This is a genomic window from Stenotrophomonas sp. GD03777, from assembly GCF_029842485.1.
GTDB classification, from domain to species: domain Bacteria; phylum Pseudomonadota; class Gammaproteobacteria; order Xanthomonadales; family Xanthomonadaceae; genus Stenotrophomonas; species Stenotrophomonas sepilia.
In genome coordinates this window covers 1-40,503 of sequence record NZ_JAOCGL010000027.1, presented here as the reverse complement: position 1 = coordinate 40,503, position 40,503 = coordinate 1, and the positions used below count along the sequence as shown (strand labels likewise).

Below are 40,503 nucleotides of genomic sequence, written 5' to 3'. Positions count from 1 at the left end.
TGGCCATTCATCCACGCATGGCGTGGATCTACTGATCGCCGCGCCAGGCATGGATTGTGGTGGGTGCCGACCGTTGGTCGGCACGGCGACGCCACCCCGGTCATGACCCCAATCCACCGGCACGGTATCCTGCACGACGGAATCGAGTTCAGAGGTAGTCCATGGCGGGAGCCAAGCGCGGGTGTCTGTTCGTGGTAACGCTGGTGGTGGTGCTGGCCGCTGTCGTGGCCGGCGCGGGCGCGTGGTTCTTCTACCAGCAGACCCGCTTCGCCGATGCCCCGATCACCCCCACCGCCGAAAGCGTGGTCATCGCCAGCGGCGATGGCATGAACAGCGTGCTGCGCAAGCTACGCGATGCCGGCGTGGACGAGGGCCAGGACACCCAGTGGCAACTGCTGGCGCGCCAGCTCGATGCCGCCGGCAAGCTGAAGGTGGGCGAGTACGCGCTCAGCGGCGAGCTGACCCCGCGCGAGCTGCTGTTGCGCATGCGTGCCGGCAAGGTGCTGCAGCACCGCGTCACGATTGTCGAGGGCTGGAACATCCGCCAGCTGCGTGCCGCGCTCAAGCGCGCCGAGCCGCTGCTGCACACCACCGACAATCTTGATGACGCCGCGCTGATGCAGCGCCTCGGCTTCGGTGGCCAGCATCCGGAAGGCCGCTTCCTGCCGGAGACCTACGTCTACCAGCGCGGCGACAGCGATCTGGACGTGCTCAAGCGCGCGCACGCCGCGATGGAAAAGGCGCTGGATGAAGCCTGGGAAAGCCGCGCGCCGGACCTGCCGATCAACACGCCCTACGAACTGCTGACGATGGCCTCGATCATCGAGAAGGAAACCGCATTGGCCAGCGAGCGCCCGCAGATTGCCGGCGTGTTCATGCGTCGCCTGAAGATCGGCATGCGCCTGCAGACCGACCCGACCGTGATCTACGGCCTCGGTGCCGCGTATGACGGCAACATCCGCCGCCGCGACCTGACCACCGATACGCCCTACAACACCTATACCCGTGCCGGCCTGACCCCGACCCCGATCGCCATGCCCAGCCGCGATGCACTGATGGCCGCCGCGCAACCCGCAGCGGGCGACGCGCTGTATTTCGTCGCCGTGGGCGATGGCAGTGGCGCGCACGTGTTCTCGCCCAGCCTGGACCAGCACAACGCGGCCGTAGCCCGCTACCTGCAGCAGCTGCGCCAGCAACGTACCCAGGAGACCCCGGCGCAATGAGTCCCGCGCTGCTTCGCCACCCGCGTTTCGTCAGCCTGGAAGGCGGCGAAGGCGCGGGCAAGACCACCGCCATCAATGCCATCCGTGACTGCCTGCGCAGCCACGGCCACGAGGTGGTGCTGACCCGCGAGCCGGGCGGCACGCCCCTGGCCGAGCGCATCCGCGGCCTGGTGCTGAAGCCCGATGCCGAGATCGCTGCCGAGCCACTCAGCGCCGAAGCCGAGTTGCTGCTGGTGTTCGCCGCACGCGCGCAGCATGTGCGCCAGGTGATCCGGCCGGCGCTGCAGCGCGGCGCCTATGTGCTGAGCGATCGCTTCACCGATTCCAGCTACGCCTATCAGGGCGGTGGCCGTGGCCTCGACCCGCAGTGGATTGCCGACCTGGAGCGCCGCGCGGTCGGCCTGCTGCCGGGCCTGACCCTGCTGCTGGATGTGGACGTGGCCGTCGGCCGCGCGCGCGCCAACGGCCGCGACCTGTGGCCGGACCGCATCGAGAGCGAGCAGGACGATTTCTTCCAGCGCGTGCGCGAAGTGTTCCGCAGCCGCGCACAGCAGGATCCGCAGCGCTTCGCATTGATTGATGCGGGCCAGGAGCAGGCGCGCGTGGCCGCCGATGTGGTCGCGCGTGTCGAGCGCTGGCTGCGGGACGGGGAGGGCGCATGAGCACGTTTTCGCCCTGGCAGCAGCGCGCGTTCGAACAGACGGTGGCCGCGCTCGACGCCGGTCGCCTCGGTCATGGCCTGCTGATCTGCGGTCCGGCCGGGCTGGGCAAGCATGAGGTGGCGCTGGCGCTGGCCGACCACGTGCTGGCGCAGGGCGATGCAGCCCACGCCACGCGCACGCGCCAGCTGATCGCGGCGGGCACCCACCCGGACCTGCAGCTGGTCAGCTTCATTCCGAACAAGAGCGGCGACAAGCTGCGTACCGAGATCGTCATCGAGCAGATGCGCGAGATCACCGACAAGCTGGCGCTGACCCCGCAGTACGGCGTGGCGCAGGTGGTGATCGTCGACCCGGCCGATGCGATCAACCGCTCGGCGGCCAACGCGCTGCTGAAAACCCTGGAAGAGCCGCAGCCCGGCCGCTACCTGTGGTTGATCAGCAGCGACCCGGCACGCTTGCCGCAGACCATCCGCAGCCGCTGCCAGCGACTGGAATTCAAGTTGCCGCCGCAGCACGAAGCACTGGCCTGGCTGCAGCAGCGGGGCCATAGCGAGGCATCGGCGCGCGAAGCGCTGGAGGCCGCGCGCGGCCATCCCGGCCAGGCCGACAACTGGCTGCGCGAAGACGGCCTGAGCCTGCGCCGCGAAGTCGGTCGAGATCTGGAACAGCTGGTCACCGGCAAGACCGGCGCGGTGGAGCTGGCGCAGAAGTGGTGCGGTGACGACAACGCGGCGCTGCGCCTGCGCTTTGCCGCCGACCTGGCGCTGGCCCAGGCCAGCACCGATGCCTTGACCACGCCGGAGCGATTGCACAAGCTTGCAGCCTGGTTCGATGCGGCCAACCGCACCCGCGACCTGCTGCGCACCACGGTGCGTGCAGACCTTGCGGTGGTCGAGTTGCTGCTGGCCTGGAACAAGGTGAACGAGCGGCCTGCCGCAAGGGGAAATCGATGAGTGCCAGCAACGCCCGCCAGGGCATCCTGTCCCTGGCCGTGAAGGACAAAGCCGCGCTGTACAGCGCGTACATGCCGTTTGTGAAGAATGGCGGCATCTTCGTGCCCACGCCCAAGCGCTACTTCCTGGGCGACGAGGTGTTCCTGCTGTTGACCCTGCCCGATTCCAGCGAGCGCCTGCCGGTGGCGGGCAAGGTGATCTGGGTGACCCCGGCCGGCGCGCAGGGCAACCGCACCGCCGGCATCGGCGTGCAGCTGGCCGACGGCGCCGAAGGCGAGGGCGTGCGCCACAAGATCGAGACCCTGCTGGCCGGGCTTACCAGCTCGGACAAGCCGACCCATACGATGTGATTCCGGTAGCGCCGGGCTGGGCTCGGCTGCATGCCCCGAAACGCCTGTGAACCCGCTGTTCTGTAGAGCCGAGCCATGCTCGGCTGCGCACCCCGAAAACACCCGTGAACACGAATGTGAAAAAGTGTTGACGGCCTCAGAAAAGCCCCTATAATGAGCGGCTCAGCAACACACCGGGCGGTTAGCTCAGCGGTAGAGCATTGCCTTCACACGGCAAGGGTCACAGGTTCGATCCCTGTACCGCCCACCATGTTGCAGAACGAAAAAAGCCTCCAGCAATGGGGGCTTTTTTGTTACCTGCGATCCAGCAGGATCGGCCGAATGCGCGCTCCGTCTCAGCCGTGTTCTTCCAGCGGCGCGCTTGATCTTCGCCGTGCGTCAATCAGGCCGTGCCCGCATCAACGTGCCTTCAGTCACCCGACGCATCGGGCCGATCAACGACGGGGCCGACGAAGTCAATGATTTCTTCGATCTCAATGCCTCGTTGATTAGGTTCATCATCAGGCCCCAAGCCGCTCTCTGACAGTTCTTCCAGCAACGCATCAATCAGCGACTCGCGATCACGCTCAACGAGGTATCTGACGCCATTCTCGGGTAGGAGCAAATTGTGCTTCGCTGCGATTTCAACCAACAGCGAGCGCAGGCTGGGTGAGATATCCTTCTTCATCTTTACTTTACCTTCGGGTCTCTCAGTCCTTCGCTATTCTTCGGGAAGGCCGTTATGACCTTCCCTTCGCCGTTCAAAACTACTTTCGCATCCTTCCCTGTGTACGCCGTCTTGCCGCCGGCCTGCTCGGCAACCTTCGCGGGTTCTTTCACTGCCGATAGTATGGCCTTTGCAGAGACCCCCCTGCCTCCATCGCGGGAGATTGCCTGATTCAAGCCGTGCTTAGTGTAGCCGGTGATCTTTCCCGCTACTGCGCCAGAAGTGCCCGTGACACCGGCGGCTCCTGCGCCAATCTCTGCCGCAGTGGCTACCGCTCCTGGATTTGCCATTGCGGCCAGACCACCCTCTGCGAGTACTGGAGCCGCCAGAATTGCGGTTAACGCGACACCAATTGCCGGTCCGAGGCTATCGCTTGGATTTCTCGGCGGAGGAGTAATCGGTTGCCCATTCGTGGCGTCGTTGACTACCTTGAAGGCTGCACCACTCTCCCGCCCATCAGGATCCGTGAACTTGTAAGGGTTTCCGTTGGCATATCGATACCGGTTGAACTGTTCAACTGGCTTCTGATAGGCCGTTACCGGGTCCACCGATAGGAAAATCCCCAACTGTGGATCCATGTACCGCTGCTGCATGTAGCTCAGTCCGGTGACCGAGTCGCTCACATGTCCCGTGTATCCCGGTCCGTCTGTGGCCTGGCCACCTACCAAGGCCCCATAGGGCTCATAGTCGTAGCGCTTGATCACTTTCCCATTGGCATCTGTTTCGGCGACGACGGAGCCAAGGGCGTCAGTGTGGATGTAAGTGACTGTTTCCTGGCCTGCGGCGATGGCAGATGGTAATAGGCCAAGGCCGAATGGCAGCGCAAAGCACAACCAGGTGCCTATGGCAGCCAACTGGCGGAATTGAGATTCAAATCTCCTGAAGCGCGAAATTGCACCACCTGCAGCATCCCTGCACCTACGCATTCTTCGCATCCCCGGAAACGCCTTCGAGTAAGGCTTGACCGGATATTACGATCATGAAGCTTGTTGGTCGATGCGGGCCACGCAGGGGAGGGGGCGGAAAGTCCTGCTCTACAGCGGTCCCAGCCATTCTCTGAGCTCACTGCTGGCCTTCATTTACTCAGGGGTTTTCTTCTGTGAATGGGAACAGGCCTTGTCTCAGGCGTGTTCGTCCAATAGCTCGCGCGCGATCATCGCCGTGGCATCCAGCAGGTCATGGCCGCTACCCGCCTGCACCACCACTGCAAGCAGACCACGGCCCACCTCGGCATTGCCGCTGGTCAGCTCCATCTCGCCTTCAAAGCACAGATCGGCCAACCATTCATGAGCCTGCTGCAGCCCGCGCTTGCGGACGCGGCGGAACTCCGCGAGCAGCTTCGCCTGGCCGGCCTCCTGCTCACCGTCGGCCAGCAGGCCGATGGCACCGCCGTGCGCCGCGCGCCAGAGGGCCGGTAGCGGGCGACCGTTCGCGTCCACCACGTCCGGCGAGAACTGCGCGCAGTACATTTCGTAGCGCTTGCCCGCTGTGCTGCGGGGCACGATGCCGGCTTCGGCCAGCAGGCGTTCGGCTTCATCCAGTGTGCTGAACTTCAAGCGCAGCAGTGCAGGGCGGCTCAGCTGTTGTGCCAGCGCGTGCTGGTTGGCGGCGAACCAGACGTTCCAGCCTACGCTTGCGCGGCCTTCCAGTGCGGCCTTGAAGTACTCCAGGTGTTCGGCGTCCATTGCGGTCTCCTGCGCTCCCTGCGCGATTGTAGCGGGAGCACATCCGGGCCGATCAGGCATCGCCGCTGGAGAGGCAATGATGTGCCTCGCGCACCAGCTGGCGTGCGGCCACGATCAGTCCGTCGATATGGAAGGCGCCCAACTGCTCGTTAGGACCGCCTTCGTTGCGCGCATGGTCGGCGGCCTGCAGCAGATCGAGCAACGCGCCGAGCCCAGATAGCGAGCGGCGCAACGAAGCGTGATTGCTGGCGCCGAGGGTGAGGCTGATGCACGGCTGTCCGTCATCACCGTCGGCCTGGTTGATCGCATTGAGACGGGCGAAGAACGTGGCCGACTGCGCCGGAAGGTTCTGTTCGTTCAGGGCGCACTCGATCTCGCGTGCGACGTCCCCGGGCACGTCGGCTGCGACGTCGCCAATAAGCGCGTGCAGGCGGGGATGGATGGCGATGCGGTTGGTCATGGCGAAACCCTCACTGGCGTAGGGCCACCTTCCGGAGTGAAGGTGGCGGACGGTGCGGGTTGGCGTACCGGGGCAAACACAACGGAGTGAGAAATCACCCGGCGGATCGAGTGATCCCCACACACCGCCCGCCATTGAGGGCAGTTGGTGCATTCTTGCGGCTACGCACTGCTGCGCAACCTATCCGTTCGGTTTGCTTTTTCGAGACGCCAATCCCGGCCAAGGCGTCTTGCCTCGGCATGGCGATCTTCAAGCCGGGCAATCACATCGGTCTGTAAGGGAAATTCTCAACTGTCCCTAGGCAGGCCAGACGTTTCCCGTTGTGTGTCGTCCGACACCTGCAAGTAGTGCGGCCCATCACTGATGGCGCGCATCGCCGCCCCTGCCGACCGTGCACGAGACGACTCCAGAGCGGCGCCGCCACGGCAATCGCGTCACCCCGCGCGGCGGACGCGGGACCATGCCACGCGTGGAGCCAGAGGGTTCCATCCCTGTGCTGTCCCACCGCCCCGGGCAGGCGTAGTCTCAGCCTGTCGTCGTACCCATCCACTCTGGAGTGCCACCATGCCGCTCGCCCGCATCGATCTTCGCAAAGGCAAATCCGCCGACTACCTGCAACGCGTCGGCGAAACCATCTACCAGGCCATGCGCGCGGTGGGGGTGCCGGAAAACGATCGCTTCCAGATCTTCCAGGAACACGCGCCCGGCACGCTGATCTACGATCCCGGCTACCTGGGCGTGGATCGCACCGACGACGTCATCTGCATCCAGATCACCTGGAACGAAGGGCGCACGCTGGAGCAGAAAAAGGCGCTGTACGCCGGCATCGCCGATGGACTGCATGTGGCGGTGGGCATCCGCCGCGAGGATGTGTTCATCAATCTGGTGGAAGTGAAGAAGGAGAACTGGTCGTTCGGGAACGGTCAGGCGCAGTACGTGAGTTGATGCGGGAACGGTGTCAGCGCCTGATGCGGCTGGGTCAGGCCATGGGCGGCGACGCCTGCTGTTGTGCCTGTTGCTCGTCCTGCGCCAGTCGGCTTGCGTCGCGGGATTGCTGCTGCACGTTGGCCTTCTGATACAGCATATCCACATCGCCCTGCTGCGTATCGAGCAGGGACAGGCGCTGGCGATTGGCGGCAGGGTCCGGCGAGGCGGTGTCGCCGCTGCGATGCAGGAATACGTAGCCGGGTGCCTCGGCGGTGCTGTTTGAACTGAATGCCACCTGCAGCGTGTCCTTTTCGCTGAAGCCGGCCTGCACCGCCGCGTGGGTCAGATGGCCTGCCAGTCGTTCGTGCTCCTGGCCGGGGGGCAGTCCCTGCTGTTCGCTGGCCTGGGCGAGTGCGGTACGCACTTTCTGGTCCAAGGCATGAAGGCTGTGCCCCGGTGCGCGCGCGTCCGCAGCCAGACGCTCGCCCAAGGGGCCATCAATGCCATCGGTTTCGCTGAGCAGACGCTGCTTCAAGCTGCGCTCGGGCAGGGGATGAGTGGTGGTGCGGTTGAGTTCGCTGTTGGGGAAAGGGGGCTCAATGCTGTCCACGCCACGGATGTTGCGCAGCGGACGATAGCCGTCCTTGCCCTGTGACTGGACGCCCAGCGGAATGCGGACATCGGGCAGCAACTGGCCAACGGGGCCGCCGATGCTGTTCACGTCCAGGCTGTGCTTGCGCTGGATGCCGGCGTGATTCAATGCGCCCCAGGTGAAGTCCACGCAGTTGTGGCGCACGTCGGCATAGTGCTTGCTGAAGCCGTACTTCACTGGATCGTCGCCGAACGCCTTGAGCTTGTTGTACTGGGCTTCGGTGATTTCGATGGTGCGGACATGGGCGGGGTCCTTATAGACTTTCACGTCGTCTCTGACGATGCGCCCGGGACCATTCATGCTGCCATGCTCGACGGGTGCGAAGCCGAAACTCTGCGCCGCTTTACCTGTAGCATGCAGAACATAGAACATGTGGCCAGGCCCGGAAGTATCAGGAGTGCCATCGGGCGTCAGCTGCTGCTTTCCCGAATCGGGATCGAGCAGTGGGGTGCCGGGTGCGGCAATGACAATGTCCAGGCTGTAGCGGGGCTTGTTCATGGAAACTCCTTCGTTCCTTCGAATGAATGGTGTCACTTCCCTGCAGGACGCGAGGCGTGCACGACTAGCCTTGCCGAATAGTCTTGCAGTCCTGATATGGCATGGACCGTTTGAATCTGCAGCCGGTATCTGCTGTCGAGCTCCAGCGGCAGCGCTGTCACGTTCAGGAGGTAGTTGCCGTCGCTGCCTGATGCGAGCGAGGCATAGCGCCAGCTCTCAGAGTGGTGCCACGAGGGGAGCGGCTCAACACCGTTGCGCGCGCGTGCCTGATAGCTGTCCTGTGTTGCAATCTCCTGCCAGGTAGTGCCTTCCCGACGCTGCAGGGATACTTCGAATGGGATGTTGATACTTGCTATATCGGGCGTGCCCGTTGTGGCTGGACTTCGCCGCTGCAGTTCCAGTTCCACCGCATAAGTGCGGTAGCTGGCAAAATTGCGCGCCGTGGTTTCGAACTCGAACTGCACCTGCTGGCCGGGCGCGTCCACGGCGATGGGCTGTGAGAGTTCCAGAGGCTCTGGCGGTGGGGGCGGCCCCTTGTCGACGCAGGCGGCAAGCAGCGCGGTCAGGCCGAGCAGGCTGATGCGCTGCCGGTGTGTGATGCGGGTGGTCATGCAGATTCCTCTGGCTCCTTGCCGTGGCCAATTGAACCCTAACGTTGGCGAGGCAGAGCCCGCAAGCGAAGGGACCGCGGTGTGGTGCATTCACATGTCGCCGCGCGAGGCGAGCTCCTGCGTCACCGTGTCGCAGGGGGCAAACCCTGAACGGGGTCCAAGGTTGGCTGCGGGCCCGTAGAATGACCGGGTGCGTCATTCTGTCCTCCACCGCCGGTTCCAGGCCCTGGCTTGGCTTGCCATGCTGCTGGTGCTGCTCGCCCCGCTGGTGAGCCGCTGGCTTGCGCATGGTCACGTGGCTGCCGCTGCGCCGGTGGCAGCCATGGACCACGCAATGCACGCAGAGCACGCGCTGCACGCGATGGAAGGGCACCACGACCATCACGCAATGGCCATGCCGCACGGCGAGACCGCAAGGAAGCCGCCCGCCGATCCACATGCCAATCATGAGATGGGTGTGGACTGCGATTACTGCCTGATCGCTGCGCGGCTGATCACCCTGCTGGTGGCGGCCGTGCTGCTGTTGGCGCCGATGGCACCGGTGTGCCGCGCGTTGCGCGATGCGGTGCAGGCGTTGCCGCAACGGATCAGCGGCACATTGGGCGCGCGTGGGCCGCCGGCACTGATGGCTGCCTGAGCCGCACGCGCGCTGCATTGAACGTTCTTCCATGAGGTTGCCGGCCACGGCCGGTGCCCGCACGCGCGTGTCTGTCCCTTTTTGATTGCTGCCCTGCCATTGCGGGGTGGCCTTGCATGCCGTGAAAAAATGAAAACGAACCCCAACTCCGCGCGCCTGCGCCGGGCGACGCTGCCTGTCCTGTGCGCGTTGCTCCTGCATGCTGCGCCCCTGCTTGCCGCCGACACGGCACCCCCGACCACGCTGGAGACCGTGCGCGTGGTCGATGCCCGCAGCGGCGAGCTGTCGTCCACCGCCAGCGCCGGCTCTGCGTTGGGCCCGAGCGTGCTGCAGACGCCGGCCAGCCTGACGGTGATTTCGCGCGAACAACTGGAGCAGCGCGGCGACAGCAACCTCAACGATGCGATCAGCCGGGCGGGTGCGATCAGTGCGATGCCGCATCCGGGCAATGGCCTGAGTGCGCTGTCCAGCCGCGGCTTCACCGATGGCGCCTCGGTGATGCGCCTGTACGACGGGCTGCGCCAGTACGGCGGCGTGGGCATCACCTTCCCGTTCGATACCTGGTCGATCGAGCGCATCGAAGTACTGCGCGGGCCGGCCTCGGTCATCCACGGCGACGGTGCGATCGGCGGGGTGATCAACATCGTGCCGAAGAAGCCCTCGCGCGGTGCCATCGAAAACGAGATCAGTGTGACAGCGGGCAGCGAGGACACCGCGCGGCTGGGCTTCGGCAGTGGTGGCGCGCTGACGCCCGAGCTGGCCTACCGGCTGGATGTGAGCGGCAACTACAGCGGTGGCTGGGTCGATCGGGGACGCAACGGCGGTGCCACCTTCTCCGGCGCGCTGCTGTGGCAGCCGCGCACCGACCTGCAGCTGACCTTGACCCACGCGCAGGGCCATCAGAAGCCGATGCGCTACTTCGGCACGCCGCTGGTGGAGGGACGCCAGTTGGACGCGCTGCGCCATCGCAACTACAACGTGGACGACAGCGAGATCCGCTATCGCGACCGCTGGACCCAGCTTGATGCGCTGTGGACACCGAACGCGAACGTGGAATGGCGCACGCGCCTCTACCAGATCGACAGCCAGCGCGATTGGCGCAACGCCGAGACCTATGTCTACAACCCGCGCACCGGCCTGATCGATCGCTCGGGCAACACCCAGATCACCCACAACCAGGACCAGACCGGGCTGACCTCGACGCTGCGCGTGCAGGGTGAAGTGGGCGGTCTGTCCAACAGTGTCGCGGTGGGGATGGATGTCAACCGCGCGCACTTCAAGCACACCAACAACACCTATGCCGGCAGCTCGGGCCCGGTCGATCCGTTCCATCCGGTGCCGGGCCAGTTTGCCAGCGACGCGCCGAACCTGCCGCGCTATCGCAACGCCGCCGAGCAGTACGCGCTGTTCGTGGAAGACCGGTTGGCGCTGAGCGAGCGCTGGTCGGTGCTGGGTGGGCTGCGCCACGACCGCGCGCGCATTGATCGCACCGATCTGATCAGCGGCCAGAATGCGTTCTCGAAAACCTACAGCAGCACCGGCTGGCGCGCCGGCACGGTATTTGCGCTGCAGCCGACGCTGAGCCTGTATGCGCAGTACTCGCAGGCGGCAGATCCGGTCAGTGGACTGCTGATGATCAGCCCCGCCAATGGAGCGTTCGATCTGGCCAATGGGCGGCAGATCGAGGTGGGCCTGAAGCAGGCGTTCGACGGTGGCGAGTGGACGCTGGCGGCGTACCGGATCCGCAAGACCGGCCTGCTCAGCCGCGATCCGCTGTTGCCGGATCGCCGCGTGCAGGTGGGCGCGCAGACCTCGCGCGGTATTGAAGCGTCGTTGACCTGGAATGTCGCGCCGCACTGGTCGCTCGATGCCAACGCGACGGTGCTGAAGGCCGAGTTCGAGGACTTCCTGGAAACCACGGGTTCGCCGGCGGTGCTGGTGTCGCGTGATGGCAACGTACCGCCGAACGTGGCCGAGCGCTTGGCCAACGCATGGTTGAGCTGGCAGTTCCTGCCGGACTGGAGCGCAGCGGCGGGTGTTCGCTATGTCGGCAAGCGCTACGCCGACAATGCCAACGCGTTGGAACTTCCCGGCTACAGCACCACCGACCTGGCGCTGACCTGGCAGGCGGCACCGCGCACGCGGCTGTCCGCGCGGTTGTTCAACGTGTTCGACAAGGCGTACTACGCCACCGCGTACTACACCAGCACGCAATGGCTGCTGGGTGCGGACCGGCGCGTCGAATTCACCGTCGACCATCGCTTCTGAGGAGGCCGGCCATGACGCTGCGATCCACCGCCAGGCGCTGGACCTACCTGGTGCATCGCTGGCTGGGCATTGGTGGGTGCCTGTTGATGCTGCTGTGGTTCGTGAGTGGCATGGTGATGCTGTTCATCGGCTACCCGAAGCTGACGCCGGGTGAGCGGCTGGCGGCGTTGCCGGTGCTGGGGGATGCCCGCGGCTGGCAGGGGCTGTCGGCATTGCCGGCCGCCGTGCAGGCCGAGCCGGAGGCCGTGGCACTGACGACGCTGCGCGGCGAGCCAGCGTACGTGGTGCGAAGCGGCGGCAACGTGGGCGCCTGGTCTGCGCGCACCGGCCAGGTTCTGCTGCCGGTGTCGGCACAGCATGCCGAAGCATCCGCTGCGCAGTTTGCTGGCGGCCAGGCGTTCGTCGGCGCGATGCGCGTGGATGAGGATCGCTGGACGCACTCGCACGCGCTGGACGCGCACCGGCCGCTGTACCGGGTGGAGGTAGGGGGTGCGCAGCCGGGTGACCTGTATGTGTCCTCGCACACCGGCGAAGTGGTGCTGGACGCACCGCATGTGCAGCAGCGTTGGAACTATGTGGGTGCCTGGCTGCACTGGCTGTACTTCCTGCGCATGCAGTCGGTGGACCCGGTGTGGACGTGGGTGGTGATCGTGTTGTCCGCGCTGTGCACGGTGGCGGCGGTCAGCGGCGTCGTGGTGGGTGTGTGGCGCTGGCGTTTCCGTGGCCACTATCGTTCCGGTGCGAAGACACCGTACGTCGAGCCGTGGATGCGCTGGCACCATCTGATCGGTCTGGTGGCAGCGGCCTTCGTGTTCACCTGGATCTTCAGTGGCCTGATGTCGATGAATCCATTGGGTGTCTTCAGCAGCACGCATGCTGCGATCGACGGTGGGCGCTATCGTGGCGGCGCTGTGGCGGTGGATGGCGCGTTGGGCGATCCGGCGAAGCTTCTGGCGGTGGCCGATGCTGAGTGCTTCCGCCCAGTTGAGATCCAGTGGCGGCGCATCGGTGGTGAGCTGTTCGCGGTGCTGCTGGACGGGCAGGGCGAGACCCGCATCGTGTCCGGCAGCGACGAGCATCTGCAGGTTGCGCACTTGCTGCCGGCCGCGTGGCTGCAGCAGAAGGCGCGTGCGCTGTCCGCTGCGCCGATGCAGGGCTTCGTGGTGCAGCAGACAGCGGATGCCTACTTCTATCCGCGTGCACCGGAAGCCATGAACGGCGCAGCAGTGCGCCGCTTCCCGGTGGCCGTGGTGGACTTCGGTGATGCCGAGGCGACGCGCGTCTATCTCGATCTGGCGACCGGCGATCCGTTGCTGACGATGGGGCATCGCGAGCGGGTGGGGCGCTGGTTGTTCTACTTCCTGCACAGCTGGGACCTGCCGGCGATGCTGCGCCAGGAAGGTACCCGGCTGGCGGTGCTGCTGCTGCTGAGCGCTGCTGGCACCGCACTGTGTGCCACGGCGACGGTGATCGGCTATCGGCGATTGCGGATGAAGCTGCGGCGCAGGCGGCGCTGATGCCCTGGGCTACACCCGCAGCCAGCGCGTGGACACCGCCACCAGCAACAAGGCCGTGGCCACGCCGACGAACGCGGCGATCAGGCCGAAATGGTCTGCGGCGAAGCCGATCAGTGCCGGTCCGGCAAGGATGCCGGCAAAGCCGAGCGTGGACACGGCAGTGATCGCCAGCGCGCCGGGCATGCGGGTCTGGTGACCGGCCAGCGAGAACAGCGCGGGCGCGATGTTGGCGCAACCGAGGCCGACCAACACGTAGCCGACCAGCGACGCCTGCCACGGCGTGACCAGGGTCAGCACCAGCACGCCCGCAGTGGCAAGCAGAGCACCGAAGACGATCGCGCGCTGGCGGCCGACGCGCGCCACCAGTGCGTCGCCGAACAGGCGCGCCACGGTCATGGTCAGGGTGAAGGTCACGTAGCCGACGCCGGCCAGGCTGGCATCGACGCGCCGCACATCGCTGAGGAACACCGCGCTCCAGTCGAGCATCGCGCCTTCACCGAGGAAGGCGACGAACGCCAGCACGCCGATGAACAACACGATGCCGTGCGGCAGGGCCAGCATCGGTGTGTCGTGCGGCATGCGTTCGCTGTGCCAGTGCGCTGCCGACAACAGCATCACCAGCAGCATGGCGCCAACGCCGATCAGCACCGATGCCAAGGGCGGCAGCTGTGCGGACAGCAGCACGGTCATGGTGGCCGCGCCGAGGAAACCACCGATGCTGAAGAAGGCATGGAAGCCGGACATCATTACGCGCCGTGCTTCGCGCTCGACGATGACGGCCTGTACGTTCATCGTGCAGTCCATCGCGCCCACGGCGGCGCCGAACACGAACAGCACCAGCCCCAGTTTCCAGGCCGAGCCGGCCAGGGCCAGGCCGGGCACGGTCAGGCAGATCAGCAGGCTGCTGGCCACCATCACCCGCCGGCAACCGAGGCGCGCGGCCAGCACGCCGGACAACGGCATTGCCAGCAGCGAACCGGCACCGAGGCAGAGCAGTACCAGCCCCAGCGTGGCGTCGTTGATCCCGGTGCGTGCCTTGGCGAACGGCACCAGGGTGGCCCACAGCGCGGTGGCGAAGCCGGGAATGAAGAACGCAGCGCGGGTCGCGTGCTGTTCGGCACGCGCGCGGTTGGCAAGGGACATGAGCGATACGGTCAGGGGGGAGTGGGGTGTACCGCGATGCCGGCGGCGCGGAAGCGCGCCGCCAATGCGGGCGGCGCGGTGGTGGTCAGCACCAGGTCGTCGATCTCGTCGAGGCTGGCGATCTGCCAGTGGCCGCGGGCACCGAGCTTTTCAGTAGTGGCGGCGACGATGACGCGGCTGCTGCACGCGACCATCGCGCGCTTCAGCGTGGCCTCTTCTGCATCCATTGCCCATACACCAGTATCGCCGTCCACCGCGCAGGGGCCGGGCAGGTACACGTCGGCGCGCAGGCGCTGCACCTGGGCCAGTGCTTCTGCGCCGACCGCACCGCCACCGCTGGCCAGGCGGCCGCCGATCAGCTGCACCGAGGTGCCATCAAGCATGCTGGCGGCCGTGGCGATCTGTGGCGCATTGGTGATCACCGTCAAGCCGAGGGCGGGCGGCAACTGCTGGGCGATCGCCAGGTTGGTTGAACCGGCATCGAGCAGTACAACCTGATTGGGTTGCAGCAACGCGCAGACGCGGGCGGCCAGCTCGGCCTTGTCGCCGCGGTCGCGGGTCAGGCGCTCGCGCAGCGGGCGTTCCTTGGGCGGTGGCAGCACGGCGCCGCCGTAGACACGCTGGCACAGGCCCTGTGCGGCCAGCTCGCGCAGGTCGCGGCGGATCGAATCTTCGGAGACGGCATAGCGGCGCGCCAGTTCGGCAGCGACCACGCGGCCCTGCTGGCGCAGTTCTTCGAGGATCTGCCGAGTGCGTTGGGCGGGGAGGGGGCTGGGGTCTGAGCTCATGCCATAAGTCTGCACATTCGTGCATAAATGTGCAACAACGTGCAATTGGCATCGGGGACACAGCGCGGCTGGACTGCCGGTGAATCCTCCCGCGCCCACGTCTATGGATCGCCCTCGCGGCCCGGCATGATGGCGGGACTCCTGGCATGGAATCCCTGATGTCCCACACCGTTCACCGCAAGCTGCGCATCGGCGCGGACCAGTACACCGGCCAGAAAGTGGTCGATCAGCAGTTCCACGAGTGCGATTTTTCCGGCGTGGACCTGACCGGCACCGAGTTCATCAACTGCAGCTTCTATGACGCCGAAAGCCGCAGTGGCTGCCGCTTCAACGGCGCCACGCTGAAGGAAGCCAGCTTCCGCAGCTGCGACATCAGCATGTGCCACTTCAATTTCGTCAAGGCATTGGGCCTGGAAATCAGCGAGTGCCGCGCGCAGGGCGCGGATTTCAGCAACGCCAGCTTCATGAACCAGATCACCCCGCGCAGCGGGTTCTGCAGTGCCTTCATCAAGAAGTCGAACCTGCGCTATGCCAATTTCTCGCGGGTGACGCTGGAGAAGTGCGAGCTGTGGGAAAACCGCTGGGACGGTGCAAACGTCAGCGGCGCCAGCTTCGCCGGCTCGGACCTGTCCGGTGGCCAGTTCGAGGGCATCGACTGGAGCAGCGCCAACTTCACCGGCTGTGACCTGACCCACTCGGAGCTGGGTGAGCTGGACCTGCGCAGCACCAACCTGCGCGGCGCCACGCTGGATGTGCAGCAGGTGGCGCTGTTGATGCAGCGCATCGGCATCACCGTGGTGCCGTAGGCATCACCCGGCGTACGCCACCCAGCCCCTGAAGCTGAAGCCTGCATAGAACAGCTCCACGCCGTCGAAGCCGGCGTCCTGCAGCAGGGCGACCTCCTGTTCGGGCGCCAGCAGCGGCAGCCGCTCGGCAATGGCCTCGATCGCGCGCTGCGCATCGGCGTGGGCAACACCCGAGGCTTCGGCGAACGCGGCGTAGCGCTGCAACCAGCGGAGCTTGCCGGCCGGATCCTGCGGCACGCTGTGGTGCGCCACCACCAGCGGCGCGCCGGGCTGCAGGCGCCTGTGCAGCTCGCGCAGCGTGTGCAGGCGCTGCGCGGCATCGAGGAAGTGCAGGGTGAGCAGGCAGCTGGCACCATCGAAGCGCGCGTCCGGGGCATCGTCGATGTAGCCTTCCAGCAGTTCGACGCGTGCGTTCAACGGGCCCAGTGTCTGCTCGGCCAGCGCGAGCATCGGCGCGGCCGGATCCACACCCAGCAGCTGCCAGCCCGGCTGCGCCTCGGCAAAGGCTTTCAGCTCCAGCCCGCCACCGGCACCGAGTACCAGTACGAGGCCCTGCGCAGGAACACGTTCGGCCAGCAGCAGGCGGCTCATCTGCTGCAACGCGAGGAAACCAGGCACCTGGCGCAGTGGCGCTTCGGCATAGCGGGCCACCGCCTGTGGGTCGGAGAACGTGGACATGCGCGGATTCCTGCAGCAGGGGACATACCACTGTACCGTGGCATGCAAGTGCCTTTGCCGCGGGACACTCCTAGCTGCGTTGACCGGCTTGCATCCAGCTCAGCGCAATGCCCGCGCCAGCACTTGCCAGATCCGTGCGTCCTGGCATTGCGATACGTTGAAGCGCAGATAGTCGGCCGCGCGCTGCGACTGGCTGAACGCGTTGCCCGGTGCCAGCACGATGCCCTCGCGCAGGCACTGCCGGGCCAGCGCGGCGGAATCGCGGCAATCGGGCAGCTGGCACCACAGGAACAGGCCCGCTTCCGGTTGCAGCCACGGCGTGATTCCCAGCGTGTGCAGCTTGCGCAGCGTGTGCCGGCGGGCATCGGCCAATCGCGAACGCACCGATTGCATGTGGCGTCGGTAGCCACTGTCGGTCAGCGCGATGTGCATCAGCTGCGCGGCCAGATGGCCACCGCCGAAGCTGGTCGCCAGCTTCAGGTCGGTCAACGCTTCGATCCAGTCATGGCGTGCAGCGATGTAGCCGCAGCGCGAGGCTGCCGACAGCGTCTTGGAGAAACTGCCGACGTGGATCACCCGTGACAGCCCGTCGAGCGCAGCCAGCCGCGGCGCCGGCTGCAGTTCGAAGTCGGCGAAGATGTCGTCCTCGACGATGATCAACTCGCTGCGTTCGGCCAGGCCCAGCAGGCGGTGCGCGGTGCTGGCCGAAAGCACCGCACCGGTCGGGTTGTGCAATCCGGAATTGGTGATGTACAGCCGCGGCGAATGGTCCTGCAATGCACGATCGAACGCTTCAAGGTCCGGGCCGGTGGGCGTGTACGGCACACCCACTGCCTGTACCTGGTGCGCCTTCAGCAGCGCGTGGTAGTTGAAGTAGCTCGGGTCATCGACCAGCACGCAGTCGCCGGGCTTGAGCAGGAAACGGCAGATCAGGTCGACCGCGTGCGTCCCGGATTCGGTCAGCAGGATCTGCTCCATCGGTGCATCGATGCCGAGCGTGGCGCTGCGCCTCTGCAGCAGCTGGCGCAACGCGGGCAGCCCGAGTGGGCCGGCGTAGTCGACCAGATGCACTGCATCGGCACGCGCCAGCCGACGCAGGCCGCGGCGCATGCCATCGTGATACAGCCAGTTACTGGGCATCCAGCCGCACCCTGGCTTGAGATCGCCCGCGGGCGTTTCCAGCGATTGCCGTGACACCCACAGCGGATCCACCGCGCGGTCCAGCCGTGGCTCCATTTCGGCCAGCGCCAGCGGTGCGGCCGGGCCACTGACGTAGAAGCCCGAGCCTGCGCGTGCACTGATCAGGCCTTCGGCCGCCAGGCGCTCGTAGGCCTCGACCACGGTGGAGACCGACACCCCCATCGCTGCCGCCTGCGCGCGCACCGAAGGCAGGCGGGAGCCGGGGCCATCGACCCGCGCGGTGATGCGGTTGCGGACCGCCTGGATGACCGATTCGATGCGGGTAAGCGGACGTGGCATGTCAGCACTGTAGTGGAAGTGTGGGCAATACAGTTCTTTGCGACTGTACTGGATTGTAGCTGGGGCGGTTCCGCCATGGATGCTTCCATACAGGCTCCGCCAGGCGTCGCCTGGCACTTCAGGATCACAGGCGTGGAACGGTCGGCGAGCGGTTGGATCAATGGCTTCATCGGGGTGGTGATTTTCGCGGGCTCGTTGCCGGCCACCCGCCTGGCGGTGCTGCAGCTGGATGCCGGGTTCGTCACCGCCGCACGCGCCACCATCGCCGCCGTGCTTGGCCTGGCGCTGCTGCTTATGCTGCGCCAGCCGTGGCCGCGGCGCGGTGACCTGCCTGGGCTGGTGGTGGTCAGCCTCGGCGTTGTGGTCGGTTTTCCACTGCTGACCGCGCTTGCGCTGCGCCACGCGTCATCGGCACATACCATCGTGTTCCTCGGCCTGTTGCCGCTGAGCACTGCGCTGTTCGGCGTGCTGCGCGGTGGCGAACGGCCGCGCCCGGCGTTCTGGTTGTTCTCGTTGTTGGGCAGCGCCTGCGTGGTGGGCTATGCGGTGCGCAACGGCATCGAGGCGTCCTTGCAGGCTGACCTGCTGATGCTGGCGGCCATCGTGGTGTGCGGGCTGGGCTATGCCGAAGGCGGCCGGCTGGCCCGTCATCTGGGCGGCTGGCAGGTGATCAGCTGGGCACTGCTGCTGGCGTTGCCGGTGATGCTGCCGTTGACGGTGCTGATGCGCCCGGCCTCGTTCACTGCGGTCGGTGCCTCGGCGTGGTGGGCGCTGGGCTACGTGGCGGTGTTCAGCATGCTGATCGGCTTCCTGTTCTGGTACCGCGGGCTGGCGCAGGGCGGCATCGCGGCTGTCGGCCAGTTGCAGCTGCTGCAACCGTTCTTCGGCCTCGCCCTGGCTGCGCTGCTGCTGCACGAATCGGTCAGCCTCAGCATGGTGCTGGTGACCGCGGTCGCGGTGATCTGCGTGGCAGGCGCCCGCCGCTTCAGTCGCTAGGAAAAAAGGGGACGGAGGGGATTAAGTCGTAACTGGCCCTGCTGTGCCTGAAACGACTTAATCCCCTCCGTCCCCTTTTTCGGTGATAGCGCGGGCGTATCGTGCGGCGTGGTCAATGGTATTGGCCGCAACCTGGGTGCATGGCCGAAGCTGTGCCGATGCAGCCGATTTCCCGAATTTCCTTTGAAGGTCAGGTTGGCCTGGTGACGGGTGCCGCCGGTGGACTCGGCCTGGCCTACAGCCGCCTGCTGGCCGAGCGCGGTGCGCAGGTACTGATGCATGACGTCGGTGCCGGTACCGATGGCCGAGGCGCAGATCCGCAGCGCATCCTGCGCAGCGTCGAAGTGCTGCAGGCGCAGGGTCTGCAGGTGCAGGCCGCAAGCGGTCCCATCGGCCATCGCGACGGTTGCCATGCGCTGGTGCAGGAGCTGCTGCAGGCGCACGGCCGCATCGACTTCCTGATCCACAACGCGGGCTGGGTCGAGTACCAGCCGCTGGAAGCGGTCGAGGACGATGCGCTGGAGCAGATGCTGTGCCTGGCGGCGAAGACGCCGTTGTGGCTGGCGCAGGCGGCATGGCCGGCGATGCGCGAGGCCGGTGGTGGACGCATCGTCATCACTACGTCGGATCGCGCGTTGTATCCGCAGTACGCACAGCGTGGACTGTCCGCCTATGCAATGGGCAAGCTGGCTGCGCTTGGCCTGGTCAATGTTCTGGCGCTGGAAGGCTCCGAGCATGGCATCGTGGTCAACGCTGTTTCGCCGGTGGCGAAGACACGCATGTGGGGCATCGAAGGCGAGCCCGACGAACTGCATCCGGAAGCTGTTGCGCAAGGGGTGGCCTATCTGGCATCCACGCGCTGCCAGGAAGGTGGGTGGACACTGCGTGCCAGCAACGGGCAGTTCCATGCACTGCGCCTGCAGGAAGCCGAGCATGTGGCGTACCCGCGCGATCTGCGTGCGGTGACTGCTGACAGCATCGAATCGGTCGCACTGCAGTGGCCGGCCATCGCCCGCGCCAGTGTGGACGCGCGCAGCTGACGGCGTACCCTAGGCAGGTTTCCACTGCCGGCACCGAGATGATCGACCTGCGCCTGCTTCGCCAGTTCGTGGCCGTGGCCGAAGAGCTGCATTTCCACCGCGCTGCAGCGCGCCTGCACATGTCGCAGCCCCCGCTGACGGCGGCGATACGACGCCTGGAAGACGAACTGGGCAGCGAACTGATCGTGCGCGGCAATCGCACCCTGGGCCTGACCGTGGCCGGGCAGACGTTGCTGGTGGAGGCGCGGGCAACGTTGCAGCAGGCCGAGCAGGCGCTGCAGCGCACCCGCGCCGCCGCCGCCGGGCAGTCCGGCAGCCTGCGCGTGGGCTATGTGGGCAGTGCGCTGTATGGGCGCCTGCCTGGCCTGATCCGCCGCTTCCGCCAGCAGTACCCGCAGGTACAGCTGCACCTGCAGGAAGCCACATCGCGTCAGCAGCAGTTGTGGCTGCGTGAGCAGCGCATCGACGTCGGCGTGCTGATTCCACCGATTCCCGCCGCCGAGCTGGTGCTGCACGACTTCGACCACGATTGCCTGGCAATTGCGCTGCCACGTGCCCATGCGCTCGCCGATGCGCCGGAGCTCAACATCGCGATGCTGGCCGACGAGCCGTTCGTTTCATGGCCAGCGGGCGAGGGCATCGGCTTCCACGCGCAGGTGCTGGGCCTGTGCACCGTTGCGGGCTTCACCCCGCGCGTGGTGCAGGAAGCGCAGGGCATGCATGCGGTGTTGTCGTTGGTGGCGGTGGACGCTGGCGTGGCAATCGTTCCAGCCAGCATGGCCTGCTTCCGCCCGCAGGAGATCGTCTATCGCGCGCTGGAAAGCGATGCCGCGCGCTTCGATCTGCCGTTCTGCACGCGGCCAGAGCAACCGTCGCCGCTGCTGCGCAATTTCCTGGAGGCGGCGGCCGGGGCCTGACGCCGCCTGTGCGTTCGCCCGCGGCAATGCACGACCATGGAACTAGGCTCCGGTGATTCCCGTCGTGCACCGTCGAGCAAGGAAGCCCCACTCCGGGCCCTACCGTCATCCCGTTGTCGTCTTCCGCTCACGCCGCCCATGCCCACCCAGGTCTAATGTTGATCGTCCCCGTCCCCCACGGAGACCCGCCATGCGGCTGCTCGACCATCTCTGGCCCGGCCGTAGACCGCTTCCTCCCCCGGTCGCAGACGCGCCGCAGGTGCCGCCACGCCGGCCCTGGCTGAAACGCCCTGTGCGGGCCGGGCGCAGCGGCATGGCTCCCTGGCAGAAGGTCGCCACGCCGCTGCGGCGCGCGCGCCACTAGGCGCCGCGGTCGGCCGGGTGGTTGACCCCGTCGTTGACCGGGATCACCCCCAGCGCGAACGGGTCGATGCCCTCCAGACACGCCACGTTGTAACCGTACTGGTCCGGGTTGGAGCGGCGCCGGTGATGGGTGTAGATGCCGCACACGTCGCAGAAGTAGTGCTCGGCCACATGGGTGTTGAACTGGTACAGCTGCAGGTGGTTCTGCCCGCGCACGACCTGCAGGCCCGCGCGGGCAACGCTGGCTGCAATGGCACCCCGGCGCCGGCACATCGAGCAGTCGCAACGGCGCGGGTCGACGATGCCGTCCGGCAGGTCCAGCAGCAGCTCGACCGTGCCGCAGTGGCAGGTTGCGCGGTGCTGGGGTTGGACCGGAACGCCGGCCACGGAAGTGATGCCCATCGTTGCTCCTGTGAAGTGAACCTGGCCGCATGGACCGCCGCAGACGGTGCGCCGGCGTGCCTGAACAGGCCGTAGATGCCACGGTGAACCCGCTTGTGGCTAACTATGCGGCTTCGGGACCGCGACAGGATGCCAGTGAAAGCCGCAGGACGTAGGATGACAGGAAGTGCCATGGCGCTGGCAGCGCTGTGGGTGGCCGGGCTGCTGGCCTATCAGATGCCGGGGCCGGGCTGGCTGGCGAAGGGCATTGCGGTGCTGTGGCTGCTGTTTGCGCTGTGGGCGTCGTGGCGGGTCGCGCGTGGTCGCAGCAACCGCCGCCTCGGCATGGCGTATGGCGCTGCGCTGGTGCTGGCCGGCCTGTGGTGGCTGCTGCTGACCCCACGCCAGGACCGCGTGTGGGCCGATGACGTGGCCCAGCGCCTGCATGTGGTGTCCTTCGACGGGCGCCACGTGGTGTTCGACAACGTGCGCGATTTCACCTGGCGCAGCGAAACCGACTACGACGCGCGCTGGGTGCGCCGCGAATACGACCTGGACCAGTTGCGCTCGGCCGATCTGGTGCTGTCGTACTGGATGGGCCCGGCGATCGCCCACACCCTCATCTCGTTCGGTTTCGAGGACGGTCGCCACGTGGTGTTCTCGCTGGAGATCCGCAAGGAGCGCGGCGAATCGTTTTCGGCACTGGGCGGGTTCTTCCGCAAGTTCGAGATGACCCTGGTGGCCTCGGAAGAGACCGACATCATCCGCACCCGCACCAACGCGCGTGGCGAGGATGTCTATCTGTACCGCCTGCACGGCATGGACCACGCGCAGCTGAAGGAACTGTTTGCCGCGTACATCGCGCAGGCGCGCGAACTGGATGCGAGGCCGGGCTTCTACAACACGCTCACCAGCAACTGCACCACCATCGTCTTCGACCTGGCCCGCCACATCGCGCCGCGCCTGCCGCTGGACTACCGCCTGCTGCTGTCCGGGTATCTGGCCGAGTATGCGCAGGAGGTCGGCGCACTCACCCCAGGCGTGCCTTATGCCGAGCTGCATGACAAGGGCCGCATCACCCAGCGTGCATTGGACCTGGGCAGCGGCGACCACTTCTCCACCGTGATCCGCCAGGGCGTACCTGGCACCGAGCAGGACCCGCAGTAATGACTCGACTCCTCCTGATCCGCTGGCAGCGTGCGCTGCCGGTGTTGTTCGCCGCCTTCCTGCTGCTGGGCAGCAGTGGTTGCGCGATGGTCACCGTCAAGCAGGTCAAATCCAGCGATTCGCTGGTCAACAAGCGTGCCGACGTGCTCAGTACCGGCAAGCTCAGCCCCGCTGCGCGCGAGACGCTAAGCGCGGCAGGCCTGGACGAATCGCAGTGCGAGAAGGACTTCCTGGTCTGCCGCAGCACGCTGCTGATGACCGACGATCTCAATGTCGAGCAGCGGCTGTCTGCGCTGTCCGAACTGTGGGTGAAGGCCGCGCTGGCGCTGACGCCGAAGAAGACCGCAGCCGGCGATCCGCCGATGAGCGACGCAGCGCTGGACGCTTGGCTGGAAGCCGCGCGCTACGCCTATGCCTACCTGTTCTACAGTGGCCGCTCACCATCGGATCGCGCCTTCGAAGACCGGCAGACGCAGGTGCGTGACTACTACAACTACGCGGCCGAGAAGGCGGCGGTGGTGCTGTTCGTCCGCGCGCGCGCCGCTGCGTTGGCTGGCGAGGACTACACGAAGCCGATCTCGGTTGGCAGCTGGTCGCTGGCTTCCAACTACCAGCAGCTGAACCTGAAGAGCATTCCCGCGCAGCTGGTGCCGGCCGGCACGGTCAGCTTCGTCGGGCTGCGCAGTACTTATCGCCGTGATGGCTTCGGTGCCGAGCTGGTGATGGTGATGGACCCGCCGAAGCTGGTCGCACCGGTGATCGCGCCTGAGGGCCCGAAGGCGGAGACACCGCAGGATGACGAAGAGGGCGCACGCCGTGGCCGCCGTCATCGGCATGACGATTCGGTGCCCGAGTTCAGCGAGATGTCCTCGATCAACGTCACCGCGTTGCTGCGCTTCGAAGGCAGCAGCCTGGACGATGTGATGCGGACGCGCCGGGTTGAACTGGATGCCTATTCGCCGGAAGCTACCGAGCGCATCACCCTGCACGGCGAACAGGTGCCGCTGGCCGGCAATTTCACCGCGGCCTACGGCCTGTGGCTTGCCCAGAGCGGTTTCGCCCGGCAGTCACTGCGCACCCTGTTCGGCATGAGCGAGGGCATCGGCGAGCCACACATCTACCTGATGCAGCCGTGGGACCCGAACCGCCGCATCATCTTCATGCTGCACGGCCTGGCCAGCAGCCCGGAAGCCTGGGTGAACCTGGCCAACGAGATCATGGGCGACCCCGAGCTGCGCCAGCAGTTCCAGGTGTGGCAGGTCTATTACCCGACCAACGCACCGATCGCGCTGAACCGCTACGAGATCGCCAATGCGTTCAACGACACGCTGAAGCACTTCGATCCCAATGGCAGCACGCGTGCATCGAAGGACATGGTCTACATCGGCCACAGCATGGGCGGCGTGCTCGCGCGGCTGCTGGTGAGCGATTCCGGTGACGTGCTGTGGAACGACCTGCTGGCCAACTATGACCTGAAGGGCGAGCGTCTGAAGCGCGTGCAGAACAAGCTGGGGCCGTTGCTGCATTTCAAGGCACAGCCGAACGTGGAGCGTGCGATCTTCATCGCTGCGCCGCACCAGGGCACCGATATTGCCGGCAACAAGGTCGGGCGCCTGCTGGGCCGGCTGGTGCGCCTGCCACTGACCATCCTCGGCAAGTTCGAGGACGTGTTCATGGCGCTGGCGCAGGCCGAGCAGCAGGTCGATGGCACGGCCAAGCCGAAGATTCCCAACAGCATCGACAACCTCAAGGCCAGCGACCCGTTCGTCAAGGCCGCAGCGCAGCTGCCGATCGAAGCGGGACTGAAGTACCACTCGATCATCGCCCAGCGCAAGCCGGAGCTGCCGGTGGACAAGTCCGATGACGGACTGGTGCCGTACTGGAGTGCGCACCTGCCGGGTGCACAGTCGGAGAAGGTCATCATTTCCGGCCACAGTGTGCAGGAGACCCCGCAAGCGGTGCTGGAAGTGCGGCGCATCCTGCACCGGGATATCGATGACGTGGGGACGGGGACCCGGTAGTGCCAGCCGCTGGCCGGCACTCTCCGCGCACGCGGGAATCCCGTGATGGTGCCGGCCAGCGACCGGCACTGCCGAAACCCGACGGCGCTACACCCGCCGCGCGATCACCGCAGCCAGCACCGCCAGGCCGAAGGTGATCGCCAGGCACAGCAGGTAGCCGGTGTGCGGCGCGCTTTCCACGAACAGCGCGAACAACGCACCGGAGACCGCCAGCGCGGTGGTCACCGACAGGGCCTCGCTCAGCTGCAGGGCCGACGTGTTGGCACCCTGCTCATGCGCTGCTGACAGCGAAAGCGTGAGTACCGAGAGGCTGGCGTAGATCATGCCCATGCCGAAACCGGTGACCGTCCAGCCCACCAGTGCCACCGGCAATGGCACTGCATTGAACAACACCGCAAGCGTTGCGGCGATGCCGACCGTCATCATCGCCGTGCCGACGCGCAGCAGCTGCTGGCGTGACCAGCCGCGCTGCTGGTGACCCTGCAGCCAGGAGCCGGCGAACCAACCGAGTGCGCCGAGGCTGAGCACCGCGCCGGCCCAGCTGGGCGGGAGCCCGCGTTCGCGCTGCAGCAGCAGCGGCAGGTAGGCTTCGCAGGCGAAGAATGCGGCAGCGGCGACGCCGCGCAGTGCGATCACGCTGGGCAGGCCCCTGCGCAGGGTCAGCGTTCCGGCCGGCAGCAGGCGATGCACGCATAGCAGCAGCGCCAGCATCGCCACGCCGATGCAGAGCAGGGCGGTCGGACCGTGCTGCTGGCCGCCGAAGTACAGCAGCAGCGCCGCCAGCGATGCACCACTTGCCCAGCGCACGATGTTGCCGCGGCCCTCGTCGTCGTTGCTGTCGGCGGAGGGCTGCATGCGCGCCAGCGCAGGCCGCAGCAACAGGGCAGCAGGGACTGCCAGCAGCGGCACCGCCAGGAACACCCAGCGCCAGCCGAGATGCTGGACGATCAGGCCGCTCAGCGCCGGGCCGACCATCGAGGGCACCACCCAGCCCGCCGAGAATGCCGCGAACACCTTCGGCCGCAGGTGCTCGGGGTAGCTGCGGCCGACCATCACGTACAGCGAGACCGAAATCGCGCCCGCACCCAGGCCCTGCAGCAGGCGCCCGGCCACCAGCATGCCCATGCGCACGGCGAAGCCGGCCAGCAGCAGGCCCAGCACGAAGCAGGCCAGGCCGTACCACAGCGGCCGTGCCGGGCCCTGGCGGTCGGCCCAGCGTCCGGCCAGGGTCATGCCCATCACGCTGGTGGCCAGTGTGCCGCCGAAGGCCAGCGCGTACAGGCGCAGGCCGCTGAGTGCTTCGGCCACCGTGGGCATCGCGGCAGCGACGGCCAATGCTTCGAAGGCGTGCAGCGCGACCAGCGCGACCATGCCGAGGGTGGTGGCGCGGTAGCGCGCGGACAGGATCGATGTGTCAGCCGGCAGGCGGGTGTCGGCGGGAGAGAGGGTCGGGGTCATACCGGTCAGGGGCGGGCCGCGCTTGTCAACGGGCGGCGAAGATAGCAGCATGCCACCTCAACTATAGTTGAGGTCAAGCAATGGCATCCCAGGAACTCAGCGTTGGCGAGGTCTCGCAGCGCAGTGGCGTGGCCGTTTCCGCACTGCATTTCTACGAGCGCAAGGGGCTGATCAGCAGCCTGCGCACCTCGGGCAACCAACGCCGTTACAGCCGCGACGTGCTGCGCCGGCTGGCGGTGATCCGCGTTGCGCAGCGGGTGGGCATGCCACTGGAAGCGGTCGGCCGCGCCTTCGAGAGCCTGCCTGAAGGCCGTGCACCGACCAAGGCTGACTGGGCCAAGCTGTCCGCGCGCTGGCGCACCGAGCTGGAAGAGCGCATCCACATGTTGCAGCTGCTGCGCGATGAACTGACCGGCTGCATCGGCTGTGGCTGCCTGTCACTGCAGCATTGCCGCCTGGCCAATCCTGGCGACGTTCTCGGCGAACGCGGCGACGGCCCGATGCGCTGGGAATGAAAAAGGGGACGCGCTCCCGGTAGCGCCGGGCCATGCCCGGCGGACGAAAACGACTTGATCCCCTCCGTCCCCTTTTTCTTACCAGACCGTGATCGTCTCGCCGCTCTGGATGCCTTCCACCGCGCGCTGGAAGGCCAGCGCCGCGCGTTGCGCGCTTACCGCTTCGAAGCCCGGGAAGTAGGGGCCGTAGGCCGCCATCGATTCGATCAGTACGTTCGGGCTGACCACGTTGATGCGCAGGCCGCGCGGCAGCAGCTCCAGTGCGGCAGCGCGCACGAAGCCTTCCAGTGCGGCATTCACTGCGGTGGCGTTGACGCCGTCGCGGATCGGCTGCGCGCTGATGATGCCGCTGGTCAGGGTGATCGAGCCACCGGCATTGAGGTGGTGCTGGGCGGCCAGTGCCAGCCGCACCTGGCCCAGCAGCTTGTCCTGCAGGCCCAGGTTGAACTGCTCGGGCGTCATGTCCTGCAGCGGACCGAAGTGCAACTTGCCGGCGGTGGAGATCACCGCATCGACTGCACCGGTACGCGCGAACAGTTCGGCGACGCTGGCGTCGTCAGTCTGGTCGACGCGCAGCTCACCGCTGTGGCGGCCGGCGGCGAGGATCTGGTGCTGCTGGCCCAGCTGGCGGGCGACTGCCTGGCCGAGGGTGCCGCTGGCACCGACGAGGAGGATCTTCATGGCCGTTCCTTGCGTGTGGGAGTGAGCGCAGTCTGCACCGTCACAGTGGGGTTAGGTAAGCGGCGTATGATTCGCAGATTCCTAACTCTGGATTAGCAATGGATACCCTTCGCTGCATGCAGGCCTTCGTCGCCGTGGCCGAACGCGGCAGCTTTGCAGGGGCCGCCGAAGAGCTGCAGGTGTCGGCGGTGATGGTGGGCAAGTACATCCAGCAGTTGGAAGCACATCTGGGCACCGCGTTGCTGCAACGGAACACCCGCCGCCAGCGCTTGACCGAAGCCGGCAGCGCCTACCTGGCCGGGTGCCGGCAGGTGCTGGAGCAGGTGCAGCAGGCCGAGGCCGATGTGGCCGGCCTGCAGGTACAGCCGCGTGGCCTGTTGCGGGTCAGCGCGCCCACCGCCTGGGGCAGCTGCGTGCTGGCGCCGCAGCTGGCTGGCCTGCTGCGTGCGCAGCCGCAGTTGAACATCGAGCTGGACCTGAGCAACCGCCGCGTGGATCTGATCGAAGATGGCTTCGACGCGGCGATCCGGGTCGGGCCGTTGCCATCGCAGGAGGTGGTGGCGCGGCCGCTGCCGCCGTATGCGATGAGCCTGTGCGCGGCGCCGTCTTACCTGCGCAGGCGCGGCACGCCGCGAACACCGGATGACCTGCAAGGGCACGACTGCCTGAGCCATCTGGCCTGGCGCGGCGGGCATGGCTGGCAGTTGGCCAACGGCGAACAGGTCGACTGGGAGGCACGGCTGAGCAGCAACGATGGCTTCGCGTTGCGCGAAGCCGCCGTGGCCGGGGCCGGGCTGGTACTGCAGCCCACCGCACTGCTGGCGGCGGAGATCGCAGCGGGACGGTTGAAGCCGCTGCTGCGCGACTACCTGCCGGAACCGCGGCCGATGCACCTGATCTACCTGCCCGATCGACGCCCGCGCCCGCGTTTGCAGTGCTTCGTGGATTTCGTCATGGCCACGTTGGGGCAGTGATCATCGGGGTAGATGGGGTCAGATCCCTTTGCCTCGGCAAAGGGATCTGACCCCAGGGGATCAATCATTCGCCGCAGACAATTCCTGTCCACGCACCTGCGCGGCGCGCAGTGCGGTGTCCACCAGTGCCTCGAAGCCGCCAGCCTGGAAGCTCTCGATCGCGGCCTGGGTAGTGCCGTTGGGTGACGTCACGCGTCGGCGCAGCTCTGCGGGGCTCTCACCGGCCTCATCCAGCATGCGCGAGGCGCCCAGCAGGGTCTGCACCACCAGCGTGCGCGCGGCGTCGGCCGGCAGGCCCTGGGCGATACCCGCCGCTTCCATCGCTTCGGCCAGCAGGAACACATAGGCCGGTCCACTGCCGGACACGGCAGTCACCGAATCCATCAGCGCCTCACTATCGATCCACACCGTGCGCCCGGCACTGGCCAGCACCTGTTCGGCCTGCGCGTGCTGCTGCGCATCCACCGATGCAGTGGCATACAGGCCGGTCACGCCGGCGCCGAGCAGAGCGGGGGTATTGGGCATTGCGCGCACCACCGGCAGGTTGCCACCCAGCCAGCGCTCCAGCTGTGCACTGGTGATGCCGGCAGCGATCGACACCACCAGCGGCCGGTTTGCCTGGGCCAGTGCCTGCAGCGACTGGCAGACCTCACGCAGCACCTGCGGCTTCACCGCCAGCAGCCAGGTGTTGCCCTGTGCGCCGGCATCGGTGGCGTTGTCGTGTACCTGCACGCCGAAGTCGGCAGCCAGCGACTCGCGCAGCGCTGCAACCGGTTCGGCCACATGGATGTGCGCGGCGGGCACGCCCTGGCGGATCAGGCCGGCGATCAGGCTGCGGGCCATGTTGCCGCCGCCGATGAAGGTGATGGAATCAGCTGCCATGGAAGTCTCCTTGGAAAATCAGGCCGGGCGCGCGCGCGCGCCGAACAGGGCGGTGCCGATGCGCACCAGGGTGGCGCCCTCGGCGATGGCTTCGGCGTAGTCGCTGCTCATGCCCATCGACAGCGTGTCGACCTGCGCGCGCTGGGCGGCCAGCGACTGGAAGAGTGTGCGCATGCGCACGAATGCATCGCGGCGACGCTCGGCCTCGGGCCATGGCGCGGGAATCGCCATCAGGCCACGCAGGCGCAGGGTGGGTTCGGCGGCAATCGCCGCGGCCAGCCCCTCGACATCCTCCGGTGCACAGCCGTGCTTGCTGGATTCATCGTCGATGTTGACCTGGATCAGCACATTCAGCGGGCCGCGTGCGGGCGGGCGGTGGCGCGCCAGCGCCGTTACCAGCTTGGGCCGGTCCACGCTCTGCACCCAGTCGAAATGGGTGGCCACCGCCTCGGCCTTGTTCGACTGCAGGTGGCCGATCAGATGCCACTCCAGCGCCAGGTGCTGCAGCGCCTGCATCTTGGCCAGCGCTTCCTGCACATAGTTCTCGCCGAAGGCCTGCTGGCCCTGTGCGGCCAGCGCAGCCACGGCCTCGGCCGGTTGGGTCTTGGAAACGGCCAGCAGGCGCGGATCGGGCCGGCCGGCCGCCTCGGCGGCGGCATGCAGGTTGCTTAGGATCTGGGGCAGGGGAGTGGCCACGTAACGCGTTCCGTTGAATCAGGAGGCTATACTGCCGCCCGGGGAAAGATCCTTCCAGTCGAAGCCGTTATTGGGGAGTAGCCGCTCATGGATATCGCCGAACTGCTGGCGTTTTCCGTAAAGAACAAAGCGTCCGACCTGCACCTGTCTGCAGGCCTGCCGCCGATGATCCGCGTGGACGGCGACGTTCGCCGGATCAACATCCCGGCCCTGGACCACAAGCAGGTCCACGCGCTGGTGTACGACATCATGTCCGACAAGCAGCGCCGCGATTACGAGGAATTCCTCGAAGTGGACTTCTCCTTCGAGATCCCGTCGCTGGCGCGCTTCCGTGTGAACGCGTTCAACCAGAACCGTGGCGCCGGTGCGGTGTTCCGTACCATTCCGTCCGAGGTGCTCACCCTCGAAGACCTGGCCTGCCCGCCGCTGTTCCGCGAGGTGATCCAGCAACCGCAGGGCCTGATCCTGGTGACCGGCCCGACCGGCTCGGGCAAGTCGACCACGCTGGCGGCGATGATCGACTACATCAACAAGAACGAATACGGCCACATCCTCACCGTCGAGGATCCGATCGAATTCGTGCATACCTCGCAGAAGTGCCTGATCAACCAGCGCGAAGTGCACCGCGACACGCATGGCTTCAATGAAGCACTGCGCTCGGCGCTGCGTGAGGACCCGGACATCATCCTGGTGGGCGAACTTCGTGACCTGGAAACCATCCGCCTGGCACTGACCGCAGCGGAAACCGGCCACCTGGTGTTCGGCACCCTGCATACCAGTTCGGCGGCCAAGACCATCGACCGCATCATCGACGTGTTCCCGGCCGGCGAAAAGCCGATGGTGCGCTCGATGCTGTCCGAGTCGTTGCGTGCGGTCATTTCGCAGGCGCTGCTGAAGAAGGTTGGCGGCGGTCGTACCGCAGCGTGGGAAATCATGGTCGGCACCCCGGCCATCCGCAACCTGATCCGCGAGGACAAGGTGGCGCAGATGTACTCGGCCATCCAGACTGGCCAGCAGTACGGCATGATGACCCTGGACCAGCACCTGCAGGACCTGGTCAAGCGCAGCCTGATCACCCGAAACCAGGCCCGTGAGTACGCCAAGGACAAGCGCCTGTTCGAGTAAGGCGGGGCAGTAACGGGGCAGCGTGCACCAGTGCGCTGCTGTTCCCGTGTTGTTTCCTCCACCGACCGTTACCTGGTAAACCGCTTTCCGGGAGCCTGCCGTGAACACCACCGCGACCACCATCGATTTCACTTCGTTCCTCAAGCTGATGGCGCACCAGCGCGCCTCGGACCTGTTCATCACTGCGGGCATGCCGCCGGCGATGAAGGTCAACGGCAAGATCTCGCCGATCACGCAGACCCCGCTCACGCCGCAGCAGAGCCGCGACCTGGTCCTCAACGTGATGACCCCGGCGCAGCGCGAGGAATTCGAGAAGACCCACGAATGCAACTTCGCCATCGGCCTGTCCGGTGTCGGCCGCTTCCGCGTCAGCTGCTTCTACCAGCGCAACCAGGTCGGCATGGTGCTGCGTCGCATCGAGACGCGCATTCCGACGGTGGAAGAACTGAGCCTGCCGCCGATCATCAAGACGCTGGCGATGACCAAGCGCGGCATCATCCTGTTCGTCGGTGCCACCGGTACCGGTAAATCGACCTCGCTGGCGGCGATGATCGGTTACCGCAACCAGAACTCGACCGGCCACATCATCACCATCGAAGATCCGATCGAATTCGTGCACAAGCACGAGGGCTGCATCATCACCCAGCGCGAAGTCGGCATCGATACCGACAGCTGGGAAGCCGCGCTGAAGAACACCCTGCGCCAGGCGCCGGACGTGATCATGATTGGCGAGGTGCGTACCCGCGAAGGCATGGACCACGCCATCGCGTTCGCCGAAACCGGCCACCTGGTGCTGTGCACCCTGCATGCCAACAACGCCAACCAGGCGATGGACCGCATCGTCAACTTCTTCCCGGAAGACCGCCGCAACCAGCTGCTGATGGACCTGTCGCTGAATCTCAAGGGCGTGGTCGCGCAGCAGCTGGTGCCGTCGCCCGATGGCCGCTCGCGCAAGGTGGCGATGGAGATCCTGCTGGGCACGCCGCTGGTGCAGGACTACATCCGCGACGGCGAGATCCACAAGCTGAAGGAAGTGATGAAGGACTCGGTCCAGCTGGGCATGAAGACCTTCGACCAGAGCCTGTTCGAGCTGTACCAGGCCGGCGAGATCAGCTACGAGGACGCGCTGCGTTACGCCGATTCGCAGAACGAGGTGCGCCTGCGCATCAAGCTCAGCCAGGGCGGCGACGCGCGCACCCTGTCGCAGGGGCTGGATGGGGTGGAGATCTCCGAAATCCGCTGACCTGGCCGGCAACGGTCATGACCGGATTGATGAATTCCAGTCATGACCGACTGCGGTCCAGCCGGCTCAATCCATCGCCACCGCAGGCGTATCGTCAGCACTCCCCCTCTGGAGTACGACGATGCAGACACGTGAACTCGGCCGCAGCGGCCTGAAGGTTTCCGCCCTGGGCCTGGGTTGCATGGGCCTGACCCATGCCTACGGCCAGCCGGTCGAACCGAGCCAGGGCATCGCCCTGCTGCACGCTGCCGTCGAGCGCGGCGTGACCTTCTTCGACACCGCCGAGGTGTACGGCCCGTACACCAACGAAGACCTGCTCGGCCAGGCCTTGGCGCCCTACCGCGACAGGCTGGTGATCGCCACCAAGTTTGGTTTCAAGGACGCGCGCACCGATGCCGGCCTGGACAGCCGCCCGGAGAACATCCGTGCCGTGGCCGAAGCCAGCCTCAAGCGCATGCGTACCGACTATATCGATCTGTTCTACCAGCACCGCGTCGACCCGAACGTGCCGATCGAGGATGTGGCCGGCACCGTGCGCGACCTGATCGCCGAGGGCAAGGTCGGCCACTTCGGCCTGTCCGAGGCGAGCGCTGCCACCGTGCGTCGCGCGCATGCGGTGCAGCCGGTCACCGCCGTGCAGAGCGAGTACTCGTTGTGGTGGCGCGAACCGGAGCGTGAGCTGCTGCCGACCCTGCAGGAGCTGGGCATCGGCTTCGTGCCGTTCAGCCCGCTGGGCCGCGGCTTCCTGACCGGTGCGATCAACGCCGATACCACCTTCGACGCCAACGACTTCCGTAACAGCGTGCCGCGTTTCGAAGTGGAGGCGCGCCGCGCCAATCAGGCGCTGGTGGATCGCATCAGCACGATTGCGGCAGCGCGCGGTGCGACGCCTGCGCAGGTCGCACTGGCCTGGCTGCTCGCGCAGGCACCGTGGATCGTGCCGATTCCGGGCACCACCAAGGTTCATCGCCTGGAAGAGAACCTGGGCGCGGTCGACCTGCAGCTGGCACCGGAAGAACTGCAACGCATCGCGCAGGCGCTGGACGAAGTGTCGATCGTTGGCGAGCGTTACAACCCGTAGCGTGCGGCACAGGCCAAGGGCTGATCACCGGGTGCGGACCGAGGTGGGTGCGGACCGTTGGTCCGCACACCTCATCCAGCCATCGGCCCGCGCAGCGCATCAAGCACCGTCCGCATCGCCACGGTCACGTGGCGGCGCGAAGGGTAGTACGCGTAGTAGCCATCGAAGTGCGGGCACCAGTCGTCCAGCACTGATTGCAGCCGGCCATCGTCCAGCATCGGCTGCACCTGGTCTTCCGGCAGCCAGGCCAATCCGCTGCCTGCCAGCGCAGCGGTGCGGGTCATGCCCATGGTGTTGAACGTCCACTGGCCGCTCACGCGCACGCTCAGTTCATTGCCGTCCTGGCCGAAATCCCACGGCATCAGCCCACCATGCGTAGGCAGCCGCAGGGTCACGCAGTTGTGCCCGGCCAGGTCGTCCGGATGCCGCGGCACCACGTGCTGGCGGAAGTAGCTGGGCGCCCCGACCACGCGCATGCGCAGCGGCGGGCTGATCGGTACGGCGATCATGTCGCGCGCCAGCCGCTCGCCCAGGCGGATGCCGATGTCGTAGCGCTCGGCCACGATGTCGGCCAACCCGTAGTCGGCCGCCAGTTCCACCTTCAAATCCGGATACTGCCGCAGCAACGGCGCCAGCCTGGGCCAGGCGATGTACTCGGCGGCGTGGCCGGTGGCATTGATGCGGATGGTGCCGGCCGGGCGTTCACGGTACTCGGCCAGCGCGGCCAGCCCGTCCTCGATCTCGGCCAGGCGCGGGGCCAGGGTATCGAGCAGGCGGGCACCGGCTTCGGTGGTCGAGACGCTGCGGGTGGTGCGGGTCAGCAGGCGCACGCCCAGGCGCTGCTCCAGTCCGCGCATGGCATGGCTGAGCGCGGACTGGGACACGCCCAGTTGGGCGGCAGCCTTGGTGAAGCTGCCCTCGCGGGCAACGTGGACAAAGGCCTGCAGATCGTTGAGATTTTCGCGGGGCATGCGGGGATGATACGGCCGGGCTGCGCCCGGCACCTGCCGAAACAACGTCAACGTCAAAAGCTGGCTTCCTGTGGAAGGCGAGGTGGCTCAGGTCGCGGGGGACGGCGCAAGTACGTCCATGTAGCCTCGGTCGCGCCATCCATGGCGCTCACGCCCCCGCAACCGGACCCACCCCGCCTTCGACAGTTTCCCGCTGCTGTCGGTGGGTGCCGACCGTTGGTCGGCACGGGATCCGGCCCCACTACGTGAGGGTGTGTCGATTTCTGCGTCTGTGGTTCGTCAAATGAATGACTTCAACAACGGGGGCTGCACATGAGCACTGGCACCAAGCCGAAAGGCCCGGCCTCGTACTTCCCCTCCATCGAGAAGACCTACGGGCAGCCGGTGGCGCACTGGTTCGGGCTGCTGGCGGGGAAGAAGGGCCTGAAACACATGGAACTGGTCAGCTTCCTGAAGAGCGAGCACGGCCTGGGCCATGGCCACGCCAACGCGCTGGTGGCATACCACCTGGCCGGCAAGGGGTAACCAGCGGCCGGCGGAGGGCAGGGTGGGACGCATTCAGCTGAACGATTTCATCTGCAACTGTCATGCGGATCGTGTCTAATAGCGCTCCCCACCTGCTGTTCCCCCACCCGCATGTCCCTTCCCTCCCATGGCCCCGCGCCGTGCGACGACGCTGACGGCCACCTGGTCACCGCCGGTCCGCTGACCCCGCCGCCCGACAGCGCCGGCACCACCGCCGACGACAAAGCGCTGCGTCACTCGATCGCCGAGGACGTGCAGGGCATGGTGCTGGCCACGATGGTGGCCTCGCTGGGCCTGGCCATCTTCGCCAAGGGCGGGCTGATGATCGGCGGCATGGCGGGCATGGCCTTCCTGCTGCACTACGCGATGGGCTGGAACTTCGGCCTGGTGTTCGTGCTGGTCAACCTGCCGTTCTACTGGGTGGCGCTGCGGCGCATGGGCTGGGAATTCACCCTGAAGACCTTCGCCGCGGTCACCGCCTGTGGCGTGCTGACCGACCTGCTGCCGCGCTGGATCGACTTCTCGCACATCAACCCGCTGTACTCGGCGATTGTCGGCGGTGCGTTGTCCGGCCTGGGCATCCTGTTCTTCATCCGCCACCGTGCAAGCCTTGGCGGCATCGGCATCCTGGCGGTGTACCTGCAGCGCACCCGTGGCTGGAGCGCGGGCAAGGTGCAGATGTCCTACGACGCGTGCCTGATGGTGGCCGCGTTCTTCGTGTTGTCGCCGTCGAAGGTGCTGTATTCGGCCATCGGCGCGGTGGTGCTCAGCCTGGTGCTGATGTTCAACCACCGCCCCGGCCGCTACATGGGCGTGTGACGTTCAACGGTGTTGCCGGCCAGCGGCCGGCACTACCGGAACCCATGCATGGCAGCGCCGGGCCATGCCCGGCGGATATCCATCAGCGGGCGGCAGCCTTCAACCACGGCGGCGACAGCATCAGCAGCCGCGCATGCACCGGGCAATCCTCGGCGTGCGCACCGGGCAGGTAGCCCAGGCTCATCAGGAATTCGCCGGTGATCTCGCCGCCGGTGAAGCGGAACGTCTTCTTGAACAGCTTCACCCAGTCGGCCTTGCTGCGCGGGTGGTGCGCATCCAGCCACGCCGCGAAGCTGCCATGGCTGGCCCGCAACTGCTGGATCACCTGCGCGTTGTGGATCGCCGCCCGTACCTTCAGCCGGTTGCGGATGATGCCTGCGTCCGACAGCAGGCGCTCGATGTCCTGCTCGGCATACGCCGCCACGCGGTCGACATCGAAGCCGTCGTAGGCCGCGCGGAAGCCCTCGCGCTTCTTCAGGATCGTTTCCCAGCTGAGGCCGGCCTGGTTGATTTCCAGCACCAGCCGCTCGAACAGCTCGCGCTCGTCACGCTGCGGGAAGCCGTACTCGTTGGCGTGGTAATAGTCGTGCACCGGATGGCCCGGGGCGATGAGGCAGTAGCCGCTCATGGGGAAGGCTCGTTGGAATCGGATTCGGATTCGGGATCGATGGCCACCGCAGGGTGCCCGCCGATGGACAGCATCGGCCAGCGCGGTGGAATGAGCGTGAGTCTGCCGTCACGCAGGGCCTGGTTGATCGTCTCGGCCTGGCCGCTGACGGTGCCGAACAGCGCACCGGCCCGGCGCCACTGGGAATCCTTGCCACGTGCGTACAGCACGCAGTCCGGTCCACGGTGGGTGTTCAGCTCGCACAGCAGCACCTCGCCGGTACCATCGCCGTCCAGGTCGCGATGCACGATCAGGCAGTCGCGCTCGCTCTGGGCGCAGGATTCGCCATTGATCGATCGGGTGGCCAGAGCTTTCCACCAGTCGTCCGGTGGAGAACTGGATCCCTTGGCCAGCTTCAGCGCGCGCTGCAGGGCGGCGACGTCCTGCGGCCCCTTGTCGAGGCGGTGGCCGTCGTCCCAGCGTGAGGTGCGTGCCAGTGCAGCAGCGATCACCTGTGGCGCGTTGGCATCGGCGGTGATGGCCGGATCGCGCTGCAGTTCGCGCAGCGCCCGCACGCCACGGCGCCCCAGATCGAAGCGCAGCACGTTGACGTCGCTGCTGGTGATCGCCGGCGGATCCGCACGCAGGCGCGCCAGCTGGCTGGACAGGGTCAGCCGCACCGGATCCAGCAGCGGCGAGTTGCCCAGCAGTGCCAGTGCCAGCACCGCCCAGCACATCCAGCGGTTGACCGGCTCCAGCATCTGCAGCCAGCGGCGCTGCCGGCGCAGCACCGCCAGCGCGTAGCCCACGGCATAGCCGGCCGTGGCCAATGCGACGAGCACCGCCCAGAAGCGATCCAGGGTCCAGCCGTACTGCGCCACGCGCAGGCCCAATGCATACAGTGCCAGCGCGGCGTAAACCGGCAGTGTCAGCAGGCTGGCTTCGACCAGCCTGCGCAGCACCAGAGGGTAGGAGACACTGTCTTCCCCCTGCTGGTAGACCGCATTGGTGAACGTCACCAGCAGCAGCGACACCACCACCAGCAGGCTGGCGGCCGAACGGGTCTTCCACAGCGGTTCCAGCCCGGTAAGCGGCAGGCTCAGCACGAACAATACGGCGATGAACGACAGCAGCGGCAGCAGCCCGCGGCAGATCGCGAACAGCACCTGGCGGGTGATCTGGATCGCACGGTGCTGGGTGCGCCCGATCAGCACGCCGAACCCGGCCAGGCTGCCGGTGGCCAGTGCGATGAAAGCGTCCTGCCGGAACAGGTCGCGGAAGACATTCACGTCCAGCAGTTGGAACAGCGCTGCCCACAGCCACAGCAGCAGCCAGGTCAGCCCGGTGAACAGCGCCGCCAAAGCGAGGGTCAAACCGTTCTGCCAGGCGCGCTCGAACAACTCGGGGTAGCTGGCGCGCCAGTGCCCATGCTGCAGCTGGAACTGCCACCAGGGCAGTGCCACGAACACCGCCACGCCCATGCCCAGGGTCAACGGAAACTGCAGCGCGCCCGACTCCAGTGCGGTCTCGCCATTGAGGTTCCAGCCGATCCAGGCGGCCAGCGCCAGCACCACCGCCGAGCCGAGCACGGCCTGCAGCCACAGTCGGCGCTGGCCCAGCTCGACCAGGCTCAGCGCCACCGCGCTGGGAATGGCCAGCACCCAGGCGTACCAGCAGTAGCGCCAGCCGATATCGCGGAATGGCCAGGCATCGGACAGCTCCTGCGCGGCATACAGCATCAGGCCCTGCAGCAGGGCAAGCAGGACGATGGCGCTGCGTGCCGGCAGGGTCAGGGGCGAAGAAGACGGCATCAATGACCTTCCGTGGCAAAGCACCATCCTAGCCCATCGTGGTTCGGCGCCATCGCGCGACCATCCCGCCCCCAGCAGGTAGAATGGGCCCATGCCTGTAATGCCGACCTCCCTTGCCGATCACCTGCTCGTCGCGCTGCCGTCGCTGCTCGACGCGACCTTTGCCCGCAGCGTCGCGCTGATCTGCCAGCACGACGAGAACGGGGCGATGGGCGTGCTGGTCAACCAGCCTTCCGAATACACGCTGGGTGAAGTGCTCGCGCAGATGGACATCACCACCGGTGATGGCGACCTGCAGGCGCGCATGGTGCTCAATGGCGGCCCGGTGCATCCCGAGCGCGGCTTCGTCATCCATGACGACGCGCGCGCGTGGGATTCCAGCCTGACCGTGGGCCACGGCCTGTACCTGACCACCTCGCGCGACATCCTCGAAGCGATGGCGCGCGGCGAAGGCCCGGCCAATGCGGTGGTCACCCTCGGCTGTGCCGGTTGGGGCGCAGGGCAGCTGGAAAGCGAGCTGTCCGAGAACAGCTGGCTGACCGTGCCGGCCGATGCCGAGCTGGTGTTCCAGCTGCCGCTGGAGCAGCGCTGGCAGGGTGCGGCTTCGCGTATCGGTGTCGACCTGTTCCGGCTGACTGACTACAGCGGCCATGTCTGAGCCCATCACGCCCGCACCGGATTCTGCTGCCCCGGCCATCCGTCGTGACGGCACGGTCCTGGGTTTTGATGTCGGCTCGCGGCGGATCGGCGTGGCCATCGGCAGTGCCTTTGCCGCGCATGCGCGCGCGGTGGCGGTGGTCGATGTGCACGGCAACGGCCCGGACTGGACCGCGATCGAACGCCTGCTCAAGGAATGGAAGCCCGACGGCCTGGTGGTCGGCGACCCGCTGACCCTGGACGGCCAGGACCAGCCCAACCGCAAGCGTGCGCAGGGCTTTGCCCGCCAGCTGCGGGAGCGCTTCAAGCTGCCGGTGGTGATGATCGACGAGCGTTCCAGCTCGGTCGAGGCTGCCCGCCGTTTCGCCGTCGAGCGCGCCGAAGGGCGCAAGCGTCGCCGTGATGCGGCCGCCCTCGACGCCGTGGCCGCGGCGGTGATCATCGACCGCTGGCTGTCGTCCCCCGACGACGCCACCCCCATTCCCTGACTGCACGACTCCCGCCATGACTGCCCAGCAAATCGATGTCTCCGGACGCCTGCGCCACCTGCTGACCCTGGAGGGCCTGCCGCGCGAAACCCTGCTGCAGTTGCTCGATCGGGCTGGGCAGATCCGCGACGCCGCAGTCGGCCGTGTCGGCAACAAGCGCCACGTGCTGGCTGGTTCGGCGGTGTGCACGCTGTTCTTCGAGCCGTCCACGCGCACCCGCAGCTCGTTCCAGCTGGCCGCGCAGCGCCTCGGGGCCGATGTGCTGAACTTCGATGCCTCGACCTCGTCCACGCGCAAGGGCGAAACCGCCTGCGACACGCTGCGCAACCTGGAAGCGATGGGCGTGCGCGGCTTCGTGGTGCGCCACCCCGATGACGGCGCCGTGGCCGCGCTTGCCGACGCTGCGGGCGAGGGCACCGCGCTGATCAATGCCGGCGACGGCCGCAGTTCGCACCCCACCCAGGGCCTGCTCGACATGCTGACCCTGCGCCAGGCCAAGGGCCCGGATTTCTCGAAGCTGAAAGTGGTGATCGTCGGCGATGTGAAGCACTCGCGGGTGGCCCGCACCGACCTGCACGCGCTGCGCACGCTGGGCGTGGGCGAGATCCGCGTATGCGGCCCGCAGTCGCTGCTGCCGGATGATGAGACCCTGAAGGGCTGCGTGGTCGGCGATGATTTCGACGCGATGCTGGAAGGCGTCGACGCGCTGATGATGCTGCGCCTGCAGCGCGAGCGCATGGAAGAAGGCCTGGTGCCGTCGCTGGAGCAGTACCACGCGCAGTACGGCCTGACCCGCGAGCGCCTGGCGCGTGCCGGCAAGGATGCGGCCGTGTTGCACCCGGGCCCGATCAACCGTGGCGTGGAAGTGACCGATGACGTGGCCGATGGCCCGCAATCGTGGGTGCTGCGCCAGGTCGCCAACGGCGTCGCGGTGCGCATGGCCGTGCTGGAAACCTTGCTGGGCTGAGCACTTTGGTGGGTGCCGACCGTTGGTCGGCACGGCTGATCTGTCCTCATCCGGCCCGGTGGGTACCGACCGTTG

42 protein-coding genes and 1 tRNA gene are annotated in these 40,503 nt (G+C 66.8%); 25 read left to right on the top strand and 18 right to left on the bottom strand.

Features of this window, described 5'->3' with window-relative positions; all coding sequences use genetic code 11:
• Window positions 1-161: 161 nt before the first annotated feature.
• The 5 genes from mltG (at window position 162) to N5E02_RS08460 (ending at window position 3,438) form a co-directional block, all read left to right on the top strand.
• Entirely contained in the window at window positions 162-1,223 is a 1,062-nt protein-coding gene (gene mltG, locus N5E02_RS08480; protein WP_065177973.1) for an endolytic transglycosylase MltG, read from the top strand.
• Entirely contained in the window at window positions 1,220-1,885 is a 666-nt protein-coding gene (gene tmk / locus N5E02_RS08475) for a dTMP kinase (RefSeq protein WP_053501108.1), read from the top strand. Before mltG ends, tmk begins: the two co-directional genes overlap by 4 nt.
• Entirely contained in the window at window positions 1,882-2,838 is a 957-nt protein-coding gene (locus N5E02_RS08470) for a DNA polymerase III subunit delta' (RefSeq protein WP_279946177.1), read from the top strand. Before tmk ends, N5E02_RS08470 begins: the two co-directional genes overlap by 4 nt.
• The gene (locus tag N5E02_RS08465) at window positions 2,835-3,188 is read left to right on the top strand and encodes a PilZ domain-containing protein (RefSeq protein ID WP_004146965.1); all 354 of its coding nucleotides are present in this window, start codon (window positions 2,835-2,837) and stop codon (window positions 3,186-3,188) included. The genes N5E02_RS08470 and N5E02_RS08465 overlap by 4 nt, the downstream gene beginning before the upstream one ends.
• 175 nt (window positions 3,189-3,363) lie before the next feature.
• Window positions 3,364-3,438 (top strand) — tRNA-Val (locus tag N5E02_RS08460).
• A gap of 159 nt (window positions 3,439-3,597) precedes the next feature.
• Here N5E02_RS08460 and N5E02_RS08455 read toward each other — a convergent pair.
• From N5E02_RS08455 to N5E02_RS08440, 4 genes are all read right to left on the bottom strand, one after another.
• Window positions 3,598-3,855, bottom strand: a complete 258-nt coding sequence (locus tag N5E02_RS08455; protein WP_021202623.1) for a hypothetical protein — start codon at window positions 3,853-3,855, stop codon at window positions 3,598-3,600.
• A gap of 2 nt (window positions 3,856-3,857) precedes the next feature.
• Window positions 3,858-4,820 (bottom strand): RHS repeat-associated core domain-containing protein, encoded by a 963-nt coding sequence (locus N5E02_RS08450; RefSeq protein ID WP_204324496.1) that lies wholly within the window; start codon window positions 4,818-4,820, stop codon window positions 3,858-3,860.
• A gap of 195 nt (window positions 4,821-5,015) precedes the next feature.
• On the bottom strand, window positions 5,016-5,579 hold the full coding sequence (locus N5E02_RS08445; protein WP_164229367.1) for a hypothetical protein: 564 nt from the start codon (window positions 5,577-5,579) through the stop codon (window positions 5,016-5,018).
• Between the two features lie 52 nt (window positions 5,580-5,631).
• On the bottom strand, window positions 5,632-6,039 hold the full coding sequence (locus N5E02_RS08440; protein WP_071306263.1) for a hypothetical protein: 408 nt from the start codon (window positions 6,037-6,039) through the stop codon (window positions 5,632-5,634).
• 564 nt (window positions 6,040-6,603) lie between these two features.
• Here N5E02_RS08440 and N5E02_RS08435 point away from each other — a divergent pair.
• The gene (locus N5E02_RS08435) at window positions 6,604-6,984 is read left to right on the top strand and encodes a tautomerase family protein (RefSeq protein ID WP_235649485.1); all 381 of its coding nucleotides are present in this window, start codon (window positions 6,604-6,606) and stop codon (window positions 6,982-6,984) included.
• A gap of 34 nt (window positions 6,985-7,018) precedes the next feature.
• Here N5E02_RS08435 and N5E02_RS08430 read toward each other — a convergent pair whose 3' ends face one another.
• Together N5E02_RS08430 and N5E02_RS08425 are read right to left on the bottom strand one after the other, a co-directional pair.
• Entirely contained in the window at window positions 7,019-8,116 is a 1,098-nt protein-coding gene (locus N5E02_RS08430; RefSeq protein ID WP_279946176.1) for an XVIPCD domain-containing protein, read from the bottom strand.
• 32 nt (window positions 8,117-8,148) lie between these two features.
• The gene (locus N5E02_RS08425; RefSeq protein WP_235649486.1) at window positions 8,149-8,727 is read right to left on the bottom strand and encodes a hypothetical protein; all 579 of its coding nucleotides are present in this window, start codon (window positions 8,725-8,727) and stop codon (window positions 8,149-8,151) included.
• Between the two features lie 241 nt (window positions 8,728-8,968).
• Between N5E02_RS08425 and N5E02_RS08420 the strand changes: the two genes are divergently transcribed.
• The 3 genes from N5E02_RS08420 (at window position 8,969) to N5E02_RS08410 (ending at window position 13,149) form a co-directional block, all read left to right on the top strand.
• Entirely contained in the window at window positions 8,969-9,364 is a 396-nt protein-coding gene (locus N5E02_RS08420; protein ID WP_279946175.1) for a DUF2946 family protein, read from the top strand.
• 129 nt (window positions 9,365-9,493) lie between these two features.
• The gene (locus N5E02_RS08415; protein WP_279946174.1) at window positions 9,494-11,632 is read left to right on the top strand and encodes a TonB-dependent receptor; all 2,139 of its coding nucleotides are present in this window, start codon (window positions 9,494-9,496) and stop codon (window positions 11,630-11,632) included.
• Window positions 11,633-11,643: 11 nt separating this feature from the next.
• Window positions 11,644-13,149 (top strand): PepSY domain-containing protein, encoded by a 1,506-nt coding sequence (locus N5E02_RS08410; RefSeq protein ID WP_279946173.1) that lies wholly within the window; start codon window positions 11,644-11,646, stop codon window positions 13,147-13,149.
• A gap of 9 nt (window positions 13,150-13,158) precedes the next feature.
• Here N5E02_RS08410 and N5E02_RS08405 read toward each other — a convergent pair whose 3' ends face one another.
• Window positions 13,159-14,292: an MFS transporter gene (locus N5E02_RS08405; protein WP_111202072.1), complete on the bottom strand. Its 1,134-nt coding sequence runs from the start codon at window positions 14,290-14,292 to the stop codon at window positions 13,159-13,161.
• 11 nt (window positions 14,293-14,303) lie between these two features.
• Window positions 14,304-15,080 (bottom strand): DeoR/GlpR family DNA-binding transcription regulator, encoded by a 777-nt coding sequence (locus N5E02_RS08400; protein ID WP_053499766.1) that lies wholly within the window; start codon window positions 15,078-15,080, stop codon window positions 14,304-14,306.
• Between the two features lie 158 nt (window positions 15,081-15,238).
• Between N5E02_RS08400 and smqnr the strand changes: the two genes are divergently transcribed.
• Window positions 15,239-15,886, top strand: a complete 648-nt coding sequence (gene smqnr / locus N5E02_RS08395) for a SmQnr family pentapeptide repeat protein (protein ID WP_279946172.1) — start codon at window positions 15,239-15,241, stop codon at window positions 15,884-15,886.
• Between the two features lie 3 nt (window positions 15,887-15,889).
• On the opposite strand, the gene N5E02_RS08390 is transcribed toward smqnr, so the two are convergent.
• On the bottom strand, window positions 15,890-16,564 hold the full coding sequence (locus tag N5E02_RS08390) for a methyltransferase domain-containing protein (RefSeq protein WP_279946171.1): 675 nt from the start codon (window positions 16,562-16,564) through the stop codon (window positions 15,890-15,892).
• Window positions 16,565-16,663: 99 nt separating this feature from the next.
• Window positions 16,664-18,043: a PLP-dependent aminotransferase family protein gene (locus N5E02_RS08385; RefSeq protein ID WP_065177961.1), complete on the bottom strand. Its 1,380-nt coding sequence runs from the start codon at window positions 18,041-18,043 to the stop codon at window positions 16,664-16,666.
• Window positions 18,044-18,175: 132 nt separating this feature from the next.
• Between N5E02_RS08385 and N5E02_RS08380 the strand changes: the two genes are divergently transcribed.
• From N5E02_RS08380 to N5E02_RS08370, 3 genes are all read left to right on the top strand, one after another.
• Window positions 18,176-19,039, top strand: coding sequence for a DMT family transporter (locus N5E02_RS08380; protein WP_065177960.1), 864 nt, complete (start codon window positions 18,176-18,178; stop codon window positions 19,037-19,039).
• Between the two features lie 140 nt (window positions 19,040-19,179).
• The gene (locus N5E02_RS08375; protein WP_231109066.1) at window positions 19,180-20,079 is read left to right on the top strand and encodes an SDR family oxidoreductase; all 900 of its coding nucleotides are present in this window, start codon (window positions 19,180-19,182) and stop codon (window positions 20,077-20,079) included.
• Window positions 20,080-20,117: 38 nt separating this feature from the next.
• Window positions 20,118-20,996 (top strand): LysR family transcriptional regulator, encoded by an 879-nt coding sequence (locus N5E02_RS08370; RefSeq protein ID WP_065185815.1) that lies wholly within the window; start codon window positions 20,118-20,120, stop codon window positions 20,994-20,996.
• 360 nt (window positions 20,997-21,356) lie between these two features.
• Here the strand turns inward: N5E02_RS08370 and N5E02_RS08365 are convergent, their stop codons facing one another.
• Complete coding sequence (locus tag N5E02_RS08365; protein WP_065185816.1) at window positions 21,357-21,761, bottom strand: GFA family protein; 405 nt, start codon at window positions 21,759-21,761, stop codon at window positions 21,357-21,359.
• 171 nt (window positions 21,762-21,932) lie between these two features.
• On the opposite strand from N5E02_RS08365, the gene N5E02_RS08360 reads away from it, so the two are divergent.
• Both N5E02_RS08360 and N5E02_RS08355 read left to right on the top strand, forming a co-directional pair.
• Window positions 21,933-22,907, top strand: coding sequence for a DUF4105 domain-containing protein (locus N5E02_RS08360; RefSeq protein ID WP_279946178.1), 975 nt, complete (start codon window positions 21,933-21,935; stop codon window positions 22,905-22,907).
• Window positions 22,907-24,928 (top strand): alpha/beta hydrolase, encoded by a 2,022-nt coding sequence (locus tag N5E02_RS08355; RefSeq protein WP_279946170.1) that lies wholly within the window; start codon window positions 22,907-22,909, stop codon window positions 24,926-24,928. The genes N5E02_RS08360 and N5E02_RS08355 overlap by 1 nt, the downstream gene beginning before the upstream one ends.
• Window positions 24,929-25,015: 87 nt before the next feature.
• Here the strand turns inward: N5E02_RS08355 and N5E02_RS08350 are convergent, their stop codons facing one another.
• Window positions 25,016-26,437, bottom strand: a complete 1,422-nt coding sequence (locus N5E02_RS08350) for an MFS transporter (RefSeq protein ID WP_279946169.1) — start codon at window positions 26,435-26,437, stop codon at window positions 25,016-25,018.
• Between the two features lie 29 nt (window positions 26,438-26,466).
• On the opposite strand from N5E02_RS08350, the gene soxR reads away from it, so the two are divergent.
• Window positions 26,467-26,901, top strand: a complete 435-nt coding sequence (gene soxR, locus N5E02_RS08345; RefSeq protein WP_005415534.1) for a redox-sensitive transcriptional activator SoxR — start codon at window positions 26,467-26,469, stop codon at window positions 26,899-26,901.
• 78 nt (window positions 26,902-26,979) lie between these two features.
• Here soxR and N5E02_RS08340 read toward each other — a convergent pair whose 3' ends face one another.
• On the bottom strand, window positions 26,980-27,582 hold the full coding sequence (locus N5E02_RS08340; protein WP_279946168.1) for a short chain dehydrogenase: 603 nt from the start codon (window positions 27,580-27,582) through the stop codon (window positions 26,980-26,982).
• A 98-nt stretch (window positions 27,583-27,680) separates the two neighbouring features.
• Between N5E02_RS08340 and N5E02_RS08335 the strand changes: the two genes are divergently transcribed.
• Entirely contained in the window at window positions 27,681-28,556 is an 876-nt protein-coding gene (locus N5E02_RS08335; RefSeq protein ID WP_262219797.1) for a LysR family transcriptional regulator, read from the top strand.
• Between the two features lie 60 nt (window positions 28,557-28,616).
• On the opposite strand, the gene proC is transcribed toward N5E02_RS08335, so the two are convergent.
• Together proC and N5E02_RS08325 are read right to left on the bottom strand one after the other, a co-directional pair.
• Window positions 28,617-29,438: a pyrroline-5-carboxylate reductase gene (proC, locus tag N5E02_RS08330; protein ID WP_065177953.1), complete on the bottom strand. Its 822-nt coding sequence runs from the start codon at window positions 29,436-29,438 to the stop codon at window positions 28,617-28,619.
• 18 nt (window positions 29,439-29,456) lie between these two features.
• Window positions 29,457-30,134, bottom strand: a complete 678-nt coding sequence (locus N5E02_RS08325; protein WP_262090362.1) for a YggS family pyridoxal phosphate-dependent enzyme — start codon at window positions 30,132-30,134, stop codon at window positions 29,457-29,459.
• A gap of 87 nt (window positions 30,135-30,221) precedes the next feature.
• Here N5E02_RS08325 and N5E02_RS08320 point away from each other — a divergent pair, with 87 nt between their 5' ends.
• The 3 genes from N5E02_RS08320 (at window position 30,222) to N5E02_RS08310 (ending at window position 33,583) form a co-directional block, all read left to right on the top strand.
• Window positions 30,222-31,259, top strand: coding sequence for a type IV pilus twitching motility protein PilT (locus N5E02_RS08320; RefSeq protein ID WP_004147099.1), 1,038 nt, complete (start codon window positions 30,222-30,224; stop codon window positions 31,257-31,259).
• A 100-nt stretch (window positions 31,260-31,359) separates the two neighbouring features.
• On the top strand, window positions 31,360-32,502 hold the full coding sequence (locus N5E02_RS08315) for a PilT/PilU family type 4a pilus ATPase (protein WP_005408369.1): 1,143 nt from the start codon (window positions 31,360-31,362) through the stop codon (window positions 32,500-32,502).
• A 121-nt stretch (window positions 32,503-32,623) separates the two neighbouring features.
• Complete coding sequence (locus tag N5E02_RS08310) at window positions 32,624-33,583, top strand: aldo/keto reductase (RefSeq protein ID WP_279946167.1); 960 nt, start codon at window positions 32,624-32,626, stop codon at window positions 33,581-33,583.
• Window positions 33,584-33,654: 71 nt separating this feature from the next.
• Here the strand turns inward: N5E02_RS08310 and N5E02_RS08305 are convergent, their stop codons facing one another.
• Window positions 33,655-34,554, bottom strand: coding sequence for a LysR family transcriptional regulator (locus N5E02_RS08305; RefSeq protein WP_279946166.1), 900 nt, complete (start codon window positions 34,552-34,554; stop codon window positions 33,655-33,657).
• A 312-nt stretch (window positions 34,555-34,866) separates the two neighbouring features.
• Between N5E02_RS08305 and N5E02_RS08300 the strand changes: the two genes are divergently transcribed.
• Window positions 34,867-35,079 carry a DUF4287 domain-containing protein gene (locus N5E02_RS08300; RefSeq protein ID WP_005415542.1) on the top strand — a complete coding sequence of 71 codons (213 nt, stop codon included), beginning with the start codon at window positions 34,867-34,869 and terminating at the stop codon, window positions 35,077-35,079.
• A gap of 111 nt (window positions 35,080-35,190) precedes the next feature.
• Window positions 35,191-35,898: a YitT family protein gene (locus tag N5E02_RS08295; protein WP_005415543.1), complete on the top strand. Its 708-nt coding sequence runs from the start codon at window positions 35,191-35,193 to the stop codon at window positions 35,896-35,898.
• Between the two features lie 82 nt (window positions 35,899-35,980).
• Here the strand turns inward: N5E02_RS08295 and N5E02_RS08290 are convergent, their stop codons facing one another.
• Together N5E02_RS08290 and N5E02_RS08285 are read right to left on the bottom strand one after the other, a co-directional pair.
• On the bottom strand, window positions 35,981-36,526 hold the full coding sequence (locus N5E02_RS08290) for a DNA-3-methyladenine glycosylase I (RefSeq protein WP_005415544.1): 546 nt from the start codon (window positions 36,524-36,526) through the stop codon (window positions 35,981-35,983).
• Window positions 36,523-38,316, bottom strand: coding sequence for a DUF4153 domain-containing protein (locus N5E02_RS08285; RefSeq protein WP_065185823.1), 1,794 nt, complete (start codon window positions 38,314-38,316; stop codon window positions 36,523-36,525). The genes N5E02_RS08290 and N5E02_RS08285 overlap by 4 nt, the downstream gene beginning before the upstream one ends.
• Window positions 38,317-38,407: 91 nt before the next feature.
• Here N5E02_RS08285 and N5E02_RS08280 point away from each other — a divergent pair, with 91 nt between their 5' ends.
• The 3 genes from N5E02_RS08280 to N5E02_RS08270 are packed head-to-tail and all read left to right on the top strand — an operon-like array spanning window position 38,408 to window position 40,428.
• Window positions 38,408-38,974: a YqgE/AlgH family protein gene (locus N5E02_RS08280; protein WP_049410646.1), complete on the top strand. Its 567-nt coding sequence runs from the start codon at window positions 38,408-38,410 to the stop codon at window positions 38,972-38,974.
• Entirely contained in the window at window positions 38,967-39,461 is a 495-nt protein-coding gene (gene ruvX, locus N5E02_RS08275; RefSeq protein WP_005408378.1) for a Holliday junction resolvase RuvX, read from the top strand. The genes N5E02_RS08280 and ruvX overlap by 8 nt, the downstream gene beginning before the upstream one ends.
• A gap of 16 nt (window positions 39,462-39,477) precedes the next feature.
• Window positions 39,478-40,428 (top strand): aspartate carbamoyltransferase catalytic subunit, encoded by a 951-nt coding sequence (locus N5E02_RS08270; RefSeq protein WP_065177948.1) that lies wholly within the window; start codon window positions 39,478-39,480, stop codon window positions 40,426-40,428.
• The last annotated feature ends 75 nt before the right edge of the window (window positions 40,429-40,503 follow it).

What these genes read in the sequence shown, in the direction of transcription:
- tmk (WP_053501108.1), top strand. Translation starts at nt 1,220, where the DNA reads ATGAGTCCCGCGCTGCTTCGCCACCCGCGTTTCGTCAGCCTGGAAGGC.
- N5E02_RS08435 (WP_235649485.1), top strand. Translation starts at nt 6,604, where the DNA reads ATGCCGCTCGCCCGCATCGATCTTCGCAAAGGCAAATCCGCCGACTAC.
- N5E02_RS08290 (WP_005415544.1), bottom strand. Translation starts at nt 36,526, where the DNA reads ATGAGCGGCTACTGCCTCATCGCCCCGGGCCATCCGGTGCACGACTAT.
- N5E02_RS08425 (WP_235649486.1), bottom strand. Translation starts at nt 8,727, where the DNA reads ATGACCACCCGCATCACACACCGGCAGCGCATCAGCCTGCTCGGCCTG.
- N5E02_RS08385 (WP_065177961.1), bottom strand. Translation starts at nt 18,043, where the DNA reads ATGCCACGTCCGCTTACCCGCATCGAATCGGTCATCCAGGCGGTCCGC.
- soxR (WP_005415534.1), top strand. Translation starts at nt 26,467, where the DNA reads ATGGCATCCCAGGAACTCAGCGTTGGCGAGGTCTCGCAGCGCAGTGGC.
- N5E02_RS08305 (WP_279946166.1), bottom strand. Translation starts at nt 34,554, where the DNA reads ATGCCCCGCGAAAATCTCAACGATCTGCAGGCCTTTGTCCACGTTGCC.
- N5E02_RS08440 (WP_071306263.1), bottom strand. Translation starts at nt 6,039, where the DNA reads ATGACCAACCGCATCGCCATCCATCCCCGCCTGCACGCGCTTATTGGC.
- N5E02_RS08300 (WP_005415542.1), top strand. Translation starts at nt 34,867, where the DNA reads ATGAGCACTGGCACCAAGCCGAAAGGCCCGGCCTCGTACTTCCCCTCC.
- N5E02_RS08470 (WP_279946177.1), top strand. Translation starts at nt 1,882, where the DNA reads ATGAGCACGTTTTCGCCCTGGCAGCAGCGCGCGTTCGAACAGACGGTG.
- N5E02_RS08400 (WP_053499766.1), bottom strand. Translation starts at nt 15,080, where the DNA reads ATGAGCTCAGACCCCAGCCCCCTCCCCGCCCAACGCACTCGGCAGATC.
- N5E02_RS08360 (WP_279946178.1), top strand. Translation starts at nt 21,933, where the DNA reads ATGGCGCTGGCAGCGCTGTGGGTGGCCGGGCTGCTGGCCTATCAGATG.
- N5E02_RS08375 (WP_231109066.1), top strand. Translation starts at nt 19,180, where the DNA reads ATGGCCGAAGCTGTGCCGATGCAGCCGATTTCCCGAATTTCCTTTGAA.
- N5E02_RS08350 (WP_279946169.1), bottom strand. Translation starts at nt 26,437, where the DNA reads ATGCTGCTATCTTCGCCGCCCGTTGACAAGCGCGGCCCGCCCCTGACC.
- N5E02_RS08295 (WP_005415543.1), top strand. Translation starts at nt 35,191, where the DNA reads ATGTCCCTTCCCTCCCATGGCCCCGCGCCGTGCGACGACGCTGACGGC.
- N5E02_RS08335 (WP_262219797.1), top strand. Translation starts at nt 27,681, where the DNA reads ATGGATACCCTTCGCTGCATGCAGGCCTTCGTCGCCGTGGCCGAACGC.
- N5E02_RS08455 (WP_021202623.1), bottom strand. Translation starts at nt 3,855, where the DNA reads ATGAAGAAGGATATCTCACCCAGCCTGCGCTCGCTGTTGGTTGAAATC.
- N5E02_RS08270 (WP_065177948.1), top strand. Translation starts at nt 39,478, where the DNA reads ATGACTGCCCAGCAAATCGATGTCTCCGGACGCCTGCGCCACCTGCTG.
- N5E02_RS08465 (WP_004146965.1), top strand. Translation starts at nt 2,835, where the DNA reads ATGAGTGCCAGCAACGCCCGCCAGGGCATCCTGTCCCTGGCCGTGAAG.
- N5E02_RS08320 (WP_004147099.1), top strand. Translation starts at nt 30,222, where the DNA reads ATGGATATCGCCGAACTGCTGGCGTTTTCCGTAAAGAACAAAGCGTCC.
- N5E02_RS08310 (WP_279946167.1), top strand. Translation starts at nt 32,624, where the DNA reads ATGCAGACACGTGAACTCGGCCGCAGCGGCCTGAAGGTTTCCGCCCTG.
- N5E02_RS08430 (WP_279946176.1), bottom strand. Translation starts at nt 8,116, where the DNA reads ATGAACAAGCCCCGCTACAGCCTGGACATTGTCATTGCCGCACCCGGC.
- N5E02_RS08365 (WP_065185816.1), bottom strand. Translation starts at nt 21,761, where the DNA reads ATGGGCATCACTTCCGTGGCCGGCGTTCCGGTCCAACCCCAGCACCGC.
- N5E02_RS08450 (WP_204324496.1), bottom strand. Translation starts at nt 4,820, where the DNA reads ATGCGTAGGTGCAGGGATGCTGCAGGTGGTGCAATTTCGCGCTTCAGG.
- N5E02_RS08405 (WP_111202072.1), bottom strand. Translation starts at nt 14,292, where the DNA reads ATGTCCCTTGCCAACCGCGCGCGTGCCGAACAGCACGCGACCCGCGCT.
- ruvX (WP_005408378.1), top strand. Translation starts at nt 38,967, where the DNA reads ATGTCTGAGCCCATCACGCCCGCACCGGATTCTGCTGCCCCGGCCATC.
- N5E02_RS08285 (WP_065185823.1), bottom strand. Translation starts at nt 38,316, where the DNA reads ATGCCGTCTTCTTCGCCCCTGACCCTGCCGGCACGCAGCGCCATCGTC.
- mltG (WP_065177973.1), top strand. Translation starts at nt 162, where the DNA reads ATGGCGGGAGCCAAGCGCGGGTGTCTGTTCGTGGTAACGCTGGTGGTG.
- N5E02_RS08340 (WP_279946168.1), bottom strand. Translation starts at nt 27,582, where the DNA reads ATGAAGATCCTCCTCGTCGGTGCCAGCGGCACCCTCGGCCAGGCAGTC.
- N5E02_RS08410 (WP_279946173.1), top strand. Translation starts at nt 11,644, where the DNA reads ATGACGCTGCGATCCACCGCCAGGCGCTGGACCTACCTGGTGCATCGC.
- proC (WP_065177953.1), bottom strand. Translation starts at nt 29,438, where the DNA reads ATGGCAGCTGATTCCATCACCTTCATCGGCGGCGGCAACATGGCCCGC.
- N5E02_RS08355 (WP_279946170.1), top strand. Translation starts at nt 22,907, where the DNA reads ATGACTCGACTCCTCCTGATCCGCTGGCAGCGTGCGCTGCCGGTGTTG.
- N5E02_RS08280 (WP_049410646.1), top strand. Translation starts at nt 38,408, where the DNA reads ATGCCTGTAATGCCGACCTCCCTTGCCGATCACCTGCTCGTCGCGCTG.
- smqnr (WP_279946172.1), top strand. Translation starts at nt 15,239, where the DNA reads ATGTCCCACACCGTTCACCGCAAGCTGCGCATCGGCGCGGACCAGTAC.
- N5E02_RS08415 (WP_279946174.1), top strand. Translation starts at nt 9,494, where the DNA reads ATGAAAACGAACCCCAACTCCGCGCGCCTGCGCCGGGCGACGCTGCCT.
- N5E02_RS08445 (WP_164229367.1), bottom strand. Translation starts at nt 5,579, where the DNA reads ATGGACGCCGAACACCTGGAGTACTTCAAGGCCGCACTGGAAGGCCGC.
- N5E02_RS08390 (WP_279946171.1), bottom strand. Translation starts at nt 16,564, where the DNA reads ATGTCCACGTTCTCCGACCCACAGGCGGTGGCCCGCTATGCCGAAGCG.
- N5E02_RS08370 (WP_065185815.1), top strand. Translation starts at nt 20,118, where the DNA reads ATGATCGACCTGCGCCTGCTTCGCCAGTTCGTGGCCGTGGCCGAAGAG.
- N5E02_RS08420 (WP_279946175.1), top strand. Translation starts at nt 8,969, where the DNA reads ATGCTGCTGGTGCTGCTCGCCCCGCTGGTGAGCCGCTGGCTTGCGCAT.